The 50,762-nt window shown below is 44.6% G+C and carries 44 protein-coding genes and 1 tRNA gene; 24 read left to right on the top strand and 21 right to left on the bottom strand.

Annotated features, from left to right (window positions below):
* Positions 1–201: 201 nt before the first annotated feature.
* The 3 genes from QUA24_RS17545 to QUA24_RS17535 all read right to left on the bottom strand — a co-directional run bounded on the left by QUA24_RS17545 (position 202) and on the right by QUA24_RS17535 (position 7,967).
* Complete coding sequence (locus tag QUA24_RS17545) at positions 202–3,192, bottom strand: RNaseH domain-containing protein (protein ID WP_333230951.1); 2,991 nt, start codon at positions 3,190–3,192, stop codon at positions 202–204.
* Between the two features lie 62 nt (positions 3,193–3,254).
* The gene (locus tag QUA24_RS17540; protein ID WP_333230950.1) at positions 3,255–6,812 is read right to left on the bottom strand and encodes a pPIWI_RE_Z domain-containing protein; all 3,558 of its coding nucleotides are present in this window, start codon (positions 6,810–6,812) and stop codon (positions 3,255–3,257) included.
* A complete protein-coding gene (locus QUA24_RS17535) occupies positions 6,813–7,967 on the bottom strand; it encodes a restriction endonuclease-related protein (protein WP_333230949.1) in 1,155 nt (384 codons plus the stop codon).
* Between the two features lie 355 nt (positions 7,968–8,322).
* Between QUA24_RS17535 and QUA24_RS17530 the strand changes: the two genes are divergently transcribed.
* The 3 genes from QUA24_RS17530 to QUA24_RS17520 all read left to right on the top strand — a co-directional run bounded on the left by QUA24_RS17530 (position 8,323) and on the right by QUA24_RS17520 (position 11,949).
* Positions 8,323–8,682: a helix-turn-helix domain-containing protein gene (locus tag QUA24_RS17530; protein WP_333230948.1), complete on the top strand. Its 360-nt coding sequence runs from the start codon at positions 8,323–8,325 to the stop codon at positions 8,680–8,682.
* Between the two features lie 48 nt (positions 8,683–8,730).
* Positions 8,731–9,234 carry an ImmA/IrrE family metallo-endopeptidase gene (locus QUA24_RS17525; protein WP_333230947.1) on the top strand — a complete coding sequence of 168 codons (504 nt, stop codon included), beginning with the start codon at positions 8,731–8,733 and terminating at the stop codon, positions 9,232–9,234.
* A gap of 156 nt (positions 9,235–9,390) precedes the next feature.
* On the top strand, positions 9,391–11,949 hold the full coding sequence (locus QUA24_RS17520) for a sigma 54-interacting transcriptional regulator (RefSeq protein ID WP_333230946.1): 2,559 nt from the start codon (positions 9,391–9,393) through the stop codon (positions 11,947–11,949).
* 32 nt (positions 11,950–11,981) lie between these two features.
* Here QUA24_RS17520 and QUA24_RS17515 read toward each other — a convergent pair whose 3' ends face one another.
* Complete coding sequence (locus tag QUA24_RS17515; RefSeq protein ID WP_333230945.1) at positions 11,982–12,629, bottom strand: ceramidase domain-containing protein; 648 nt, start codon at positions 12,627–12,629, stop codon at positions 11,982–11,984.
* Positions 12,630–12,885: 256 nt separating this feature from the next.
* Between QUA24_RS17515 and QUA24_RS17510 the strand changes: the two genes are divergently transcribed.
* The 4 genes from QUA24_RS17510 (at position 12,886) to psbM (ending at position 17,066) form a co-directional block, all read left to right on the top strand.
* Complete coding sequence (locus QUA24_RS17510; protein ID WP_333230944.1) at positions 12,886–14,271, top strand: TIGR03279 family radical SAM protein; 1,386 nt, start codon at positions 12,886–12,888, stop codon at positions 14,269–14,271.
* A gap of 141 nt (positions 14,272–14,412) precedes the next feature.
* Complete coding sequence (locus QUA24_RS17505) at positions 14,413–16,257, top strand: TolC family protein (RefSeq protein ID WP_333230943.1); 1,845 nt, start codon at positions 14,413–14,415, stop codon at positions 16,255–16,257.
* Between the two features lie 118 nt (positions 16,258–16,375).
* The gene (locus tag QUA24_RS17500) at positions 16,376–16,672 is read left to right on the top strand and encodes a 2Fe-2S iron-sulfur cluster-binding protein (RefSeq protein WP_333083505.1); all 297 of its coding nucleotides are present in this window, start codon (positions 16,376–16,378) and stop codon (positions 16,670–16,672) included.
* 280 nt (positions 16,673–16,952) lie between these two features.
* Positions 16,953–17,066: a photosystem II reaction center protein PsbM gene (gene psbM / locus QUA24_RS17495; RefSeq protein WP_015177760.1), complete on the top strand. Its 114-nt coding sequence runs from the start codon at positions 16,953–16,955 to the stop codon at positions 17,064–17,066.
* A 120-nt stretch (positions 17,067–17,186) separates the two neighbouring features.
* Here psbM and QUA24_RS17490 read toward each other — a convergent pair whose 3' ends face one another.
* Positions 17,187–18,038 carry a universal stress protein gene (locus QUA24_RS17490; protein WP_333210388.1) on the bottom strand — a complete coding sequence of 284 codons (852 nt, stop codon included), beginning with the start codon at positions 18,036–18,038 and terminating at the stop codon, positions 17,187–17,189.
* A gap of 141 nt (positions 18,039–18,179) precedes the next feature.
* Here QUA24_RS17490 and QUA24_RS17485 point away from each other — a divergent pair, with 141 nt between their 5' ends.
* The 4 genes from QUA24_RS17485 (at position 18,180) to QUA24_RS17470 (ending at position 24,265) form a co-directional block, all read left to right on the top strand.
* On the top strand, positions 18,180–18,680 hold the full coding sequence (locus QUA24_RS17485) for a thioesterase family protein (protein ID WP_333230942.1): 501 nt from the start codon (positions 18,180–18,182) through the stop codon (positions 18,678–18,680).
* Between the two features lie 142 nt (positions 18,681–18,822).
* On the top strand, positions 18,823–19,884 hold the full coding sequence (locus QUA24_RS17480) for a DMT family transporter (protein ID WP_333230941.1): 1,062 nt from the start codon (positions 18,823–18,825) through the stop codon (positions 19,882–19,884).
* 24 nt (positions 19,885–19,908) lie between these two features.
* The gene (locus QUA24_RS17475; RefSeq protein WP_333230940.1) at positions 19,909–21,084 is read left to right on the top strand and encodes an ATP-grasp domain-containing protein; all 1,176 of its coding nucleotides are present in this window, start codon (positions 19,909–19,911) and stop codon (positions 21,082–21,084) included.
* 187 nt (positions 21,085–21,271) lie between these two features.
* Complete coding sequence (locus QUA24_RS17470; protein ID WP_333230939.1) at positions 21,272–24,265, top strand: right-handed parallel beta-helix repeat-containing protein; 2,994 nt, start codon at positions 21,272–21,274, stop codon at positions 24,263–24,265.
* A 187-nt stretch (positions 24,266–24,452) separates the two neighbouring features.
* On the opposite strand, the gene QUA24_RS17465 is transcribed toward QUA24_RS17470, so the two are convergent.
* From QUA24_RS17465 to QUA24_RS17455, 3 genes are all read right to left on the bottom strand, one after another.
* On the bottom strand, positions 24,453–25,409 hold the full coding sequence (locus tag QUA24_RS17465) for a DUF6282 family protein (protein WP_333230938.1): 957 nt from the start codon (positions 25,407–25,409) through the stop codon (positions 24,453–24,455).
* Between the two features lie 68 nt (positions 25,410–25,477).
* Positions 25,478–26,383, bottom strand: coding sequence for an alpha/beta hydrolase (locus QUA24_RS17460; RefSeq protein ID WP_333230937.1), 906 nt, complete (start codon positions 26,381–26,383; stop codon positions 25,478–25,480).
* A 14-nt stretch (positions 26,384–26,397) separates the two neighbouring features.
* The gene (locus QUA24_RS17455) at positions 26,398–26,844 is read right to left on the bottom strand and encodes a SufE family protein (RefSeq protein ID WP_333230936.1); all 447 of its coding nucleotides are present in this window, start codon (positions 26,842–26,844) and stop codon (positions 26,398–26,400) included.
* Between the two features lie 196 nt (positions 26,845–27,040).
* Between QUA24_RS17455 and QUA24_RS17450 the strand changes: the two genes are divergently transcribed.
* The 3 genes from QUA24_RS17450 (at position 27,041) to QUA24_RS17440 (ending at position 30,143) form a co-directional block, all read left to right on the top strand.
* Positions 27,041–28,039: an iron ABC transporter permease gene (locus QUA24_RS17450; RefSeq protein ID WP_333230935.1), complete on the top strand. Its 999-nt coding sequence runs from the start codon at positions 27,041–27,043 to the stop codon at positions 28,037–28,039.
* Between the two features lie 89 nt (positions 28,040–28,128).
* On the top strand, positions 28,129–28,914 hold the full coding sequence (locus tag QUA24_RS17445) for an ABC transporter ATP-binding protein (protein WP_333230934.1): 786 nt from the start codon (positions 28,129–28,131) through the stop codon (positions 28,912–28,914).
* A 320-nt stretch (positions 28,915–29,234) separates the two neighbouring features.
* Complete coding sequence (locus tag QUA24_RS17440; protein ID WP_333230933.1) at positions 29,235–30,143, top strand: ABC transporter substrate-binding protein; 909 nt, start codon at positions 29,235–29,237, stop codon at positions 30,141–30,143.
* A gap of 152 nt (positions 30,144–30,295) precedes the next feature.
* Here QUA24_RS17440 and QUA24_RS17435 read toward each other — a convergent pair whose 3' ends face one another.
* Positions 30,296–30,658, bottom strand: coding sequence for a hypothetical protein (locus tag QUA24_RS17435; RefSeq protein WP_333164076.1), 363 nt, complete (start codon positions 30,656–30,658; stop codon positions 30,296–30,298).
* A 325-nt stretch (positions 30,659–30,983) separates the two neighbouring features.
* On the opposite strand from QUA24_RS17435, the gene QUA24_RS17430 reads away from it, so the two are divergent.
* The 3 genes from QUA24_RS17430 (at position 30,984) to QUA24_RS17420 (ending at position 33,443) form a co-directional block, all read left to right on the top strand.
* Positions 30,984–31,715: a response regulator gene (locus QUA24_RS17430; protein ID WP_333230932.1), complete on the top strand. Its 732-nt coding sequence runs from the start codon at positions 30,984–30,986 to the stop codon at positions 31,713–31,715.
* Between the two features lie 6 nt (positions 31,716–31,721).
* Positions 31,722–32,321 (top strand): adenylate/guanylate cyclase domain-containing protein, encoded by a 600-nt coding sequence (locus QUA24_RS17425; protein WP_333230931.1) that lies wholly within the window; start codon positions 31,722–31,724, stop codon positions 32,319–32,321.
* 186 nt (positions 32,322–32,507) lie between these two features.
* Entirely contained in the window at positions 32,508–33,443 is a 936-nt protein-coding gene (locus QUA24_RS17420) for a fused MFS/spermidine synthase (protein ID WP_333230930.1), read from the top strand.
* A gap of 306 nt (positions 33,444–33,749) precedes the next feature.
* Here the strand turns inward: QUA24_RS17420 and ccmS are convergent, their stop codons facing one another.
* The 7 genes from ccmS to QUA24_RS17385 all read right to left on the bottom strand — a co-directional run bounded on the left by ccmS (position 33,750) and on the right by QUA24_RS17385 (position 40,111).
* Entirely contained in the window at positions 33,750–34,181 is a 432-nt protein-coding gene (gene ccmS, locus QUA24_RS17415) for a beta-carboxysome assembly chaperone CcmS (RefSeq protein WP_333230929.1), read from the bottom strand.
* Positions 34,182–34,336: 155 nt separating this feature from the next.
* Entirely contained in the window at positions 34,337–36,133 is a 1,797-nt protein-coding gene (locus tag QUA24_RS17410) for an ABC transporter ATP-binding protein (protein WP_333230928.1), read from the bottom strand.
* Between the two features lie 100 nt (positions 36,134–36,233).
* Positions 36,234–36,374, bottom strand: coding sequence for an RtcB family protein (locus QUA24_RS17405; protein ID WP_333230953.1), 141 nt, complete (start codon positions 36,372–36,374; stop codon positions 36,234–36,236).
* Positions 36,375–36,602: 228 nt separating this feature from the next.
* On the bottom strand, positions 36,603–36,752 hold the full coding sequence (locus QUA24_RS17400; protein WP_333230927.1) for a hypothetical protein: 150 nt from the start codon (positions 36,750–36,752) through the stop codon (positions 36,603–36,605).
* Positions 36,753–37,016: 264 nt separating this feature from the next.
* Positions 37,017–37,160, bottom strand: a complete 144-nt coding sequence (locus QUA24_RS17395; protein WP_333230926.1) for a hypothetical protein — start codon at positions 37,158–37,160, stop codon at positions 37,017–37,019.
* Between the two features lie 208 nt (positions 37,161–37,368).
* Entirely contained in the window at positions 37,369–39,204 is a 1,836-nt protein-coding gene (locus QUA24_RS17390; RefSeq protein ID WP_333230925.1) for an APC family permease, read from the bottom strand.
* Positions 39,205–39,271: 67 nt separating this feature from the next.
* Positions 39,272–40,111: a prephenate/arogenate dehydrogenase gene (locus QUA24_RS17385; RefSeq protein ID WP_333230924.1), complete on the bottom strand. Its 840-nt coding sequence runs from the start codon at positions 40,109–40,111 to the stop codon at positions 39,272–39,274.
* Between the two features lie 38 nt (positions 40,112–40,149).
* On the opposite strand from QUA24_RS17385, the gene QUA24_RS17380 reads away from it, so the two are divergent.
* The 6 genes from QUA24_RS17380 (at position 40,150) to QUA24_RS17355 (ending at position 46,986) form a co-directional block, all read left to right on the top strand.
* Entirely contained in the window at positions 40,150–41,712 is a 1,563-nt protein-coding gene (locus QUA24_RS17380; protein WP_333210419.1) for a pentapeptide repeat-containing protein, read from the top strand.
* A 96-nt stretch (positions 41,713–41,808) separates the two neighbouring features.
* The gene (locus QUA24_RS17375) at positions 41,809–43,371 is read left to right on the top strand and encodes a pentapeptide repeat-containing protein (protein ID WP_333230923.1); all 1,563 of its coding nucleotides are present in this window, start codon (positions 41,809–41,811) and stop codon (positions 43,369–43,371) included.
* Between the two features lie 79 nt (positions 43,372–43,450).
* Positions 43,451–44,980: a pentapeptide repeat-containing protein gene (locus tag QUA24_RS17370; protein WP_333230922.1), complete on the top strand. Its 1,530-nt coding sequence runs from the start codon at positions 43,451–43,453 to the stop codon at positions 44,978–44,980.
* Between the two features lie 22 nt (positions 44,981–45,002).
* The gene (locus QUA24_RS17365; RefSeq protein ID WP_333230921.1) at positions 45,003–46,511 is read left to right on the top strand and encodes a helicase C-terminal domain-containing protein; all 1,509 of its coding nucleotides are present in this window, start codon (positions 45,003–45,005) and stop codon (positions 46,509–46,511) included.
* Between the two features lie 65 nt (positions 46,512–46,576).
* Positions 46,577–46,789 (top strand): DUF2839 domain-containing protein, encoded by a 213-nt coding sequence (locus tag QUA24_RS17360; RefSeq protein ID WP_333230920.1) that lies wholly within the window; start codon positions 46,577–46,579, stop codon positions 46,787–46,789.
* A 125-nt stretch (positions 46,790–46,914) separates the two neighbouring features.
* A tRNA-Val gene (locus tag QUA24_RS17355) sits at positions 46,915–46,986 on the top strand.
* Positions 46,987–47,077: 91 nt separating this feature from the next.
* Here the strand turns inward: QUA24_RS17355 and QUA24_RS17350 are convergent.
* From QUA24_RS17350 to QUA24_RS17330, 5 genes are all read right to left on the bottom strand, one after another.
* Positions 47,078–47,284, bottom strand: a complete 207-nt coding sequence (locus QUA24_RS17350; protein ID WP_333230919.1) for a type II toxin-antitoxin system HicB family antitoxin — start codon at positions 47,282–47,284, stop codon at positions 47,078–47,080.
* Positions 47,284–47,481 (bottom strand): type II toxin-antitoxin system HicA family toxin, encoded by a 198-nt coding sequence (locus QUA24_RS17345; RefSeq protein WP_265237275.1) that lies wholly within the window; start codon positions 47,479–47,481, stop codon positions 47,284–47,286. Before QUA24_RS17345 ends, QUA24_RS17350 begins: the two co-directional genes overlap by 1 nt.
* Before the next feature lie 226 nt (positions 47,482–47,707).
* Positions 47,708–48,991 carry a glycosyltransferase gene (locus QUA24_RS17340; RefSeq protein ID WP_333230918.1) on the bottom strand — a complete coding sequence of 428 codons (1,284 nt, stop codon included), beginning with the start codon at positions 48,989–48,991 and terminating at the stop codon, positions 47,708–47,710.
* 94 nt (positions 48,992–49,085) lie between these two features.
* Entirely contained in the window at positions 49,086–49,403 is a 318-nt protein-coding gene (locus QUA24_RS17335) for a type I restriction-modification enzyme R subunit C-terminal domain-containing protein (RefSeq protein ID WP_333230952.1), read from the bottom strand.
* Positions 49,404–49,412: 9 nt separating this feature from the next.
* Positions 49,413–49,622, bottom strand: coding sequence for a hypothetical protein (locus QUA24_RS17330; RefSeq protein ID WP_333230917.1), 210 nt, complete (start codon positions 49,620–49,622; stop codon positions 49,413–49,415).
* Between the two features lie 67 nt (positions 49,623–49,689).
* On the opposite strand from QUA24_RS17330, the gene QUA24_RS17325 reads away from it, so the two are divergent.
* The gene (locus QUA24_RS17325) at positions 49,690–50,631 is read left to right on the top strand and encodes a DNA polymerase beta superfamily protein (RefSeq protein ID WP_333230916.1); all 942 of its coding nucleotides are present in this window, start codon (positions 49,690–49,692) and stop codon (positions 50,629–50,631) included.
* Positions 50,632–50,762: the final 131 nt, after the last annotated feature.

Here is a 50,762-nt window from a genome sequence, read left to right as displayed (position 1 = left end):
CTTTTGTTACCTCTGTGGAAAAAATCCTGAAAGAATTTGGAGAAAACTATGTAATTAATTTTGTCTAGCTACTTATCGATCGGGCGCGAAGTAGCCAAAGTGTTTATCACATCAGATATACTGAAATGATTTCGCAATTTTTTGAGTCTATTGAAAATGAGACCAAGATTAAAGATGGTGAACTGATATAATCAACTTTTCCTATAATTCCAGATATAAAATACAGAGAAAATCTTCAATCAATTTTATTCCCAAGTGCATAGGGTATGGATGACTAATATTTCCTCTCGTAAAGGCGGGCGAAATTCTTAGAAAATGCGGTACTCGACAAAGTGCTTTAAGATTGTCTTCTGTTTGAAAATCTCGACGAACAAAAAATGGCAGCATTTCGAGCATTTGTTGATGTTTGTAGGAAATATTGGCAGCATATACATCCCCATTACGATCGCTTTTATACAATTCTCTAGCTTTAGGAGTATTTTGGTTCTTCTGAGTCAGTGGAATTTTTGCTACCGAAAAATAGTGTAAAAATTCTGGAACTGTTTTATCTATAAATCCACTTAGCTCTGTAAAATCTGAAGTTGTAGAATCTTCGTCCCAAGTTGTTCTATTAGTTACATATTGTGGAGTTTCATGGTTACTGCGTATGCGAACTACGGCAAGTAAGTTTTCAAAGTTTTTGTTGTCTCTTTGATATTGACAATTATGGCCCGGTACGCGATCGAAGTTTAGAATATCTTTTTGTTCAAATAAATACTCATTCTTTAATTGAAACCAAGCTTGATTGTTATTCCCATCTTTATTGCGCTCGTTCCGCCAAACATCAGCTTCAATTAAAGCAATAGTGGGATTTTCAAAATGTTGACTTAAAACCTCAGCAACAAATTTTACTAATTGTCCACCTTTCATTTGAATTTGCTTGAGACTATCTATATCTTTCTTTCGTGCTTGATGAAATAATTTTCCGATTGCTATTCCGGCTTGTGAATAAGGAATCCATTGTCGAGTGTTAGGGAGTAAAACATCTACTTTACCTGTAGCAGCCAACCGTACAGCTATTGCATATTGAAACGTATATTTACCCATAAAGTTGTTTTTTTGTATTCTACACAAAACAAGTACATCTAATTTTTCAGCAAAATTTTCTGGTATTCCTGCAACTTTATAAACATCTGATGGTAAACCGTATAATGTTCCTGTTTGACGCAGGGTTACATCTAATATTGCGTTTAATACTCTTCCCTCGTTCGCTTTGCTATAAGTTGTATCGTCTTCTGAGTTTTCTTTGTCCTTTGGTTTATTTGCTTTAACTGTTTGCAGCATTTGAGAATTAATATTCTCCAATACACAAGCTTCTCTGACTGCTCCACGAATACTTTGTTGGGGGTGTGTTCCTATTACTTTACTCGTTCCAATTTCAATGATGGCAAAAAGTTCGCAATTATTTTGCTCCTTGACTAAAGGAACGATATTTTGTTTAATAAACTTTTGCCAAGCTTGACGTTTCAACTGATGTTGCTTGTTAATTTCCTCATCAAAATTAGCGTTAACTGAAGGCAATCCAGACACGGGTAATTTTTCTAAGAGACTGGAGTCATGAATAAAAACATCTATAACATTGATGTGTGCTGGAAACTCATCGCCGTCTTGTAATAAAAAAGCTTGACGTAACTGCTGGCGAACTAATGTTTTAGTGTGTTCTTCGTAGTAAACTATAAATAAATATATTTGTTTGTTATGGATCGCTAGTTTAATAGCATCTGCAATAACATTTTGCTTGTTTTTTATGTATTGCTGTTTTGCTTCGGCTTTTAATTTTTTGGGTGTGAGTGCAGATGGTAGTAAAGATGTACGTAGGAATTCATAATCCCGCATTGCTAAAGGCATTTTTTGACCAGCAGGTACAGAAATATCGAATTCCATAGGGTGATCTGGAATTAATACACCATTTAGCAATTGCAATATTTGATTAGTAATATCGGCCCTTTCTGTTAAACTAAACCCTGTTTTAATATAATGTCCGTGTCCTCTGCCTTTTTGACCTTCTTGTTTGTATTCATAGCCTTCAGCATGGACGATATAATATTCATCTTGATTCCAATCATCAAAATCATCTAAATTACCAAACCCTCTAGGGTTGTTCAAAATCTCTTGAGGATTAACAAGCGCTCGCGCTTTAAATTCAGTTAATAAATCAGGTAATTGTTCATGCCAATTTTTATGTGCTTGATTTTCAATAGTTAATCTAACTAAGGTTGAGTCGATCGGATATTTATCTAAACGAGCTTGATTCATGCCCATTAAGATTGAAATATCCCGACCATGATTAGCATCTACTAAAGGTTCGTGAGCGTATCTTTGACAACTAAGGTGTATGAATACCCAAGGTTTTAAATGACCTTCTGTGTGAAATCTTCCTGCTTGAGTATGCAAATAAAAATCTAAACGATAAGCAAAATAACCTTCTTTTTCTTTAGCATTTTCCTCACCACTTTTTCTGTAATCTTCCTCAAAATAAGTTGCTTTAAAAGGTTGACTAACTAGATGTAACCCTGTTCTTGTTGGACTACCTCCTTGTACTTTACGCCATTTGAGGGTTTGTTCCATATCTCCAGAAGAAATAGTACAGGTTTGTTCGTGTAAAAAAGTTACTAATAAACTTGGTATCGCTTGATAACCCAAGCCATTTTGAGCATTAAGATCTTTAATTAAAGTTTTAAGTGTAATAAATTCCCACTGCCAATCTTCAGGGATTTTATCTATAGCTTCTAGAAAACGATCGCATACAGATTGCATCTCGTCTCGTTGGCCTTTCTTTTCTAAAGACTGTTTCGTCCAAGTTTGCGCCCAGATATAAATCAGTTCGTGTATTTGTTCTGATGTTGGTCTACTTAATTCGGCTCCTGTACCAACAGCTAAAGCGCGATATTGAGGGATGTAATTTACAGTTTCTAAATATTCAAAGCCATGCGCTAAGGTAGAACTACAAGCTAGTATAGCATTATTTAATTGGCGGTACGGTGCATAAATTGTCTGTTTATTGCGCAAGACTTTTTCGAGATTTTGGCAAAATTCTTTTACTTCCTTAGCGAAAGGAAACATTAATACAGCGATGTTTGCATCGGATAGCGAATCGAGCGCTAAATCCATACGAGCAGGTAAAGCAAAGGAAGGGTTGATTTTTGCAGGCATAATCTGTACTCCAAATGAAAGTTTTTACGGTGATAAAAAACAGGGATGGCTCTACAACTATTTTAGTAGTCAACGCCTTCAATATTTTCTAAAGCATTAGCTAAAGGCTTATATAAAGCATTTCCAACAGAGTTATTTTCGGCTGCATACTCACAAACTATGAGAATAGTTGCTACCAATAAGCTGTTTTCTTCCGTATCATTATCGATAGCATCAGCATCTTCTCCTACTCTAATAGCACCAAGCTTTTTAGCGCTGTTATCCGCCCAAGCCGCATCGACAAAATAACCATGAAAAGGAACACCACCGCGAATCAAACGCCCTACTGCTTGAATAATTCTGCCTAATGTAGTTGCAGCTAGATCGTAGCGCGGAAAGGAACATAAATCCTTATTATCCCGCAGAGTTTTATAATAAGAACGTTGTTCGATCGATCGCCAATAAGTATTTGCTGTTTTCCGCAATAATTCCGCACGATGGGCAATGCCGTCTCCCTGTTGCCAAGCAATAAAGTCTTCCTTCTCCAACCACTCATAAGCGCGTCGATTCATCTCTTGAGCGATCGCCTGCGTATCATTAGGATGGGGATAAGGACGAGTCAGAAAGTAAACTGCACCAAAAGCTGCTTTACCGTTACCATTCAAGATATTAAACCCGCGTCCAATAGAGCTTGTAGGAGCAACGAGTATTTTACCTTGATTGTGTCCAAATATTTCGATATCTGCTCTTTTTAGCTCTCCTGGTTGCGATTTACCGTCTTTTGTAGGTTCTAATTCATCATTAACTAGATGGTAGATTTGCTGGCGAGTAGTGGGACAATAGCGGCGCATATCATCAGCTACCCATTTAGCCTGTTCGTAAGAATTGACCAATACTAAAATGCGATCACGATCTTGCCAGAGTTCGGGGTGAGTTTCGCCTAATTCTTTCAGTTTTTGCAATTCTTCTATCAAATGATGGCTACCGCTATCTGTAACTAGAGATTTAGCAATTTGGGTAAATTTAGCATTGGCTTGCTTTTTATTACTCAAATTACCAGAAACCCGAATCGGTTTATTTCGAGCGTCAAACTGCGGAATAAACTTAAACTCACTTTGCTTAATAGCCTCTTGCGCGCTTGCTTCTGGCATCAATACCCCTTGAGGATCGCCCACATGAAAGCTAGTTGAGTCGGGTAAATAGGATGTTCCTGAAAGTGCTAAAACATTTGGGCCTCGTCGCCCGTCAAAATCTGTTAACAAGCGGTGATAGTTGAGTACGTAATCTCGCCCAATATTGGTATAAGCAAATAAGGTTAGAGTATTGCTATTTTTGCGAGAATAGTAAGTACCAAATTGTCTCCCTGTTACTGGTAACGGCAGAATATTCGTCATTGCACTTGGCATTCGCCGGTGGGGAGAGGTTTCGCGAATATTATCAGGTCGATTTTGCCATTCATAAAATACTATCTTGGTATGGCGATCTAATAAGGTGATAGTGAGAGAAAACTGCAAGCGAGTAGCCAAAGTCTCTAGAGTATCTATATCTTCGTCTTCTGTCAGATATGGATATAAATCTTTGGCATTTGGCTGATTCCTGAGATTGTTTAATTCTGTTCTTAATCGGTCTAATTTGCTTTGCGTGTCAGGCAAAAAAGAGATAATCCAGTTGCGACAATCCTCAGAAATATCTTCGTCAATGGCACTTTCTCCTGTGTTGTTAATTCGCTGTACAATCTCTAATAATCTTGTTGTAGCGAGATTTAAACTATTGCGCGTTAGTAGGGGATCGTCTTTGAGAAAATTATCAAAATCATCCATGATAGATTGTATATCTCGATCGTTAATTCTTAGTTGCTGTTCCGAGATCGGATAAGAATCAAACTCTTCTAAGCCCGCCAAACGACGCGCTAGCTTGTAAAAAAGAACATGAGGCGTAAAATAACCTTGTTGAACCCATTTTTGCAGAGCTTCTTGCCCTAGTTCATCACTTAAAAGTGTTAATGTAGTGTTGATTGCCGTTTGAGCATTTCTTTGTACGGCACTCCATCTCAATTTCAAAGGCGATCGCACTACATTCGCTCGATTTGATAGTTCAGTTTTCACCCCAATCTCGTCAAAAACACCGTTTCTGCTCCGATCGGTCAGAGTTACTTGTTCCGCATAAACTTTATCAAACCACTCAATAATAGTATCTACTTCATCAAACACTAAAATATCCGACTGTTCGTAAACTAATTCACCCATTTTAATCGGACGTAATTCATAGTGATAAGGCATTCCTCCATATGCCATTGCGCCAGGAGTAGTAATCCAGACTCGCGCTTTTGACATATCCCGATATACTTGTTGTGACGGACAGCGATCGAATAAAGGACAAAAACAAGCTTTACCAGTGGCTGTTTTTGTCTTATCCTTGGGTGCTTTTCTGAGACGGTGACAGGGTTCTGTTCCCGGTTTTAGCGGTTGGCCGTTTAAAATATTATTGCGATCGCTTTGAGAAATTCTTGCCTGTAAAGGACAGACAACACTCAACCAACGTTCGCCCCAGTGTGCTTGTCCTCTTTTAAGATGTACCAGATAATCATCAGAATCAGAAAAGCCTTGTAAATGTTTATCTCGCTGGGTGGGACCTAAAATTGGCACAGCTACAGGATCATCTGTTTCTGGAGCGTCACAAAACCACCAATTAATTTGATTCGCTATTTTAATAGCTGATTGAGTGTCGCCGACAACTATAGCAATCCGACGCTTTGGATGGTTCCTAATTACATCACTAGATAACAGCAAGGATAAAGTAGATTTTCCTGCTGCTACCATCCCCGGAACGTGAGTAAACCCATCTATGTTTAAAGTTGGTGCGGGTTCTTGTTCGACAATATTTCCAGGTAAAACTTTGTGATAGTTAAGTTTGTTTAAACGTTTTACCCAATTTCCTTTAGCGGTATTTTGCCAAGAATACTGTTGTGCTAATGCTTCTTCTCTATTATCTAAAAAGATAGCTTCTGCTTCTAAATCGGCAAGATTAACAGCAACAGGCGATCGCTCTCGTACTCCATTAAACCAGGGTAAAGGATAAGTAGTTCCAACTTGTGCTTGAGTAAACTTAACCTGCAGCCTTACAGTTTCTTCTTTTGTCTCGGACTCAAATTGATAATATGTACCAGCTTGTACTCCATCGCGTTCTCTTCTGCGATAGTTTAATGTGGCAGTCAAACAACTTTCGCAAATACATTGATTTCTTTGTTGTTGCAGATTTTTAGCACCACAGATCGTTTGATTATCTAAATCTTGAAGGTTGAAGTCATAATTGCGCCAATCTTCTGGAATCCTTCTTTTATAATCTCGCAAAGCACTCAGCCAGTTAAAACGAGCGGAAAAAGGTACAATTTGTCTGACATTTGCGATCGCCCTTCTATCTTCTGCGCTTAAATTTTGTAACTCAGGATATTTGATAAACATCCCGCTTAAAATTGCCCAGACTGCGGTAACTGGTTCGTCATCTAAACCGAGTTTTTCCATCAAAGCGAAGCCTAGTTCGACTTGCAAGAGCAATCTTGATTCTCTGACACCCAGTTCTTGTAACTCTGCGATGCGCTTTGTAAAACCAGCAGGCGGTTCAAATAAAGTGTTGCTAGGCATTTAAATTGTTCCTCCTTTTTGTAATTTGGCAATTTTGTCATTTACGCGGATTTTAAAACTTTTTTCACTTACAACATGAGTCGCATTTGGTAGCTGTTTCGCTGCTTGTCGGAGAATTTCTAAGTAATCTGGATAGTTCGCCATGCAGCGATCGCTAATCACATAAAAACTTTCGTCATAACGCAAACTTCCCTCGCCATATAAAGGCTTGAGACTTTTCGCGAGTTTGTAAGGATCGCGCACATCTTTAATGTCGATCGCCCATACCGTACCATCACTGAAACGCAATTGTAAATCGTAACGATCCAAACCAGGATATAATTTGACTTGCTGCAAACAGTCTGGAGGTTTTTCTGTTAATTCTGCTAAAGCCGAATACAAATTAAGTTCGGGAATCCCAGGAAAACAAACTCGTTGATGAATGCCATCTTTAATCTGAAGTAAACCTGTTTCCCTCTCAACCTGATGGACGTAAGACTGGTCTTTATGATGATTTCCGCACAAACGAGGTTTTAGACCTTTCAATTTTCCGTGTTTTTCAGTTAACACACCACAGCGATCGCAATACCAATAGGTTTGATTATCCTGACATTCTTCGTATAACTCTCCAACCTCTTCGGTAGAAATATGCTTGGTACGCATAAAAACCTTACGAATCTGACTGGGAGTAGTGTAGGGATTTTCAATCAGAAAACGACGCAATGACAAATATTCCTGCTGCGCTATTTCCGAATCGATGTCGTTATAAACATCTCGCAGTTGGTCTAAAGTTTTTGTGAATTTTGAATTATCAATTGCTAGTTGTTTAATACTGGCGCGGGCGTATTCAGGGATTCCTCCTTTCTCTAACAATACTTCAGCCAGATAATCATTAGCCTCTTCGCTGAGACTCCCTTCATCCATTAAACCAAAATCGCGATCGAATTCCTTGGGAATAAAAGAACTGGGACACCAATCTTTTACTGGTTCTTCTAATAACTTCAAAAAACCATTCATTGTTTTGGGAAAAGGAATACTTTGCTTTATTTCCAAAGCTAAAGAATTCATTGCGTGGCGCAGCAAATCTGGATAAGGATATTTTTTGTCTCGTTCTAGATATTCTTTTGACCCAATTACTAGATAGTCAAAGAATTCTGTTTTATTGCTAGTAACCATCAAACCAATCCTTTGTAAAGTGAACAAAATTGATAAGGTGGGATGTGCCTCCTCTTACCCTTGACATCGCTAAGAAATAAATTGCGCGTACACATTACCTTGGTGGTGCATAAAGCTACTTTGTGGCTGAATAAAATCCTCTAGCCATTTTTTGCCAACGCAAATACGGCATTTGAAGGTGCAAGATTTGGGGCTAACCCGATTTTCGATCGCCGCTTTTTAATTTCTGCACCGCTAAGTACACATTACTTAACAGCCACGGCTTCTTACAAGCGATACAATCGTTTCACCAAGCATACACGACTCTCACCTGCCGTGTCAAGGGAGAAACGAAAATATCTTTGGTGAAACAACGATGGGAAATTATTTAGACATAGAGAAATTGGCTAGCCTAGTCCGCAACAAGCGTCTCAATCGCGGATTGCGGGAAGTAGCCAAGGAAATAGGCAACGTTAGCCCTTCTACTATCTCGCGAGTCGAAAACGGCAAGACTCCAGACATGGAAACTTTTTTAGCTTTATGCGATTGGTTGGGAGTACCGCCAGCACAACTAATTAAAAATACCGAAGATGAAGAAGCTGTCAATACTCCTGAAGCTATAGCTATTCAGTTACGGGCTGACAAAAATCTCGATCCTGCGATCGCGAGTGCTTTAGCATCTTTAGTTAAAGCGGCATATAAAGACTTATCTCAAAATCAAAAAGAGGGAAAATAATTTATAGTGGGATTGATAACTAGCTTGTCAAAAGAGAACAGGCAGAGATTGGAAGCGATCGCAACAGACCAACGCCATCAGTTAGGTTTTAAAGCCTACCAACCATTATCAGCAGAAGTCTTAGCAACATATTTTCAAGCAACAATTTTCACTGCTGAAACAGTACCTAATACCGAACCCGAACAAGTGAAAATCTTATGCGATAGTGACAATTGGTCTGCAGGAATTATCCGTAAAAAAAATCCTCTTTGCATCGTGCATAATTCTCGTCATGCACCTACCAGACAAGAATCTAACTTGATGCACGAATTCGCCCATGTCATTCTTAAACATAAGATGGTTGGTTTCGATCCTAAAACAGGACTTCCCCAACGCCGACCACAAGACGAAGACGAAGCAGTATATTTAGGAGGATGTTTGCAAATTCCCAGACGTGGCTTATTGTGGGCTGTTCAGAAAAAGATGACCGTTGCTCAAATTGCCTTACATTTTAATGCTAGTGAGGATATGGTGAATTTTCGTATTAATGTTAGTGGTATCGATATAGTTTAATTAACTTTTACAATGGGCGCTCGATCTGGTTAAAATTCAAGGGTAACGCTAAAATAGGCTTATGCAAATAAAATGGCTGAGGAATGGTTGTCGAGTTTGTGAATATAATAGATTCTACACCAACTACCACGATTCGGCTTTCGCCGACGCTAAGCGATGTCTACCGAAACATTAGTTAACTGGATCGAAGAAAGTACCGAATTAGGCATATTATCCCGCGAGATTTTACAGGCGATCTCGCGTGAAATGGAAATGGCAACTTTTCCCGCCGGATTTCGAGTGGTAATTGAAGATACGCCTGTCACTAATCTCTATATCCTAGAACGAGGACAAGCCGATCGCTACCGCCGGAAACAACCGGGATTAATGTGGGGGAGTAGTTTATTGCCGGGGGCGATCGTCAATTTATCGGCCCTTCAACGATCGCAACCTGCCGATAGTCGAATTATAACTCGGACAGAGTGTCAATTTTGGGTAATTAGTGCCGATCGCTGGCGTGGTTTGCTAGAAAGATATCCACGGATCGCCGAAGCCTACGCTCAACGTTTGGCGGCGAAATTAGAGCAGCTAGAAGCAGAAATTGCCTACGAACGAGAGCGTCAAAATGCCCTCCGCAGCTATCTAGTACCTAGGGCGAAACGAGGAGTCATTGGCAATAGTCGTTATGCAGTGAAATTGCGCCAACAAATTCGCACGGCATCGAGTGACAGCCGCTCGGTATTAATCTCTGGCGAACCTGGTTTAGAAAAAGATAATTTAGCTGCTTTAATTCATTTCGGTTCCCATCGCCGCAACGAGCCAATTATTCAGATTAAAACTGCTTTACTTCAGAGCAATGGAGCGGAATTATTCGGGCGGTTGGGCGGCAAACCGGGGCTGTTGGAATGGTTGGGAGAAGGGACGTTAATTTTAAATGACGTGCAAGAATTACCCGCTCAATTATGCCCCCAAATTCAGCAATTATTAACCGAGGGAACCTATACGCCAGTTGTCAAGGAAGGACAAATACCGCGACCACCGCGTTCTAGTAAGGCCCGGATAATTTTAATCTCAGAAATTGTGCAGCCCAAGCTAGATAAGCTGACCCAACACAAAATTACAGTCCCATCCTTGCGGGTGCGAAAAACAGATTTAGAGGCACAAGTCAACTATTATCTCAATATCATTGGTCGCAAAAAGAAATTAGTCAAGCCCCAAGTTACACCGGAAGCAATTCGCCGCTTACAAGCCTACGATTTTCCAGGTAATTTGCAGGAATTGCAGGGAATGGTCGATCGCGCCTTAGTTCAAGCACAAGGGAGTCAGGTATTAACGGAAGAAGTGTTTTGGGCCCAGGCAGCGAAGAAACAAAAGTTTCGACTGAATTTATTAAATATTTATCCAAAATTTCGGCAATTTTTACGGAGCGATTGGTATCCCGATCGCGTGAATTATTGGTTTACCACCTGGGTGTTTGCATTGGTGGTAATTATCCTGTTTGTTGCTCCCCAAGATCGACAACATAATTTTGCCCTAAATATCTTTTGGGCGTGGTGGTGGCCGTTAATTTTATTATTATTCCCCATCATCGGACGATTGTGGTGTGCTTTTTGCCCTTTTATGATTTATGGGGAAATCGTCCAAAAACTATCGCTAAAAATTTTCCCTCGAACTCTCAATAAATGGCCACGCCAACAAGCGGAAAAATGGGGTGGCTGGCTTTTATTTGGACTATTTACTCTGATATTTCTGTGGGAAGAGTTGTGGAATTTAGAAAATACCGCCTATTTATCCAGTTGTTTGTTGTTACTCATCACCGCCGGAGCGGTAATTTTTTCCCTAATCTTCGAGAGGCGATTTTGGTGTCGTTATTTATGCCCGATCGGGGGAATGAATGGATTATTTGCTAAACTCTCAATTATCGAACTTCGCGCCCAACAAGGAACCTGCGGGGCGGAATGCAGCACCTACCAATGTTACAAAGGCGGCCCCGGCTTGGGGGAAGGATTAACTACTAATGGCTGTCCGATTTATTCCCATCCCGCCCAATTAACCGATAATAAAGATTGCGTGTTGTGCATGACTTGCTTGAAAGCTTGTCCGCATCGATCGGTAGAATTAAATCTGCGCCCTCCCGGCATCGAATTATGGACTACCCACGTTCCTCACAGTTATGAAGTTGCCCTGTTATTTCTATTATTAGGCGGTATTTATCTGCATCGCTTGCCGGAGATAAATAGTTTGTTGGGGCTGGGCATCAATTTAGAGCAATTTTTACCTCATTTAGGACTGTCGATCGCAGTGTTAATTATCCCGCCGATGATTCCCCTAATTGCCTACGCAATCATACAGGCAATTTATCGATTGGGACGAGCAGAAACCATGCCATTTACAACCTACAAACCCGTCTCATTTGTCTCTCTCGCCTACGGTTATTTACCCTTAGTCTGGGGCGGTAGTTTGGCTCACTATTGGCGATTGGGTTTGCAGGAAGGCGGTCGAGTGATTCCCGTAACTTTTGCCACTTTCGGACAAATGAGAGAGGATTTACCGAGTTTTATTGGCGATCCAGCGGTGATTAGTTTCTTGCAAGGTTTAACTTTGATTGTATCATTATTAGTTACAATATTTGTGACTCAACAAATTGCCAAGCGCTCAATTAAATCTTTGATTCCACAACATTTAGCGAGTTTGTGCCTGATGCTTAGTTTGTGGTATGCGATCGTAGGAACCTGAGAGTGAGTATGCGCGCTCTATTACTTTGAGTTTTAATTTTTTACTCGCTCTGACCAATTTAAGAGCAGGCTTCTTGCTGACAGGTACAGCAAAACACCATTAAAAAGGTGCCAGAGGAAATGAGTCCCTGTTGAAAAGAAAGGGCAAATAGCCCGATCGATAGTACGGAATGTAAGGGCTAATAGGAAAACACCTGTTGCTGCTAATAGAATGAATGGTTCGCGCTTTTGCTGTCGATAGTGATACAGTCCTAGTCCGAGCAAAACCAAAAATGCAGGAGCATACGAAAGAGAACCATTGAGAAGATTTATAAATTGCTTGCTAAAATCGCTAACAAAAAAGAATGCTGCAAGTAATACTCCTGCATATCCTGAATTCATCCTAACTACCCGACGACTGTAAAGCCATATAAAACAAAGTTGAAAGAGCAGAATAGGAATCACATCTAGTAAATTTGCCCATCGCGTTGCAAATGTATGAAACAGGAAACTTCCGATACCAATACTGGTGGCTAAAGCAATCAGTATCCAAATACCAGGTGATATTCTGTGGTGTCGCTGAGCTAATTGCCAAATAGCCCATGCTGCAATAATGAAAGACACATTGGAAATAGCATTCAGTGGCTCGTTCCATAAACCAGGAATGAGCCGCTCACAGTAAAGGTCGATATAATCATTCATAGCTCTACCATTGATTTTTTCAAGCTAACTTATAATTGTGTCGCAGATGCTGTACAATACACTATCTAATCTAGAATACCGCAAGTCGCTGATGTATGTAAACCCATTCTTACTCGCCTTCAGCATTTTAAACTAAACTAAACCTGTAGAATTGAGACAGGTGAATAAAAGATAGTACGAAGGTTATATTTACACATGAAAACCTAAAAAAACTTTGTAAAAAAACTCAATTTACCCAATAATTAATCCCGAACTTATGAGCGACTTATCAATCCGGCCCGCCCTAATCACCAAAGTTATACCCGACAGCATCTGCGCCGAAATGGGATTTGAACCAGGAGACTCAATCGTCGCCGTCAACGGTCAAAAACCCCGCGATTTAATTGACTATCAATTCCTGTGTGCCGATGAATTTCTAGAATTAGAAGTATTAGACACTAAAGGCAAAACCCACAAAATAGAAATAGAAAAAGATTATGACGAAGACTTGGGAGTGGAATTTGAAACTGCTCTTTTTGACGGACTAATTCAGTGCAACAATCGCTGTCCTTTTTGCTTTATTGACCAACAACCACCGGGAAAGCGGGAAACTCTCTATCTCAAAGATGATGACTACCGCCTCAGCTTTCTTTATGGCAGCTATCTCACTCTCACAAATCTGACTCAAAAAGAGTGGGACAGAATCGAACAAATGCGGCTTTCTCCTCTCTATGTTTCCGTGCACGCTACGGAACCGGAAGTGCGAATTCGGTTGCTAAAAAATCTCCGCGCTGGAAAGATTTTAGAACAAATCAAATGGTTTGAAGAACGTCGCTTACAAATTCACGCTCAAGTAGTTGTTTGTCCTGGTATTAATGATGGCGAACATTTAGAACGCACTTTGTTAGATTTGGCAAAGTTTCATACTGGAAGTATTCCGGCTGTAGCATCGGTGGCTGTAGTGCCGGTGGGTTTAACTCGCTTTCGCCCTGCCGAAGATGAACTAATCGCAGTTACTGCGGAAAAAGCGCGAGAAGTAATCGAGCAAGTTCAGCAAATTCAAGTGCTTTTAAGTACAGGAAAAGGTAGCCCAAAGACGAAAAGGAAGAATTCCAAATCGCGCTGTATTTGGCTGGCTGATGAGTGGTTTTTAATAGCTGGTTTAGATTTGCCGTCGGCTGCTGATTACGAAGATTATCCGCAAATTGGTAATGGTGTGGGTTCTATCCGCCAGTTTATCCAGCAGTTTGAAACGGCTTTTGAGAAGCTGCAACCGATGCAAGTCGAGCCACAGCGCAAGTTAGTTTGGGTGGTGGGGAATGCTGTGGAAAAAGCTTTTGAGCCGATCGTACAACAACTAAACCAAATTCCCGGCTTGTCCGTCAGCATGGCAGCACTGTGCAGCCACTACTGGGGACAAACTATCACTGTCACAGGTTTGCTTACCGGGCAAGATTTGCTCGAAGCTTTGCAGGGGCGAGACTTGGGAGATGGCATCCTGCTGCCCTCGGTGATGCTAAAACAGGGGGAACCGCGTTTTCTCGACGACATGACCCTCGAACAGCTCGCCAGCTCCCTAAAAACCCGGATTTTGCCGGTGAGCGGAGTAGAGGAACTAATCTCGGCGGCGATCGGTCTGGCAAATGCTGAAGTTAAATTCTAAATTTTGAATGGAACATTCAAAAGTTAAGATGAGTAGGGTAATTGTGACTTGTAACCGTCGAGTTCAGGCTACAGACTAGAAACTTGAGACCTCAATCTTGCTCTAAAATTGTCTCTAGGATTGCAGAGTAATTAAAAAATTATGCGTGTTTTTCGTCAAATCATCGTAGTCGGAGTGGGCGCTGCAATTACTTTGGGCAACGCCGCACAGAGTGCTTCAGCACAGTCTCCGACTCAATCTCAGGACAGTTTGGCCCTTAGCAATCAGCTCGAATTAGGGCAGAATGTTCGATCGACCTCGAACAAAGCGGCAGAATCAGCGTCAGAGGCCGAACAGTCGATCGCCCTTAACCCCCCAGCCGGGCCGGAGCAAGCATCAAAGCCTCAACAGGCTGCTCCGGCTTCCCCATCAACTCTGTCTCAGGCCGGTTCGACGCCTCTAAGAGGGTTGGAACCGACACAGACTCAGCAGCCTTCCCCGAACCCTCCCAACAATGTTCCTGTGCCCAGTTCCCCAGTACCAATCCTCCGGGGCACTCCGAACGAAAGTTTCCCCCCTGTCCCTCCGAGGGGCATTTTAGACACCAAGCCCCCGACTTCCCTGGAACCCAACCCGAATCCGCTGCTGTTTCCGACAAACCCGGAGGATGTCAGGATCGAGCAAACTGAGTCAATTACCTTGCAGCAGGCGATCGACCTCGCCCGCCGCAACAGCCAAGTTTTGCAAATCGCTGGACAGCAAGTCGAACAAAGCAGAGCCGCTTTGCGCGAACAGCAAGCTGCTCTTTATCCAGACCTGAATTTTCAAATGGACGCCAGCCGTTCTCTGACTGCCGGCGGAGAACTCGGAATCCGGGCTGGGCAGCGCCGCCTCAACGCTGTGGCTAACCGAACCGGGCAGCCTGCCGAGCAAGCCGGCACAAATTTCGGCAGCAACAGCCTCAACAGCACTTTGCAGTTGAGCTATGACATCGATTTGTTCGGAAGGCGACGCGCTAACATCCGCGCGGCAGAGGAACAGTTGCGCCTTCGGGAATTGGATGTGGAACGCCAAGCCGAGGAACTCCGCTTCGACACTGCTGAAGCTTACTACACCTTGCAAAACGCGGACGGACAAGTTGCCATCCGCCAAGCTTCGGTCAGAAATGCCGAGCAAAGTTTGCGGGATGCCGAAGCCCTGGAACGGGCCGGGGTAGGAACCCGGTTTGCTGTGTTGCAGGCTCAGGCAAATTTGGCTAACGAACAGCAACAACTGTCAGTGGCCCGCCGCGATCAGCGAGTTGCCCAGCGGCGTCTGGCTGAGATTTTGAATATCAGCCAGTCGGCGAACTTGACAGCGGCAGATCCTGTAGAACAAGCGGGCTCTTGGAGGCTGTCTTTGGAAGAGAGTATCGTGCAGGCTTTTAAGAATCGCCCCGAGTTGGAACAGCAGTTGGTGCAGAGGGATATCAGCAAACAGCAGAGGCGATCGATTCAGGCGGGGCGTTTGCCTCAACTGAGTGTTGGGGGTAGTTACAACGTACTGGGACAAGACCCTGATAACCCCGATCCGTATACTTCTCGCGGCTGGGCCGATGGTTATTCGATCCGGGCGAGTCTAACTTGGAGTATCTTCGATGGGGGCGCGGCGAACGCGAGGGTAAAACAGCGGGATGCGGATATTACGATCGCCGAAAGTCGATTTGACCAACTCCGCAATCAGGTGCGCCGCGAAGTGGAACAAGCTTATTTTGGCTTAGAGTCGAATTTTGAGAATATCGAAACTTCCGAGGCGGGGGTTTTGCAGTCGAGGGAAGCTCTGCGTCTGGCGAGACTGCGGTTTCAAGCTGGTGTGGGTACTCAGACGGATGTGATTCAGGCGGAAACTGATTTGACTAGGGCTGAGAGAAACCGATTGTCTGCAATTATCAACTACAACCTGGGGCTTTCGTCTCTGCAGCGGGCTGTGAGCAATCTTCCGACTAATAACCTCTCGGATGCTCCTTGAGATTGGGTTGGGGGGAGCTTTAATTACCAGATCAATTGGACATCCTGTATTAAACGTCCGACACATTAGTTAATATTTTGTAATAGAGTTCGATGTCAACTGCGTTAAGGAATCGGCAATGGCCAATATCAAGTTTGTGAAGGAAAATCAGGAAGTCATCGCAGCAGACGGAGCCAATTTGAGGCTCAAAGCTCTAGAAAACCGCATCGATTTGTACACATTTTCGGGAAAGATGATGAATTGCGGGGGCATCGGTCAATGCGGCACCTGCATTGTGGAAATTGTCGAGGGTAGTGAAAATCTGTCGCCCCGCACTGACTTTGAGAATCGCAAGCTCAAGAAGAAGCCCGAAAACTATCGGTTGGCTTGTCAAGCTATGGTCAATGGCCAGGTGAGCGTGAAGACTAAACCGTGACTCTCAGAAGGCAGAAGGTTGATTAACAGAAAGAAAATGCAGAATGCAAAAATTGTGTTTTTTTTCCTATTTCACTGTATAATCACGCTTTTTGCTCGCCTAGGAAAAGAAACTTGGTTTCTAGGACAAATAAGAGATGGGGCAGGAAGGCATCCAGGCAGAAAGCGGGTTTCGACGCTAGTCCGTCAGCTCTTCTTCTGTCTTCGAGTTTGCCTTTTGCCTTTGAGTGATATCCTAGTTGTGTGTGTTTTTCTATTTTCCGATAGAGGCGAGCGTCTTCATGGAAGTTAACGATTTAGGGTTTGTGGCAACCATTCTGTTTGTATTGGTTCCCAGTGTTTTTCTAATCATTCTGTACATTCAAACTGCTAGCCGTCAAGGTAGAAAAGATTAGCAACTGCTGCTATTTCTATCAGGCTTTGCTGCTTGCAAAAAAAAGCGCCAACAGCTTTTTGCTGAGGCGCTTTTTTGATTGACTGTTGAGTTTTAGCTGCTAACTCTTAACAATAAGATCCTAGCCGACTGTGCGGGCTAGCAAGACCGGACAGTTGGCATAAACTCGCACGTAGTCTGATAGCGAATTTCCCAGGAGTCGATCGATATCCACAAAGTTTTTGGCAACGCTGGGTCTCCGATCCGGGGAACCGATTACTAACAAGTCGGCATTCAAGTCGTCTGCAATCCGACAAATTTCTTCCCCTGGCTTGCCTGTAGCACTCACGCAGCGGTAGCTAACTCCCATTTGTTTCGCTAGTGCTACTGCCGGAGCTAATACGGGGTCTTTTTCAGCACTTCCTGTTAAATCTTCGCTGGCTTTTCCCGTCAAATCTTTGGTGACGTGTACTAAAATTATCTCTCCGCCGCTGACTTCTTTAACCAAAGATAGCGCAAGCTCTAATGACTGTTTGGCAGCTTCTGATTTGTCTACCGCCACCATAACGCGCTTGATTTTTTTGACGTAGATGTCGTCTTTTACTAACAACATCGGTCGGGATGTTAGCTGGAAAACGTACTGGCTGACTGAGTTTTCCAAAATCGATTGCAGCCGTCCGAGTCCCCGGGAACCCATAATTACTAAGTCGGATTGTTCTTCTTCTGCGACTTGGCAAACTGTGGTTTTCGGGTCTCCCTGTTTGAGCCGAGGGTTGACTTTGCTGGGATCTATTTTCAAAGACTGGACTGCTTGTGCTAAAATCTTTCCTCCTTCTTCCAGTTTCTCGGCCATGCCATCGGAGGTTACTTGGGGCGGCACGACGTGCAAGACGGTGACAGAGGTTTGTTGCAAGGAAGGGATGTCCATCAACATATTAAACATCTCTTCGCACAAGCCGCGACCGGCGACGGCTACTAAAATTTTTTCTATCATGGTTTTGGCGGTAAAAACAGTTGAGTTTTCTTGTGCGACGTTAAACTAGGCCGTTGGTACTCTAGTTCGTTAATGTTAAGCATAGACCTGAAGTTTGTCTTATGATTTGTAGAAATGTAGCGTTTTGGAACGATTTGTAAAGTGTTAGAGAACGATCGAACTCAACCAGAACTCGCACCGGCTGGTGCTATTCAAAATCGCCGCGGGATGGACTCTGAGGGCTGGTTTGAATATTTGGTGCGAGTGTACCCTCACCATACTGACTACAGCGGTGTGGTTTGGCACGGGACTTATATTGCTTGGATGGAGGAAGCTAGGGTGGAAAGTTTGCGCTCTCTTGGCATCGAGTATGCAGACTGGGTGGCGCAGGGTTTGGAATTGCCCGTGGTGGAACTTTCGCTGCGCTACCACCGGGCTGTACAAATGGGCCAATCTGTGGCAGTCAGAACGCGGATCGCTGCTACCGAGGGTGTGCGGCTGCTTTGGGATTACGAAATTCGATCGGCTGATACTCAGGAGTTATATGTGACAGCACAGGTAACTTTGGTTGGTGTCGATCGTGACAAGAACAAGATTATCCGGCAATTGCCACCGGCGATAAAGGAGGCTTTGACAAGGCTTTCTGTTAAACCTTCAGCCTAAGCTGCTGTTAATTCTAAAAAATAGTTTTTGCAGCCCTAGTAAGTAGAGTGCGTGACTTTTGAGTCACTCGATTCGTCGCCCAAATTTTCTTTTGTCACGCACCCTACACAACTGCATTCGGCCTTAATTGGAACTTTTAATAATGTCAAAAAAACTGGGATTGCCAGAGCCAAATATTGAAGTTCAGCGCAATATTTTGGAAAAAACCGAGTTACACTCTGCCTTAAAAACTGAAAACAAAACTCTTGTTTCGGGAAAGCCAGACAGTTTAAAAAACGGTGAATTAGCTGACAGTCAAGGCAAAATTTGGGCGATCGTTTCGCTGTCGGCGGCGCTGCTAGCGGTGTCGCTGGCAGCGATTTTTATTAGGTTGAGCGAACGGGAAATCAGCCCGAATGCTACTGTTTTTAACCGTTTGTGGATAGCAACTGTGGTATTTGGAGTGTGGAATGGTGCTGATGCTGCGCGCCGCCGATTGTCTGGGGCCCAAGTTGAAGAGCGATCGAACTACACTCTGCAGGATGTGATGCTGTTAATAGCCGTAGGCGTGGTTTCTTCTGCTTCTGTGGGTTTCTGGGCCTGGTCACTGAGTCAGACTAATGTCGCTAATTCTACTGTACTGCGAAACTTAACTCCTTTATTTACTACTTTGGGGGGATGGCTGCTGTTGGGGCGACGCTTTGACAACAGGTTTTTGGTGGGACTGGCGGTGGCTTTGTCTGGCGCAATTGCGATCGGAATCGACGATTTGCAAACTGCGGGAGACAATCTTGTCGGCGACGTTGCTGCTCTTTTATCGGCGATGTTTTATGCAGGAAATCTGCTAATTTCCGAACATTTGCGAACCAAGTTTCCGGCGACAACTATATTGATGTGGCGCTGTTTTATGGGCAGTATCTTGGTTTTGCCACTGGTTCTCCTTGCGGGCGATCGAGTTTTCCCTTATTCTTGGGAGGGATGGCTGACTGTAATTGCTTTGGCCGTGGTTTGCCAAGCTTTTGGTCAGGGACTGCTTATCCACAGTCTCGGTCGTTTTTCGTCGGAATTTGTAGCTTTTTTCCTGCTCCTAGAACCGGTAATTACGGCTATTATGGCTTGGGTGCTGTTTTCGGAAAGTTTAAGCTTGTTTAATTGGTTTGCTTTTTCTGTGGTTTTGGCGGGAATCTACTTGGGAAAATCTAGCAGTTCGGTGGCTAAAAAATGAAACAAAAAGGAAAAAAATACTTAAATGACTCCAACATCAATCAGCCTGAATAGCTGGCATTATGACTTTAGTTTGCTGCCTCAATATTTGGAGGTGCTGTTTGCTAAATTGCGGATTGCTGTGGTGTTCGGCGGCGACTGCGATCGCCCCGGCTCAGTGATTTACAAAACTCACAATCCCCGAGCTTGGAAGAGTTACGAAATCGTCGCCCGCGAGATTGCGACAGCATTAGCAGAAATTGGCTTTAAGCACGTCTTTGTCCTACCTGATGACATGAATTTACCGGAACAACTCAAACAAAACAATATCCATTTAGTGTGGCTGAATACTGGCGGAGTCCAAGGCTACAATCCTGTTTGTCACACTCCCGCATTGTTGGAAATGTTGGGAATGCCTTATGTGGGTCACAATCCTTTAAACAGTTCAACTTTAGATAACAAACACGCTTTTAAACGGGAACTGCAATCAGTCGGAATTAAAACCGCTCCGTTTATGACTTGGCATCCTTCTCAAGGGATTTTGCAGCCTAATTTGCATCAGCGTTTTGCCATTGCTTTTGGTGACTATCAAGGGCCGTTTGTTGTTAAACCAGTATCCGGTCGCGCTTCACTACACGTTCATTTTGTAGACAATATTGAGGGTTTGTCTCAGGCGGTTTCGGACGTTCACCGAGACACTCACAATACTGCTTTAATTGAAAAATATTTGCCGGAAAGAGAATTTTGTGTAGCAGTTTGTGGCTATGTTACTTATGCTAAAGGCATATTTGATAAAAATACCAAACCCTTTGCTTTTTCGACTGTTGAGCGGGTGCTGGAGCCGGAAGAACGCATCTTTACTTCTATGGATAAAAAGGCGATTACGGCCGACCGAGGACGGTTGATGGGCGGTGATGAACCGGAACTAAAACAAGAGTTAATTGAGTTAGCTCGAAAAATTTATTGGGAGTTTAGTTTGAACAGTTTGGTGAGGATTGATGTCCGAAGTGATGCTGATGGCTCACTTTATGTTTTGGAAGCAAATCCCAAACCGGATCTGAAACATCCAGGGGAAAATGTGACGAGTTTGGTAGCTTTAGGTTTGGCGGAATACGGAATGAGTTACAACGATTTAATTTTTAGTTTACTGGCGGATAGGTTGGATTATTTGTTGACTCAGCATATCGAAATTATTCCTCATATTGTGGATTTGCTTCATTAATCGGACTTGCAGGGTGCGCTGCACCTTACCTGTAAACAAAACGGATTTGTAAAGAAATATAAATTGTTGAGCCAAGTGAACACAGGCTGGCAAGTTGTGATAACTTTGAATAAGGTAACGATTTGTAGATGTCCATTTTTTTTGTTAGAACCAAAATCACTCAATTTATATTAATTAGATAAAACAAATGCAAGCATTACTTTTATTAATAGGATTTGGAGGCGGGGCCTTAGTCTGCTGGCTAATTTTGAATAAGCGAAATTCACGCAACTTGGTGCGGATGCAGGGTTCGCAGGAGGCTATATCGAATTTGGCGGCTCAGTTGGATGCCAGAAATTCGGAATTGCGGCAAAAGGTGCAGAATGAAAATCAGCTAAATTCTGAAGTGTCTCAGTTGCAAAGTCGTTTGGAAAATGTGACTCGTGAGCAAGAATTGTTAAAAAATCAAGTGTTAGAAATGGAAGATTTTTTGGCAGGAATTGCCCAGGATCGATCGCAAATTGATGCTCTGATTGCTGATTTGCAGTTTCAGCTAGAAAATGCTCAGCAAGCTGAGTCGCAGTTAGCAGAAGTGGCAGAACTTAAACATCAGTTAGAAGTTGCGGAGCAGGAGCGATCGCAACTTAACGCTCAATTGCTGGAAATGCAAGCACAGTTAGAGGCGGTGGATGCAGAACGTTCTCAATTTCACGCTCTGCTGTCGGAATTTGAGAGTCAGTTGGAAACGGCTAGCCAAAGCCGATTGCAGGTACAGTACCAGTTGTCGGAAATTCAAATTAAGTTCGAGCGCTCGATTGAAGAGCGGCATCAACTTCATTCTCAACTGTCGGGTTTGCAAGCTCAACTGCAATTAGTCGAAGCAGAGCGATCGCAATTTACTTCGGAATTGTCAGAGCTACAAGCTCAATTGAAGAGTGCAGAGCAAGAACGCGAAATACTCAACTCTCAATTGCAAACAGCTCGCGAACAAGCACAGCAGCCTCCCTTTGAATTATTAGAACTGCAAAGACAGTTAGAAGCTGCTAATCTGGAGAAAATACAGTTAAACTCTCAAGTTCATGAACTACAGCTTCAATCCGAAATGGTGGTTTTAGAGCGAGAGAGACTGCTGTCTGAGTTGTCAGAATTGGAGTCTAAGATACATCGCAAGGAGGAAGATAGCTCGCAACTCCAGTCTCAGTTATCAGAACTGCAAGCTCAATTAGAAACTGCTAACACAGAACGATCGCAACTTTATTCTCAACTCTCAGAATTGCAAAGTCAAATCGAGACAGCCAGCCAGAGTGAAACTCAACTCCAATCTCAAGTATCCGACTTAGAAGCTCAGCTAGATAGTGTGCGTCAAACTCGCTCTCAATTAGAATTTGAGCTAGAAACTGCTAACACCGAACGCTCGCAACTTTATTCTCAAATCTCGGAATCCCAAAGTCAAATCGAGACAGCCCACCAGAATCAAAATCAACTTCAATCTCAAATCTCCGAGTTAGAAAGTCAGTTAGAAAGTGTGCGTCAAATTCGCTCTGAATTGGAATCTCAACTCACTTCTCAAATTTCGGAATTGCAAAGTCAATCCGAGACAACCCACCAGAATCAAAATCAACTTCAATCTCAAATCTCCGAGTTAGAAAATCAGTTAGAAAGTGTGCATCAAATTCGCTCTGAATTGGAATCTCAGCTCACTTCTCAAATCTCGGAATTCCAAACTCAAATCGAGACAGCAAACCAGAATCAAACTCAACTTCAATCTCAAGTATCCGACTTAGAAAATCAGCTAAATAGCCTGCGTCAAACTCGCTCTGAATTAGAATTTCAGCTAGAAAAAGCTAACACCGAACGCTCGCAACTTTCTTCTCAACTCTCGGAATTACTAGCTCAAATCGAGACAGCAAATCAGAATCAAAATCAACTTCAATCTCACATCTCCGAGTTAGAACATCAGTCAGAGATTGTGCGTCAAAGTCGCTCTGAATTGGAATCTGGGCTCACTTCTCAAATCTCCCAATTGCAAAGTCAAATCGAGACAGCAAATCAGAATCAAGCTCAACTTCTATCTCAAGTATCCGACTTAGAAGCTCAGCTAGATAGTGTGCGTCTAACTCGCTCTGAATTGGAATCTGGGCTCACTTCTCAAATCTCCCAATTGCAAAGTCAAATCGAAACAGCTAATCAAAATCAAACTCAACTTCTATCTCAAGTATCCGACTTAGAAAGTCAGTTAGAAAGTGTGCGTCTAACTCGCTCTGAATTGGCATCTCAGTTAGAAACTGCTAACAGAGAACGATCGCACCTTTATTCTCAACTCTCGGAAACTCAAAGTCAAATCGAGACAGCCAACCAGAATCAAGCTCAACTTCAATCTCAAGTATCCGAGTTAGAACATCAGCTAGAGACAGTTTATCAAGAACGCTTGCTGGTAACATCGCAACTTTCCGAAGCGGGCGATCGACAATCTGAGCATTTTGACTCGGAATCAGAGCAAATTAAAGCATCTACTTCAGGTACCAAAGTTGGGAAGAGTCAAGGATTTGTTGTTTCTCAGCAGGGTGAAGGCGATTATACTACTATTAGCGAAGCGCTGAAAAATGCAGCACCGGGCACGCGCATTGACGTGCATCCAGGCGTTTACCGCGAAAGTCTAATTATCGACAAATCGGTAGAAATTATCGGCAGCGGAGATGTCGATCGCATTGTGGTTGAAAGTATCAACTCAAACTGCATTAAAATGGCAACTGACAGTGCTTTAGTGCGCGGTTTAACGCTGAGCGCAACTGGGAAATATTACACTGTAGATATTCGCAAAGGCGAGTTAATCATAGAAGACAGCGATATCACTTCTGCGGACTATTCTGTGGTGGGAATTTGCGGCCCCGATGCAAATTCTATCCTCCGCCGCAGTCAAATTCATGATGGGGTATGGAACGGAATTTTTATATCGGATCATGGGAAAGCAACGGTGGAAGATTGCAGTATTTTTGACAACGGCAGTTTGGGAATAGGTGTCGGATTGGGAGGAAAATTGATCGTACGCCGGTGTCGGATTAATGGTAATGAAGGTGAGGCGGTCGCCATTTACAGAGATGGCATTGCTACCGTGGAAGATAGCGATTTAACGGGCAATGCTGGGGGTGCTTGGCGCATTGCAGATAACGGATACCTGCGGGGCAAAGGCAATCAAGAATAGAAGAAGGAAGTTCGGCAACGGATTATGTAACGGATGTAACGGATGTAACGGATGTCAGGAAGAAGGCAGAAGGCAGAAGGCAGAGGGAAGAAGGAAGAGAAAAGAGGGAATAGAATTCCCAATTAGCAGTTCCCAATCCCCGATTGCCAATTACCAATTACCAATTACCAATTACCAATTACCAATTCTAAATGCCTAACAATCGAGCTGGATTGTGTTTCATCATTAAATCAATTTCATGCGGGGAAATGCCTTGATTTATCAATTTTTTCACAAATAATTTGTAACCTTCTGCAGGTAAAGGATCGGGTTTTCTTCCCAAATCTGTACTCATAACAAAATGCTCGGCTCCTATTAGTTTAATCGCTGCTGCCATCTTACTAATAGGAACTTGATGCCAGTTTTTGTGTCCGTCATCAACGGCATTTTCTCCCATCAAATCGTTGACAAATGCGAGTTCTAAGAAAGCTCCGGCTGCGGCGGCTGTTTGCATATTTTCTAGGGATAAACCGGGTACATCCGCCATTGCGTGGGTAATCAGGATGTTTTTAATGTTGAGCAGGTTGGCTGCACCGACAACTGCCATCACTTCTTCTGATGAAATATGACCGGTTTCCAATACCAAATTCTCTTTTGCTACAATCTTCAAGACCGCTGCTGTTTCCGGTAAAACCTTGCCATTTTCCGCAACTTTAATCCCAATTCCCGACTTGTGAAAAACCTGCAAGTGATGCTCAGCATCAACCGTTGGTAGCCACACTACTTTACCGTATTTGCCGCCAATTCGGCGCATTGCTTCTACAGCGTCGGGATTAAGGCCGCCTACCGAATGATTGAGAACCACTCCCCCAAAAACTTCGATTTGTGGTACTATTTTATTAACCAGAACTGCCCGCGCTGCTGTGCTGGCATAATGATTTTTCAATACCACAGCTTTCATCTTCGCCCTAGCAGCTAATTTCGCTACCTCAAAATCATCCAACCTGCGGGGAATCACATCAGGAGAAGAATGAATGTGAAAGTCGATCGCACTTTCGATCGTACTCTTTGGCAAATTGACCATCGGCGAATCTCCGACAGCATAAACTGGCAGACAAAACCAATAGCAAACCATCCAAACTAACGTAAAAAAAACAGCTTGCATTCCTCTCCTCTTCCCTTCTCCCCTCTGCGTTCTCTGCGCCCTCTGCGGTTCATCCCCTCTTAATCCTCTCAAATAAAAGATTGAATCGCATTTGCTAAAGCTGCTGCATTCTCTTCGTGCATACCCAAAGAACCAGGAATAACTCGCGATTCAACACCCGGTAATTCCGTTAATGCTTCCATTTCAGCCTTTGATTTGGGCGGCGCATTCTCAGCAATTACAACCATCACCGGCACTGCTAATTGTTGAAAATTATCTGTGAATTCCGATCGCACTTTTGCCGGATCTAAACCACCAGTCACGAAGGCGGCGGAACCGTATCGAGCACCTGGTTTTTGCGTCACTTGCCATTTGCTTTGGATGAAATCGGGCGTGACTTTAGCTGCATCAACATAGACGTGGCGACGGTACATGAGACTGAGGAAAGACGGCGCAGTGTTGAGTTTGTATAGGAATTGTCCCAGTAAGGGCGATCGTACTAATTCTCTCACGATTCCATGCCACCCGCTTTGCTGTTTGCTCATCGTCGGCAAAGGCCCGCGCCAAGTCGGTGCAGCTAACACAATCTTTGACCAAACATTCGGCTGTGATTGCGCTAATTGCATCACATAACCCGCAGCATGACCTGCTGCAACTACAGCAACAGGACTATTAAAATTTGCCTCAACAAAATCCTTGATAAATTGATGGTATAATTGCGGCTGATAGTTGGTTCGCGGGCGATCCGATTCGCCAAAGCCCGGCCAATCTAAACTCACAACTTGAAAGTTAGAAGCTAACAATTCTGCCAAAGGACGCATTTCTTCTCGTGTGGAAACCGTACTGAAAGCAGGCAGCAGAAATACTGGATTCCCCTGTCCTCTGGTTTCGTAAATAACTTTGATTTTCGTTTCTTTCCAATTCCAGAGATATTGTTGAACTGCGGCGGGATAGTTGCCCGAATCTGATTTTGTTGAATTTGTAGTTTGAGTCATGGCTGTTTATTCTTTTAATTTGCTTCGGCTTGCTTGCTCAATTCACAAGCAACTGCCTTATTTTTCATCATTTGAAAAATGTTGTAAAATCCGTTAGCGCGGGAAGGTGTCAGACTCACATTCAATCCCGTGTCTTGAATAAAATCTGGGGTAATGCTGACAATTTCAGCAGGCGTTAATCCGCTCAAACCTTCCACCAGCAAGCCAACTAATCCTTTGACTAACTGAGCGTCTGAATCGCCTTGATACAAAACTTTTCCGTCTGCCAAATTTGCGGTAATATAAACTTGCGACACGCAGCCAGAAACTTTGTTTTCCGGCAGTTTGTCGCTTTCGGGAAATGCTGGGAGTCTCTTGGCATACCACAGGAGTTGTTCGTAACGCTGTTTCGGATCGGAATGTCGCTGAAAGCGCTGGACAATTTTAGCTAGGGCTGGAGGTAGCGCGGTGTTTGCGGACATGATTCACTCGTAGCGATTTACTTCGTTAATATTATACATTTAATTTTGCCGACGGGTGCGATCGCCTGCTCATCTGCTCCCACTGAAGCCGTCTTCAGGTGAATCGGTTATTGTTATTGTAGTTAACGAGTTCAAGCATTCAAAACAGAGGAGATATGGTATTGGGTGCTGTTAATTAAGATTATGGTGTAATGTAGTGAACCCCCAAAAAGTCTGGCTAAAATATCGAGTTTTTCAGGCAGTTGTATTCTTAGGATTGGGTTTGCTATTAACCATCGCCCTTTCGCTTTCTTTTGGTGCGGTGCCGATGAGTGCCGATCAATTGTGGCAAGCATTTCTGCACCAAGGTGATGCTGTCAATCAAACTATTTTCTGGGAATTGCGTTTGCCCAGAGTTGCGGCAGCGCTGACGGTTGGTGCGGCTTTAGGAATGTCGGGAGCTTTGCTGCAAGGGATGCTACGCAACGGTTTAGCCGATCCTTTTGTATTAGGAATTTCGGCGGGTGCAGGGTTGGTTGCGATTACCATGCTGACTTTGGGAATATTTCAAACTTGGGTACCTTTGGCGGCTTGGATAGGTGCTATTTTCACTTCGATGCTGGTCTACTTTTTGGGAAAAACTAAAACGGGAATTTCTGTGGAACGTTTGGTTTTAGCTGGTGTGGCTGTGAGTTCTCTGTTTGGGGCAATACAAACTACACTGTTGCTGTTAGCTGAAGACAGCCGTTTGCAAGCTGCTTTGAATTGGTTAATCGGTAGTTTGAACGGTCGCGGTTGGTCGGATTTGCAGGTGGCTGCACCTTATATTTTGACTGCTTTGCTGTTAGGATGTTTTTTGGGTCGATCGATAAATTTGCTGGCTTTGGGCGACGATTTAGCTGTTGGTTTGGGGGTGTCCCTGGTGCGATCGCGCTTGTTGATTGGGGGTGTTGCTACTTTGCTAGCTGCGAGTGCTGTCAGCATCGGCGGATTGATTGGTTTTGTGGGATTGGTTGTGCCTCACGGGGTGCGTTTGTTGGCTGGTAATGATTATCGGTTTGTATTGCCGCTGAGCGCGATCGGCGGTGCTTGGGTGTTGACTTTTGCTGATTTTTTGGCTCGCTTGGGTGCGGTAGAATTGCCTGTGGGTACGGTTACGGCTTTGTTGGGTTCTCCGCTGTTTGTCTGGCTGCTTTATCGGCGTTCTACTTATTAGTCATTAGTTATTAGTCATCAGTCATTAGTTATTAGTAACCAATGCCCAATGCCCCATGCCCCATGCCCAATTACCAATTACCAAATATAATGTCTTTAGAAATTCAAAATTTAACTGGTGGTTACGGCGAAGTTGCGATCGCCCACAACATCACTTTATCTTTACAACCTGGTGAGTGGTTGAGTCTCATCGGTGCCAACGGTTCTGGTAAGTCTACTTTTTTGAAGTTAGTTAGCCGCATCCTAACTCCGCAGCAAGGAAGTGTGTTGCTTGATGGCAAGGCAATTCATACTCAACCTGCTGCTGTTGTCGCTCAAAAATTAGCGATTTTGCCGCAGCAGCAAACAGTACCCGAAGGTTTGACGGTAAGGCAATTAGTTAGTTTGGGGCGTTCTCCTCATCAGGGTTGGTGGCAGTGGGAATTGAGCAAGGAAGATGCAGAAAAGGTGGAAATTGCGATCGCTCAAACTGGGATTGAGGAATTTCGCGATCGCCCTGTAGAACAACTCTCAGGAGGCGAACGCCAGCGCGCTTTCCTCGCGTTAGCTTTGGCTCAAAATCCGCAAGTTTTGCTATTAGATGAACCTACTACTTATTTAGATATTTGCTATCAGTTGCAATTGTTAGAGTTGCTTAAAAAACTAAATTTAAAACACAAATTGACGATTATTACGGTGCTGCATGAAATTAACTTAGCTGCTAGGTACAGTTCGCGGATTGCTATGTTAGATAAAGGAGAACTTTTTTGTGTAGGAACTCCCGCAGAAGTTTTAACTCCTGATAATTTAGCTCAGATTTTTGGCGTCGAAGCTATTATTTTAGAAACTTCTGTCGGCTTGCAGATTTGTGCGATCGCTCCCACTCTTCATACTTAATTTTTTTATGTCAAGTATAACCTTTCCCTCGCACTAAGTTCTCAATTTTTTCATAATTATTTATATTAACTTATTGCCACAATCCGCTGTTCTATCTGAGTGGCAAAGGCTTTAAGCTATTGCCTACTCTTGATTCCAAAGGATATAATAAAACTTAAGAGATACTTAAAAAAGCCGCATTCAGGCAATAAATGCGGTTTTTTATACAAAATCTACCGTAAAGTATTGATATTTAAATCATTAAGCGCTAAAGTGCGATCGAACTTCCCGTCAATTCTGTCTCAACCTGGTCTAAACTCGCTGTAACTCCCGCCTAAACTATGTACAAAACTTTTTTTTCTCGTATCGCTATCCTGTTGCTGAGTTTAGCATTTACCGCTTGCTCCGCCGCCACTTCACCCCAAATTCAGCCATCAACTCCTGCTGGTTCGCCGCCAGTTAATCAACCGCAAACCACTAACAGCGAAGCAGCACAAAAAGTTGTAGCTTTAACACCTTTAACCGCCGATATTATCCATCAACTCGACTCAACCAAACTTGTAGGAATTCCCGGCAGCAAATTAGTCAGCAGCAACCCCAAATTTACAGGGATTACCGCAGTCACTGCCGAACGCACCCCTCCTAATTTGGAAAAAATCATCGCATTGAAACCGGATTTGGTGGTAGGTGCGTCGGGGTTTCACGACCAAACAATGCAAAAATTGCAGCAGCTTGGAATTAAAACTTTACTCACTCAAGTTGATAGCTGGAAATCCCTAGAAGAGTTAACAACAACTTTAGCTAAATCCCTCAATACAAATCCCGAACCTCTGTTAAAACGCTACCAAACATTTTTAGCAGACATCCCAAATCAAAGCCCCGCTACTTTAGTATTGGTAAGCAGACAACCGATTTTATCGCCGAATCAAAGCAGTTGGGCTGGAGATTTGCTGGGTAAGTTTAACGTGAAAAATGTCGCAGCCCAATTGCAAGGAGATAGCCCCGTGCGAGGCTACGTAACGCTTTCAGCGGAAAAGGTTTTAGAGGCTAATCCCGAAGTAATCATTGTAGTCGATCGGGGAGAAGGAATTTTAGACCAATTTAAATCTGATTCATTTTGGAATCAACTAACGGCCACAAAAAATAATCGAGTTTACGTTTTTGACTACTACGGATTGGTCAACCCAGGTAGTATCGAAAAAATTGAGCAAGCAACTGCTCAACTTAAACAAGTTCTAGCTAAAAAGTAGAGGCCCGGTTTTGAGAGATAAAAAAACTCTATAAATCATGGAACAAATTGGCTACAATTTCTCTAAAAGTGAGAAAGCTAAAGGCATTCCAAAGCCCGCAGCGATCGGAAACCAGATTTTTGAGACTGACTCCCAATGGTGTCTGATCGCCCTCAAGAAGCTAGATCCAGAGGTGGCAAACCGCGCAACTGTCGCAGCGAGTTGATACACATCTGACAGTCGCAGCCAAACAGGGCCACAGCCGCATCGCTTTCTTCTTCCGAAAAATCCAGCATCGCCACCTGCTGATCATCAGGCCGCTGCCAACTGATTTTTACTTTAGAATTAGCAGCAGCTTTGGCGGGGAGGCGCACGCAAGTCAGACGCTGACTGTGGGGCGATCGCACGCAGCGGGGCGAATCAGCCGATTGGCTTGGTGTTTCACCAATTTGAGCGGGATTTGCGATCGCGCTCAAAGACATCACAGATCCAAACAGCGTGGGGCTTACCAATAAAGTGAGGAGTAATCTATTCATTTGTCGTCTTTAAGAACTTTAATGTATACAGTAACCGATTATCTGTTGCAATTCAACAAGGTTTTCGTCCGACATCAGTAAGATTTGGCGTTATGAAGGCTTAAAAGTCGAATATTTGTCGCCCAAATATCTAATAATTTTTCGGGTATTAGCAACAAGCATTTTCTGATAAGTATCACCTTTGCTTCCCAGTTTAAGATTTGTTGCAATTTTAGTAAGTTTAGCTTGCCAGTGATAACAAACTCTTCCAATGTGGGTAAACTGATTTCAGCAAGGGTTACTCGAAGCAGCGAACAAGTTTACCTCAGAAACCAGGTGGGGAGTGATGAGTACAGTTTTAGTGGTGGAAGATTCCCGCAGCCAGCGGGAGTGCATTTCACATCAGTTGAGATGCAGCGGATTGAATGTAATTCAGGCATCGGACGGTGTGGAAGCGCTGGATAAAATTGAGAAAAATTGCCCCGATTTAGTATTATTAGATGTCATAATGCCCCGTCTAGACGGCTACGGGGTTTGTCGTTTAATTAAAGCTAATCCCGAAACTCGGAACATACCAGTGGTATTTTTAACAGGCAAGGGACAGCAGTTAGCTTTATTTGCGAGGTTCCAGGGCGATCGCGCCGAGGCTTATGTTAGCAAACCTTGGCAGCCGAGGGAACTTTTGGCAACGATCAAAAAAGTTTTGCTCAATGCCAATATTAAGTTCGATCGAGCTTCAGCCGACGCTTGGACAGAATACGGAATTTTAAACTTAAGTACAGTCGAACTGTATCAAAGCCATGCCGATGCTTGGACAAAGTACAGTTCCCAAATTATTAAATTGTACGATTCCAGCTTAGCAGCTTTCGAGCAAGCTTTGGCAATTGAACCGAGTCACTCGAATGCAAACAAGTATCGAAACCGAGTCCAGGCAATCCGGGCAATTTTGATGAAAAAATTAGAGCAAACTAAACCTTGCAAAGTCTGCGATTATTATTACTGTAAGGATGGCATCAATTGTGCGGTACATCCGGCTGGCCGCCCTCAAGAACTGTGTCGCGATTGGGAATTTAATTAAACCAAAATGAAAACAAATAACCGCGCTAACTTGGAAAAATTGCTGCAAGAAAGAAACGAACATCCCGAAAGAATAGCTGAAATTGATGCGAAAATTAATGAAACTTTTCGCCAAAATTACGCAATTTTAGTAATGGATATGTCGGGATTTTCGCGTACGACAGTCCGCTACGGAATTATTCATTTTTTGGCAATGATTCACCGGATGCACGGAATTGTCAAACCGATAATTTCAGAATGCAGGGGCACTGTAGTTAAGGAGGAAGCAGACAATATTTTTGCAGTGTTTCCCGATGTAAAATCGGCGGTGGAAGCTGCGATCGACTCTTTGAAACAAACGGCGGCTGTCAACACGACACTACCGCCGGATATGGATATTTACCTCTGCATTGGTATTGGCTGTGGCGATGTTTTGATGCTGGAAGGAGAAGATATGTACGGATCGGAATTTAATCTGGCATCAAAGCTGGGAGAGGATTTGGCGGAACGCGGAGAGATTTTGCTCACCTCAGCAGCCTTTGAAAAGTTGGAAGGTGACAAGGAAGGCTGGGAAAAAGTGGAACTTTCGGTTTCAGGTTTGGAGTTGGTGGCGTACAAGCGGCTGTAATCGGCTGAATTTCTGTTGTGTTCTCGTTTTTTGCCCGGCTGGAAAATGAGAACATGACTTGCGCCAGCCTTCACTAGAAACCCGGTTTCTTCGCAGATATCGGGCGACTCAGCCATTTTGGTAGAAACCGCGTTGATGAGGCTATATTCTTAGACAATATCAAATTTAACTAAAATTTATAGTCAGATGATTGAGGAACACAAAACTTGGCAATCTATTAATTTATCCGCTATTGGACAGCGGTTGGCTTGGCTGCAACAACAGCCAGACAAAGTTATTTTTTGCAAAGAGTCTGGTGTTCACTATGTTGCAGTCACAAAAGAGCGATCGCACATTAAGCTATCTTTAGTAGAAAAAGTAAATCGGCAAACAGATTTACTGCAATCTATTTTCGATCTCAACAATCCTTTACATCTAGTGTCTGAATATACTCAGGCGATGATGTTGGGTTTAGTGTGGCAAAGCCAACCTCAAAGAATCTATATGGCTGGATTTGGCGGCGGCAGAATTCCCTTAGTTTTGCACCACTATTTCCCGGAAACTGTTATAGAATGTACGGATGTCGATCCGATCGCGATCGAAGCAGCTACACAGTGTTTTGGGGTAAAATTCGACGATCGGCTGACGGTAACAATTCAAGACGGCAGAGAGTATTTAGAGCAGCAAAAATCAGATGCTCAGTACGATATCATCATGATCGACGTAGCTTTTGGCAACGGCTACTTTCCGCACCGCCTATCCACCAAAGAATTTTATCAAATCTGCGAAAAACACTTGTCAAGCGAGGGAGTTGTCGTAGCAAATCTGCTGCACAGAGATCAGTTTTATGCCGAAAAAATCACAACTTTTCAAAGTGTGTTTTCTCAGGTGTGCCTGTGTGTTTGCCAGGAAAGTAATAGCATTTTGATTGGTAGCAACAGCCAGATTTTGGAGAAAGATGAGATTGTAGCTAGGGCCAAATATTTGCAAGATGGCTATCAATTTTCCTTTCCATTAACAGACAGGGCGCTTGAGGTAAAAGTAGGTAGGGAATTGGCGGAGGCTGTACCTACTTTAGACAAAGCTCAAATTTTTCATGACGATGCCCCGCCCGCTGGTTATTTTGATTGCTGGTTATTCTGATATCTATAATAAGTCCCGGTTTACTCTTTGTGGAACAGGCATCTTGCCTGTTACTGATACAATGTTGAGATAACCCAAGGATTGAAAGAGACTGCGGGATAAAATTGCTCTCAGAGTGCGATCGGATATAACCATCGACAATAGGGCAACGCAGGACACGGCATTGCCATTTCCCTACCTCAAGATAATCAATCTTCCTCGATAAGAGATATAACCATCGCCCGATTAATTTTCGGGAAACCTCACCGCGTCGTCTCCTGACTGTAGGAAGTATCAATTCCGATACCACGGGATTTGATATAACTCCTATTTCATACATTCAACCATCTGCTGTTCTAGCTTAGCCAACAATGTATCCACATCGGTCGCAGCTTCCTCAAAACAAACAGGAGGTTCAGGCTTAGGTTCAAAAAAAATTAACTTAATTTGACCTTCCCCGATCGCCAAAATCGCCACTTCTGTCTCAGGTTTATGAGCATTTAATACACCTACAACTTCCTGAATATGACTTTTTACTTGACGGTTCAACTCCTCAACCGCCTCTTTCTTACAATACACAAAACGCGCAGTTTCTGCAATATCAATTGCCAAAATCTCCTCGCTTTCTTCTCCCCTTTCTAGAAATAGCCCCCAAGCCAAAGCAGCCAATTCATGTTGATTAGCTTTCACGAATTTATCTAATTTGCGGCTCCAGCTATTTTCGTTGGGTTTGGACTCAGGGCTATCAAATAGAAACATTTTCTCTTCTTGTTTGTATAAGCTAATATTTTACAGTCAGCAGTCAGTAGTCAGTTGGCAGTTGGCAGTTGACTGGTGTCATTAGTTACCCAGGCCCAATGCCCCATCCCTAATTACAAATTAGCAATTCCCAATTATCCAAAAGCGCTGCGTTTCTATCTTATACCAGATTGCACGCGCCAGAGTGCCGCATAAATTCCGTCCTGTTCGATCAGTTGTTCGTGCTGCCCCGATTCTACCACTAGCCCTTCTTCCATGACACAAATGCAATCGGCATTGCGGACAGTAGAAAGACGGTGGGCGATCGCAATTGTAGTGCGATTTTTGGTAATTCGTTCGAGCGATCGCTGAATTGCCGCCTCCGTCTCGTTATCCACCGCTGAAGTAGCTTCGTCAAGAATCAAAATCGGCGGATTCTTCAAAACAGCCCTCGCAATTGCAATTCGCTGCCGCTGACCCCCCGACAATTTTTGACCGCGTTCCCCTACAATAGTGTTGTAACCGTCCGGCAATTGTACGATAAACTCGTGAGCCTCCGCAATTTTCGCAGCATTTACTATCTCTCGATTGTTAGCCTCAAAACTGCCGTAAGCAATATTTTCTGCCACCGTACCGTGAAACAAAAACACATCTTGACTCACCAATCCTATCGCTCTCCGCAAATCTTTTAAATTCAGGTTATTTAATTCTATACCGTCGAGATAAATGTTGCCATGCTGTACCTCGTACAGCCTCAATATTAGCTTCACCAGCGTACTTTTTCCCGAACCAGTAGCGCCAACAATCGCAGTAGTTTTGCCCGCCGGCAGAGTCAAGGAAAAATACTGTAAAATCGGCTTTCTTTGATTGTAAGAAAAAGTTACATTTTTAAATTCCAACTCACCCTTAATCGAACTAACCGGCCGCCGAATATCACCCGTGCGAATTGCGATCGGAGTATCCAACAAATTCATCACCCGATTAGTCGAAGCCATGGCGCGCTGGTATTGATCCAGAGTATCTCCTAGGCGAGTCAGAGGCCACAGCAACCGCTGGGTCAAAAACACCAAAACGCTGTAAGTTCCCACCGACAACCGGCCCGCCACCACCTCCAAACCGCCCAGAAATAGTGTTGCAATAAACCCCAAGAAAATCACAACCCGAATCAGCGGAATAAAAGCTGCCGAAAGTACGATCGCCCGTCGGTTGCTTTCGCGGTAAGCTTGACTTTGTGCTTCGATGCGCTGAATTTCATAATCTTCGGAAGTAAAACTTTTAATAGTAGTAATTCCCATCAAATTATTCGACAGTTGCCCGTTCAGAAAACTCACCTTTTCCCGCACATCAGCATAGAGAGGAGCGAGGCGATTTTGAAAGGCGATCGAACCCCAAATAATAAAGGGGATCGGCAGCATTGACAGCCCAGCCACACCAGGAGATGCAGCAAAAAAAGCCGCGCCAATCACAACAACAGTTGTCATTACCTGAATTACTTCATTAGCGCCGTCGTCCAAAAAACGTTCTAGTTGATTGATATCATCGTTGAGAATAGAAATCAAACCACCAGTGCTGCGCTCTTCAAAATAAGCTAATTCTAATTCCTGCAAATGGCTGTAAGCTTCCAGACGCAAATCATGTTCAATATCCTGAGCCAAATTGCGCCACAAATAATCATAAGCATATTCAAAAATAGATTCCAACGTCCAAACAATCGCGCTCAAAAGAGTGATAATTGCCAGTTGCCAAAAGACATCTTTTATGCCCCACTGAGCGAGGATAGAATCTTGCTGTTTCACCACCACATCAACGGCAATACCTATTAATGCTGGCGGCGCTAAATCAAAGAATTTATTCAGCAGCGAACAGATACTTGCCAGCCAAGCTTTCAGGCGGTAGCGGCGCCCGTACTTCAGCAGCCGCTTTAGGGGATGGACAGGTTTTGATGGATTTGGTGATGCTTGAGAATCAGTCATAGGGCATGGGGCATCGGAAAAGGGGCCGAGAATTAGAAATTAGTAGGGTGATCCGCGCACCTTACCCTTGTTTAATTTTTAATTCTCAAATGCCCCGTTCCTAGGCTTTAAACGTTAACACTCGCTTTATTTTAGCGACTACACCAACTATTTGCGTCTCAACCTGAACGTCAATTACTGGTTGAATTGGCTTGTAAGCGGTTGGTGCTTCTTCGATTTTGCGTTCTTCGCGCCCGGTAATGCAATCTACGCCGGTTAATCCCTAAGCGGAGTCAGTTTTGTTAGCACCCCCGCGACTCAGATCGATTTTTGCGATCGCGCCCTTCCTGCACCGTGAGAAGCCGCCAAAATCGATCGTTCCCCTTCCCAACCAGCAAATAAGACGGCGCGGCCATCGAACCCGAATTACAGGCTGGCCCGAATGTGCGGGACAAGCGCCTTTGCCAGTTACCCAGCCGACACCTTCAGCTCAAGTGATATTGTCAGGCAAATCGTATACTAGGAGAGCTTCGACATCCCCGAAAACTTGCCGCCAACGCCAGCGCAGAAGTTCTGCTAGCAGCAAACGCTTGATAAAACCGTAGTTAGCGGCTGTTGCTTCCGCTGGCAAATATCTCACAAGTTCGGGATTTGCTGCGACAGACAGCGGGGAAAGCCTGGATTCAGGCTGTTTCAGAGTTTTTGGCTAGGCCTGGCAAGCTCGATCGCGCCACATTCGGCGAACCCGAGTAAATCATGAAGCGGAACCAATGGCCACCGGAATCACCATTCCTGCTGTTTCGACGATGCAATCGCCAATCCCGCATCCCCTGGATAAAAGTCAGGAGTAGCGCCAGCGCGACAAACGCAACCACTTTGAGGGTGACGAAATTCGCCAAACTTGCTAACTGTTTGAGCGCTTTGCTTCCACAGGAAAATCCTCTGGGAGCAAAACTTCTGCTGTTGGAGCATCGGCATCTTGCCAGTTTTCTTTCAGAGAACTATTGAGTTCTCTTGTGGCACTGGCATCTTGCCAGTTTTCTTTCAAAGAACTTATGTCAACCCTTTTCTTGAATTTTTAATAAATATATATGATTTACCAAGCGGTGTCAGAAACCCGGTTTATGCCTCGAAAAATCGCATCCAAACCAACGATTTTGCGAAGAAACCGGGTTTCTTTTGCCAGCGCGTCCGACCGCATTCCAATTTTCATTGCGAGGAAGTAGGGGCAATCGCCGACGGTTGCCTCTCCCTACTTAAAGAAAATATCTAACCGTTGTTACAACCCGACTTCTTTTAGCCCGCAAAGCCGCTTTTAAAAAGAAAGCAGTTTGATTGTGCAGCAGTCCCTCCCACCAATTTCTGGTCACAAAAGCCGGAATGATCAGCGTTAAATAAACTCCCGGTCGCTGCTCTTCAAACAAAGTCAAAAAGTGTGTCAAAGCCGAAGCAACAGAACGGTAAGGCGAGTCCAGAATTTCCAAAGGAATATCAGACTGCAAATCTTTCCAAGCTAATTGTAATTTTTCTCGATCTGTCAAACCAATATCTACGTGAACTGCCACAACTTCATCAGCAATTAAACGAGCGTAATCAAGGGCCTCGAAAGTTCCCCGGTGCAACTGCCCGACTAACACCACTGCCGGATGTGTCACCGTCTTAACTTTAGGTCTGCGAAGATAAGACCTCGGTTCTATTCCCTGAATGCTCAACCGAGCAGCGACATACCGATAGTGTCGGTGAATAGCTAAAAATAGACTGACTACGATCGGGATAGTTACTACGACAACCCAAGCTCCCAAAAGGAATTTTGTAGCGAGAATTACAGCCAAAACTCCCGTTGTTGCCACTGCACCAATACCGTTCATCACAGCACTAACTTGCCAACCTTTACCTCGTTCCTTAAACCAGTGAATTACCATTCCCGATTGGGAGAGAGTAAAAGAAGTGAAAACCCCAACCGCATACAGAGGAAGCACCGCGCTCGTATTGCCTCGAAAGATGATAATTAAAAGAGCAGCGCAGAAGCTGAGCAGATTAATGCCATTAGAATAAACCAGTCGATCGCCCAACAGCGACAACTGCCTGGGCAAGAACCCGTCCCGCGACAAAAAATAACAAAGTCGCGGAAAATCAGCATAACTCGTATTCGCCGCCAACAGCAAAATTAACAGAGTTGCTGCCTGCAAATAGTAATAAAATATACCGACACCAAAAATCTGTTTTCCCAATACAGAAAGGAGCGTTTCATGTTCTGTAGGAATCACCTGATAAATATGAGCCAAGTAACTAATCCCCAAAAACATCGCTCCCAGAATTCCCCCCATATAGCTCAAAGTCAGGCGCGCATTTTTCCATTCAGGAGGCTTAAAAGCCAACACCCCGTCTGATATGGCTTCAACTCCTGTCAGGGCAGTACAGCCCGCCGCAAAAGCGCGCGCGAGCAGAAATAACCCCAAAGGTTCCTTAGCGGGAATATTTTGTAATGTCGGCATAACATTACCTGTTGCCTGTTGAAATAAGCCGCAGCCAATTAAAACAAAAATCCCAACGAGAAACGCATAGGTGGGAACCATAAATATATTGCCAGATTCCCGCAATCCCCTGAGATTGGCAAACATGATTAGGACAATAAAAACTAAGCACAGTTCAACTGTGTAGGGGTGCAGCGAGGGAACTGCTGAAGTCAAGGCCGCAACGCCAGCCGAAATACTGACTGTTACAGTTAAAATGTAATCAATCATCAGCGAAGCTGCTGCGATTAAACCAGGATAAATACCCAAATTTTCTCGCGCTACAATGTAAGCGCCACCGCCGTTGGGGTACGCTTTAATTGTCTGTCGGTAAGACAGCGCCACGATCGCCAACAGTAAAATAATAATTCCAGAAATAGGCAGCGATAAACTCAAACTACTACTCCCCGCTAGTAACAGTACCAGCAGAGTTTCTTGAGTAGCGTAGGCAACAGACGAAAGTGCATCGGAAGCCAGAACAGCTAGTCCTGTAGCGTTGCTCAGCCGTTCATGAATAGATGCACTGGTGGGGAGAGATTCACCCAGTAAAAATCGCTTGACCCGAGAATAAGTGTACATTGAAACTAAATATATAGGCGTCCACAAATCATAATCGAGACGGGAACCGTTTTCAGTAATTTTTGGCTCACAATTTGTAATTCTGTCTTGCTTGTTGAGTCAGTTTCAGCTTGTGTTCGAGAGCTTGCCAATTTTCGGCTGCAATATCGCTGATGAACTCGTTGAGACTGTCGCGGTAAATAGAGAGCGATCGCAATAATTCCTCTCGATTGTACTTTGCCACCATGACTCCCAGCTCGGGATTGCCGCCCCCAACGCGGCTCGTATCCCGAAAACCCGAACTCGCCAAATGTTGGGCTAAATTAACAATATCCCGATCGCCCTCTCGATCGCAGGCAGCAACCAGCGTCGCGCTCGCCATGAGCGGCAAATGAGAAATCCAAGCCACAGCTCGATCGTGTTCTTCCGGCTCACATCGGTAAACTTTAGCACCCAGCAACCGCGCAATTTCCTCAACCTTATCCACCGCAAGCGTCGGCGTCTGGGCAGTCGGCGTCACCACGTAAGGCCGGCCCACAAACAAATCCGGTATCGCCGCCTCAATCCCGCTTTCAGCAGTCCCCGCCATCGGGTGTCCCCCTACAAAATTCGGCCACAGAGGAGACACAGCCTGCACTATGGGTGTTTTTACGGAACCGACATCGGTTACAATAGTATCAGGGGAAAGATAGGGCACCAACTCTCGGACGATCGACTCGATCGACCCCAGTGGCGTGCAAATAAAAACCACATCCGCTGCTGCCATCAGAGACAGGTTTATGCTGGCTTCATTGACAACACCGCGAGCTTGCGCCCGATCGCAAGTCTGCTGCCGACTCGAAACCCCAAAAACATTAAACCCGCGCGATCGCAAATCCAGCCCGATCGAGCCGCCAATTAAACCCAGTCCTACAATACCGATATTCATAGCAATAAAATGGGGATATTTGATACGGTGCCGCCCCCATGACAGTCGAGGAACTCCTGAAAAAATATGCCGCCGGAGAAAGAAACTTTGCCGGAATCAACCTGACTGAGGCCAACCTCAGCGGCGTCAACTTGAGCGGAGCCAACCTCAAGGGTGCGAATCTGAGTGTAGCAAACCTAAGCGGAGCAAACCTCAGCAAAACAAACCTCACAGGTGCAAAACTCAACATTGCCAGACTCAGTGGCGCCCATCTAGGCGGCGCCGACCTCACCGACGCCGACCTCAACGTCGCTTACCTAGTGCGAGTTGACCTCAAAAAAGCCATACTCATCGGAGCGAAACTGATCAGAGCCGAGCTCATTCGAGCCGAACTCAGCGGCGCAAACCTCAGCGGCGCAAACCTCAGCGGCGCCACCCTTACCGAAGCCACCCTTCGAGGAGCCAACCTCGCTCAAGCCAACCTTCGAGGCGCTCACCTCAGCGGCGCGTGCTTGACAGAAGCCAACCTCGAACAAGCCAACCTGCAAGGAGCCGACCTTAGCCGAGCCGACCTCAGCGGCGCCGACTTGCGAGGCACAGAACTGAGACAAGCCAACCTCACTCAAGCCGTACTCAGCGGCGCCGACCTCAGCGGCGTCAATTTGCGCTGGGCCATTCTCAGCGGCTGCAATCTCCGTTGGGCCGACCTCAGCGAGGCCAAATTGAGCGGTGCCGACCTCAGCCGAGCCGACCTCTGCCACGCTAACTTGCTGAATGCCAGCTTAGTTCACGCCGACCTGACAAATGCCTATCTGATCCGCGCCGACTGGATTGGAGCCGACTTAACCGGAGCCACCTTAACCGGAGCCAAACTTCACGCAGTTTCGCGGCTCGGCATCAAAACCGAAGGCATGACCTGCAAGTGGGTTGATCTCAGCCCCAACGGCGACCACAGCCAAATTTACTGGTTGAACTCGGGAGGAACCCAGGAATTTTTTCATGAAACCTTGCCCACAGTTCGGATTGTAATTGACTCGCCCTTAGATCAAGGCGCTCATTTTGCATTAGCTGCAACTTATTACCAAATTGCCCAACAATACCCAAGTTTAAGTCAGCCTCCCACGATCGAAGTCAGCTCCAGGCGCACCGTACTCGCGTTTAAAATGGACAGCGACGATAAATTATTTGCCACCGCTTACGTTGCCATCATTCCTTTTAACGACGCTGCCATAACTCAAAAAAACCTAATAGCTTTGATGAAAATGATTCAATCGCACGATGCAGGCAAACTTAACGTCAAAGAATCTAAACACGTTCAGTTATGCAGCAAAGCTCTCAACCAAGCTATCAGCAAAGTAGACCAAATCAAAATTTCCAGTTCTTTTCCAAAAATCGGTGAAAGCATCAATTTCTTTCAAATTCCAACACAGATGAGCTTAATTAATTCCCGCGATCAAAGACTCAGCGTATATCACCACCCTGCCTTCGGCAAACGCCTGATTAAAAAATACGAGCAAAGTAACTCACCATCGGGTAAGTTAGCCGAAAGCACAAAATTGGCTCAAGCTAATATCACTAGCATTTTGGATTTTATAAAAGGCTTCCACAATATAGATGTCTAGGCATATTGCATCAAGTTACAAAAAATGCTTATTCTAGTTTAAAGGTTGGGACAATAAAGCTTTGTTCTAGCTAAGACATCAGGGAAATTGAAAAGCATGGATGCCGAAGAACTCATCACCAAATATGCAGCAGGAGAAAGAGATTTTACTGCCATCCTCCTTTGCGAGGCAAATCTCAGCAGGATCGATCTCAGCGGGGCTAATTTCAGTGAGGCAATCTTGAGCCTCACCAACATGAGCGGCACCAATTTGTCAAACGCCAACATGAGAAAAGCCAAACTTAATGTTGCCAGACTCAGCGGTACTAATCTCCACAAAGCCAACCTCAGCGGCGCTATCCTCAACGTGGCCAACTTGATTAGAGCCGACCTCAGCGAAGCCCAACTCGTTGAAGCTACACTGATCAGATCCGAACTGATTCGAGCAAACCTTAGCAGTGCTAACTTGACCGGTGCAAATCTCAGCGAAGCAGATTTGAGAGAAGCAACCCTCAGAGAAGCCAATCTAGAGCAAGCCGACCTCAGCGGGGCTCACCTGAGAGGCGCTTTTCTAACAGCGGCCAACTTGGAACGGGCCAACTTGCACAGAGCCGATCTCAGCAGGGCAGACTTGCGAGGAGTCAACCTCTGCAATGCCGAACTCAGACAAGCTAATCTGTCTCAGGCAAACCTTAGCGGCGCTGACTTGCGAGGCGCTAATCTCCGGTGGGCTGACCTCAGCGGGGCGAACCTGACCGGTGCTGACTTGGATGAAGCGAGATTGAGCGGGGCCAACTTGTACGGGGCAAATTTGAGCAATGTCAATCTGTTGAACGCTACTCTGGTACACGCGGATTTGACCCAAGCGAATTTGATTCACGCTGATTGGGTGGGTGCAGATTTGACGGGGGCGGCTCTGACGGGGGCAAAAATTTACGCTGTGTCTAGGTTTGATGTGAAAGCAGATGACATTACCTGCGATTGGGTTGACCTCAGTCCTAACGGCGATCGCAGCCACATTCAGCGCTTTACCCCAGAAGAATCTCAAAGGTTTTTCAATGCTACACCGCCGACAGTTCAAATTATTGTCGATCGACCCCTCGACCCCGATGCTAACTTTGTCCTGGCAGCTACCTACCGCCAAATAGCCCGTCAATACCCTGCTTTGAATCATCCTCCCAGTATCGAAGTTAATTCCAGACGCACAATCATATCATTTAAAATAGAGCAGGACGAGCAACTATTTCCCACAGCTTTCGTTGCGATTGTTCCCTTTAGTGATGCAGCATTTACTCAGAAAAATTTGATTACTTTGATCAAGATGATTCAACCCCAAAGTGGTAATAACCTGGGCGTCCGAGTTTCAAATATGGTAGTGCAATTAAACGTAGCCCTGACCAAAACAATGAGAAAAATAGGGGAAATGAAAATTCAGCCGATTCGCCTCGATCGCGAACCGATGTCAAGTTTTTTCCAATCACCTACCCAAACTGTACTCGCTAACTCAAGCGCCGAAACTTTGATGATTCACTATCACCCAGATTTTGGCAGAAACTTGACAAATTTACCTGGAGTCAACAAAACATCTATCAGTCCTGCAATTAAAGCCCAAAGATTTACCACCCCGCCGCTAAATACGGTCATTGAGTTTGTCAAAAGCTTTTATCAGCTCGGTGAGTAAATACTATAAATGAATTTGATATTATTTATATTTATGCCATATAAAAGTTAGCCGATCGCCATTTTATTCAGGTAAACAAATGGAAGCTGAAGAACTACTCAAACGATTTGCAATCGTCAAAAGATATACTGAAGGCGACAGAGATTTCACAGGAATCAACCTGAATGAAGCTAATCTCAGCCGCATCAATCTCAGCCAATCAATTTTAAAGGGGGCTAGCTTATTTGTTACCAACCTCAGCGGTGCTAACTTGAGCGAAGTTAACTTGAGCGAAGCGAACCTGAATGTGGCTAGACTCAGCAGTACCAACCTGTCGCGGGCAATCTTAAACGGGGCTACTCTCAACGTAGCAAACTTAGTGAGAGCCGATTTAAGTGCAGCTCAATTAATCAGAGCGTCCCTAATTAGAAGCGAATTAGTCCGCTGCGAACTCAGCAAAACTAACTTCAGCGGCGCTAACCTGACTGAAGCAGATTTAAGAGAGGTAAAACTGACGGAAACTAACCTGTCCGGTGCTAACCTGTCCGGTGCAAATCTCAGAGGTGCCTCGGCTGTTTCAGCTAACTTTCAAGAAGCTAACTTACACGGCGCAGATTTGACGAAAGCAGAACTTAGCGGCGCCAATTTTAACAATGCCGATATGAGACAAGCTTCATTGCAACAGGTGAATCTCAGCAGTGCCAATTTGAGCGGAGCTAACCTCAAATGGGCTGATTTGACGGGAGCTAACCTCAACGGCGCGGATCTGAGCTTTGCTAAATTGAGCGGAGCTAACCTTAACGGAGCAGATTTAAGAAATACTAATTTAGGAAGTGCTAGTTTCGTTCACGCTGATTTGACAGAAACAAATTTGATTAATGCCGATTGGGTGGGCGCTGATTTAAGGGGAGCAACTTTAACAGGAGCAAAATTGTATTTGGTTCCTCGGTGTGGCATCATTGCAGATGATATTACTTGCCAATGGGTTGACCTCAGTCCCGCAGGCGATCGCACTCAGATTCAACAATTTAATTCGCCGTCAGAATCGATAAAATTTTTAAATCACACGCCTGGGTTAGTGCAAATTGTAGTTGACTCACTTTTAGACTACTCAGCAAACAGCACTTTAGCAACAGCTTACAGCGAAATAGCTCGGCATTACCGGGCCATGATTTTTCCTCCTAATATTGAAGTCGGCTACCGCCGCACAACTCTAACTTTTAGATTTGAGAGCGATGAGCATTTATTGCCAGCAGCTTTTTTAGCGATTATTCCTTTTAAAGATGCTGTACTAACTCAGAGAAATATTATAGTTATTGGCAAAAATATCGAAAATCAAAATTTGGAGAATAAACGAATATTGCAGTTGCGTAAAGCATTGAGTACAGCTACAAATAAATTAAATGAATTGATAAATTTGGTCTCTAATATATCACGGGTTAGTCAGCCAACAAAGTTTTTTGAGTCACCGACCCAAACTATTTTAATTAGTTCGGGACAGGAGAGTTTGATGGTGAATTCTCACGGGAATTTTGGGAAGGGAGGTGCAACTCATCAGGAGAGTAAATTCAGTTTGCCTCTCGGTCAAAAAGTAGTTGATTTTCTGGCCAGTTTTGATTATGTTGAGTGAGAAATGTCAATTTTAAAACCGATTGATTGAGGTAGAAGTCCACAACTCATTGCTCCGCTTCCTGCGATCAAACTCCGAGCCGCACTGGCCCCACCATTTAACGATGGCGCGGCTCGTGGCGCGGGCATTGCGCTTGGGGCGCAGCGCTCTGATCCAAACGGGGCTTCCGGCTGGAGCTTACCGACAGCGGTATCGAGTCAGCTATTTGATGCCGATTTTGATGTGGCCGGAACCTGTGATTTTAGTGGCGCCGACACGGCTGATCGAGCATTTGAGAGGAGTGGAAATTCCACGTTTGCAAGAGTGGCTGCAAACTGATAAGTCGATCGAGACTTATTCCGATAATGCCACTGGACAAGGATTGATGCTAGTAGATCCGCAGCCTTGGCTGGCGGCTCGCTTGGCGGGGAATTCGCCACTTCCGAGCAATATTCCGACAATTATCGACGGTGTGGATGACTTGGAAGTTTGGACGCGCCAGCAATTGACGGCGTGTTTGCAACCTGCTGACTGGAATGATTTAATGCAATCTCAGCCTTTGGAAGCCGATGCAATCCTCCAAGGGCGGGTACTGCTAACGCGGGCTTTCTTTCAGCATCCGGCGAAACCAGAGGAGTGCTATTTGCTGGAAACGGCAGAGCAAAATATTTTGCAGGGGCTGTTTGAAAGGATCGAGCCGAATTCGCTGATTCCGGCTGCTTGGAGCAATTTTTGGCAGCGGTGGGAAGCAAACGGAAAACTGCGGTGGGCGGAAATTCATCGGGAGGCTGGCTCATTTTCTCTGTTCTGCGCGCCGGTGCAGGTGGCTGAGGTTTTGAGCAAAATTTGGGATTATCAGCCTGTGGTGTTGATTGGGGGGGCGGTGGATGTGGAACCGAAGGCTCCGATCTTCCGGCAAATGCTGGGACTGCCAGAATTGACGAGCGTTAAGTTTTCGCCCGATCGACAAAGCGAATTAATTCAACTGTACATTCCCAACTGGCTGCCGCTGCCAAATACGCCGGAATTTCAGGGAGTTTTAATGGAAGAAATTCGGACTTTGCTGTTGATGAGCGCGTCGGTGGCGGGGTTAACGGTGCTGATTGTGGGTGATGTACCGCTGAGGGCTCGGCTGGCGGCGATTTTGGCTTCTGAGTTCGGTTCTCGGGTGCAGGTTGAAAAAACAGATGTCGGCGAGAATGCGATTTTGGTGACGGGGTGGGAGTTTTGGCGGGAACATCAGGGGGAATTGAGGGCGCCTCACTTGCTGGCGATCGCAACTTTGCCGCTACCTTCTTTGGAGAATCCTTTGGTGACGGCGCGTGTGGCTTATTATAAGGAACGGCGCAAGGATTGGTTTCGGTTGTATTTGCTGCCGGCGGCGCTGAATGAATTGCAACGGGCGATCGCGCCGGTGCGAGAACGTCAAGGGGTGGTGGCGATTTTCGACAGCAGGGTGATTCACCGCAGTTATGGACAGCAGGTTTTAGCGGCTTTGAGTCCTTTTGCGAGGATTGATTATTTGGATACGACTTGGCTGACGCAGGCTTGAGATGACCTGTTGGCCTATAATTTGGTTAGGTATCCAGTTGAAATCTAATTTAGTAGACAAAGATTATGGGTGAAGCTAAGCGTCGCAAAGAGTCGATCGGCGACGAATACGGTAAAGAAGAACGCATCCTTCCCTGGCTGCCAATCACGAAAACCCAAAGCGAAGATTTTGTGAAGTGGACAAGTCGCGGAAGCTGGATGGGGATTAGTCTTTTGGTTGCTTGGTGGATTGTAGTGCGGTTTGTCGGCCCGTCGGCGGGTTGGTGGCAGGTTAACTGATGCCAGACTCGACAAATGCCTGTATTCTTGGCATTGTGTCGAGTTCAACTCGGAAACAAGCGGCTGATTTTTTAGGAAAATTTTAGTTGCGAATTCGGATTGCGTATGGTATATTAGTTATCTGCGGGCAATTAGCACAGTGGTAGCGCACTTCCTTCACACGGAAGGGGTCACAGGTTCAAATCCTGTATTGCCCATCGAATTTATTTTCTGATTCCTCTTATTTCTTAGTCCTCCTCTGCTGGGACGAAATTTTGTGTAGCCGCAGTTTCAACCGCCCTCAGCTTCTTAAGCTTCAACATATTCGCAAATAGAGACAGGTTCGGGAATCGGAAAAGCATCCTCTTGTAGTCCTTCAATATGAAATGCGATCGCCTCTTTAATTAAATTTCTCACCTCTTCTAAACTTTCAGCCACAGCTACACATCCAGGTAAATCGGGAACATAAGCACCGTAGCTAGTTTCACCTTTTTCAATTACAACAACATAACGCATTAATCTTCCTCCTCTTCTAGTTGAGCTTGCCGCCAAACACTTTTAAGCGTACCAATTGGCATATCAACGCCTAAATTACCTGACACCGTGACAGTCCCAGCCTTTTCTGGGTGTTTAAATTGACGATGACTGCCCTTTGTTCTAGCTAAATACCAACCATCATCTTCTAACATTTTAATAACTTCTCTAACTTTCATTTTTCATCTATAAAACTCATCAACTCCCGCACTTCTATCCCCATAATATGCTCTAACTTCAGCAACCTCTCCATTGTAACCTGCGCCGCTGATAAAAAATCTCATCCTGCTTTGGCTTCCAGAGTCCCGACGATCGTAATCTCTCCCAAATTGGGTCAACTGGCGATCGCAGTTCAGGGTCAGTGAGCATCTATCAATTCTCAAAGTGATGGCTAATAAAACCTATTTATTGCAGGCTTTGAGCTAAAACAGGCTTCCGCGTCGATACAACTTGTTCGATAATATCGGCAGCTCGACTCACTCCACCAGCACGAGCGATCGCCTCTTGTAACCTAACCGCATTTTTTTTGTAAGAATCTTCTGTCAGCACCTTTCCGATAGCAGATAGTAGCCTGGGAACACTCAATTTGTTCAGAGGAACAACTTCACCTGCTCCTGTCCAAGCGATCCGTGCTGCTACTCCTGGTTGGTCATTAGCAACCGGAATTGCAACCATTGGCACTCCACTCTTCAGGCATTCCATCGTGGTATTCATTCCTGCATGAGTAACCATCAAGGTAGCTTTTGTGAGTATTTCCAATTGAGGTGCATACCTAACAACCAGAGGATTTCCGGCCAATTGTGGTAGGGATTCTGGGCTAGCTGAACCCCCAAGAGAAATCACCAACTGGGCATCTAATCCCTCACAAGCTAACGCAATATCCTGAAAAACCCCAATCAGGCGATTTTGCAATGTTCCCATCGAAGCATAAATTAATGGTTTCCCCGTCAACTTTTCATAGGGAAAAGAAACAGGTTCTCGGCTGGCTGACGAATGGTAGGAACCCGTGAAATGGAACCACGGAGGCAACTCCTGCCGAGGAAATTCAAACTCAAAAGGTGCTTGACTTAGTTGAGCCAGTTGAGAGTAGGGATCATTAGGGTGACTGTGCGGAGGCAGGTTCCATTCTTGGCGATACTCAGCAATTACATCTCTAATTGGCTTCGCGACACGATTAAGTAACAGATAACCCATTTGGTTGCGTAAACGCGCCCACCAAGCTGGGCTATATTCCCAGAGGGTGTTGAAAGGAGGAACGCTAGGGTCTCGATTCAGCACCACGGCACTGCACACAGTTACGAAAGGAATGTCTAGAAAATCGGCAACAGTTCCTCCTTCTACTGAGCCTTGGTTGACTAGCAAGGCTTCTACACCAGATGCTTTGAGTGATGCTGGAGCATCCCGGAGCATAACAGCGGCTCCCTCCTTAAGTAGATTAATCGTATATTGCAATGCAGCTAATCCGCTGAGTTTCCCCAATTGTGTAAAGGATGCTGCCATCGCTCCAGTTGGAAACTCCTCATTGCCAACAGCCTGGAATTCTAATCCGGCTGCCAATGTTTTAGATTGAGTATCGAGTATTCCAAACAGAGTGACGCGATGACCACGCCTTTGAAGTTCCTGCCCTAAAGGCAGCATAGTGTTGAGGGGACCAGTAGAACCAGGACAGATGATGCCAAAATGAGTCATATTAATTCTGTAGGAGTGAAAGAGCTTTTAATAATTTAATTTTCTATGTTTTTCTTTTAAGAATTTTGTCTAGATTATAGGGAGTATCTAGTGTTTAAGCCACCAACTGTGCGACAAATTCAATTAAATCATCCACTTCCTCCTCAGTAAACCACCTTTCTACCGCATCCTCTCCAAATCTGTCTAACGGTGCCTCATACAAATCCGGGACTTCCAACCGCCGCTTCTTCAAAAACACATTCTGCACGGCCCTTAAAAACTGAATCTGATTGGAGTTAAACTGCCGTTGGGCAATAAAATCCTCAAAATTCCGCCTTACCACCTCTTGATAATCCGGCAATGCCTCAATCTCGAACAACTCTCGCAGAAACGATAATAAACTATTCACCTTCAGATTAAACGCCTTGCGAATATTCGACTTCTACAACTGCACGTTTCCCCCATGCAACTCTTGCCTCAGTGTACGCTCTAACGCCACCTGTTGCAAGTCCGTCACCGCTTCCCCATTGCGAATTGCTGCAATTGTCGGGTGAGTCTCGACAATTTCCAACACCTTTTCCTTAAGCCGCTGGCGGTGTTCCTCCTCGATCGTTAGACAATGTTCAACAAGGCCAAATCCGCGATCGCCCAAAACGCCACTTCGTACTACACATATGCTACACTAGCATTGTAGCTCGTGCCCCGCAGGAGGTTTCCTCATGGCAAATGCCAATCTTCCTCAAAATTTCAACTTAATCATCCCCGCAGGAACCCAAATTGTCACCAAAATCGAGGTCAAAAATCCCGCCGGCGACCAATCTTGGAAACCGGGATTAGTAGGTGTCATCGTTCAATCGCCTACGGATAATTCCCACGCATATTTAGTCAAATTCCCAGACGGAACACAAGTTAGTCTGCGGCGGCACGAACTCAGTATCCGCAAGCAGTTTCAGAGCGAAGGATTGCAGTCAGGAGGAGATTTTCTTGCAGAATACAACCTCTATGATTCTGTAATTTACCGCTGCATTCTTGGTTCGAGAGCCTACGGTCTTGATAACGAGCAATCCGATACAGACAGACGCGGGATTTACCTGCCGCCCGCAATACTTCATTGGTCGCTTTACGGCATTCCAGAACAATTGGAAAACAAGGAAAATCAGGAATGCTATTGGGAACTGCAAAAGTTTCTAGTTTTGGCACTAAAAGCTAATCCAAATGTGCTAGAATGTTTGTACACGCCTTTAGTAGAAACTGTTTCTCCTGTAGCACAAGAATTGCTCGAAATTCGGGAAATCTTTCTTTCTCAATTGGTTTATCAAACTTACAATAGCTACGTTTTGTCTCAATTTAAAAAAATGGAGCAAGACCTCCGCAATACCGGGGAAATTCGTTGGAAGCACGCGATGCACTTAATTCGCTTGTTGCTGTCAGGAATTACGGTGCTCAAGGAGGGGTTTGTACCTGTTCGGGTGCAGGATTATCGATCGCAACTTTTATCTATCCGCAACCAAGAAATATCCTGGGATGAGGTGAATCGCTGGCGGTTGAGCTTGCACGGTGAGTTCGATCGCGCTTTTGCTGCAACTAAATTGCCAGAACGTCCTAATTACGAGAAAGCGAATCTGTTTTTGATTGAAGCGCGTAGAGGTGCGATCGGCTAAAAGGGGCGGGTTTACGAGATCGTTAATTTGAGACATATATTGTTGGTGAACCCGCCCCTTGTATCTTAAAAGAGTTGGTGTAGCGATCGTACCGTCAAGCAGGCGATCGCTCCGTCAAGCAGGCAATCGTA

This window comes from Microcoleus sp. Pol12B5 (assembly GCF_036701335.1).
Classification (GTDB): Bacteria; Cyanobacteriota; Cyanobacteriia; order Cyanobacteriales; family Microcoleaceae; genus Microcoleus.
This window is presented reverse-complemented; position numbering and strand designations above follow the sequence as displayed.

What these genes read in the sequence shown, in the direction of transcription:
- QUA24_RS17370 (WP_333230922.1), top strand. Translation starts at nt 43,451, where the DNA reads ATGGAAGCTGAAGAACTACTCAAACGATTTGCAATCGTCAAAAGATAT.
- QUA24_RS17410 (WP_333230928.1), bottom strand. Translation starts at nt 36,133, where the DNA reads ATGACTGATTCTCAAGCATCACCAAATCCATCAAAACCTGTCCATCCC.
- QUA24_RS17500 (WP_333083505.1), top strand. Translation starts at nt 16,376, where the DNA reads ATGGCCAATATCAAGTTTGTGAAGGAAAATCAGGAAGTCATCGCAGCA.
- QUA24_RS17530 (WP_333230948.1), top strand. Translation starts at nt 8,323, where the DNA reads ATGGGAAATTATTTAGACATAGAGAAATTGGCTAGCCTAGTCCGCAAC.
- QUA24_RS17520 (WP_333230946.1), top strand. Translation starts at nt 9,391, where the DNA reads ATGTCTACCGAAACATTAGTTAACTGGATCGAAGAAAGTACCGAATTA.
- QUA24_RS17540 (WP_333230950.1), bottom strand. Translation starts at nt 6,812, where the DNA reads ATGCCTAGCAACACTTTATTTGAACCGCCTGCTGGTTTTACAAAGCGC.
- QUA24_RS17390 (WP_333230925.1), bottom strand. Translation starts at nt 39,204, where the DNA reads ATGTACACTTATTCTCGGGTCAAGCGATTTTTACTGGGTGAATCTCTC.
- QUA24_RS17515 (WP_333230945.1), bottom strand. Translation starts at nt 12,629, where the DNA reads ATGAATGATTATATCGACCTTTACTGTGAGCGGCTCATTCCTGGTTTA.
- QUA24_RS17430 (WP_333230932.1), top strand. Translation starts at nt 30,984, where the DNA reads ATGAGTACAGTTTTAGTGGTGGAAGATTCCCGCAGCCAGCGGGAGTGC.
- QUA24_RS17375 (WP_333230923.1), top strand. Translation starts at nt 41,809, where the DNA reads ATGGATGCCGAAGAACTCATCACCAAATATGCAGCAGGAGAAAGAGAT.
- QUA24_RS17325 (WP_333230916.1), top strand. Translation starts at nt 49,690, where the DNA reads ATGGCAAATGCCAATCTTCCTCAAAATTTCAACTTAATCATCCCCGCA.
- QUA24_RS17510 (WP_333230944.1), top strand. Translation starts at nt 12,886, where the DNA reads ATGAGCGACTTATCAATCCGGCCCGCCCTAATCACCAAAGTTATACCC.
- QUA24_RS17435 (WP_333164076.1), bottom strand. Translation starts at nt 30,658, where the DNA reads ATGAATAGATTACTCCTCACTTTATTGGTAAGCCCCACGCTGTTTGGA.
- QUA24_RS17420 (WP_333230930.1), top strand. Translation starts at nt 32,508, where the DNA reads ATGATTGAGGAACACAAAACTTGGCAATCTATTAATTTATCCGCTATT.
- QUA24_RS17445 (WP_333230934.1), top strand. Translation starts at nt 28,129, where the DNA reads ATGTCTTTAGAAATTCAAAATTTAACTGGTGGTTACGGCGAAGTTGCG.
- QUA24_RS17505 (WP_333230943.1), top strand. Translation starts at nt 14,413, where the DNA reads ATGCGTGTTTTTCGTCAAATCATCGTAGTCGGAGTGGGCGCTGCAATT.
- QUA24_RS17425 (WP_333230931.1), top strand. Translation starts at nt 31,722, where the DNA reads ATGAAAACAAATAACCGCGCTAACTTGGAAAAATTGCTGCAAGAAAGA.
- psbM (WP_015177760.1), top strand. Translation starts at nt 16,953, where the DNA reads ATGGAAGTTAACGATTTAGGGTTTGTGGCAACCATTCTGTTTGTATTG.
- QUA24_RS17460 (WP_333230937.1), bottom strand. Translation starts at nt 26,383, where the DNA reads ATGACTCAAACTACAAATTCAACAAAATCAGATTCGGGCAACTATCCC.
- QUA24_RS17465 (WP_333230938.1), bottom strand. Translation starts at nt 25,409, where the DNA reads ATGCAAGCTGTTTTTTTTACGTTAGTTTGGATGGTTTGCTATTGGTTT.
- QUA24_RS17545 (WP_333230951.1), bottom strand. Translation starts at nt 3,192, where the DNA reads ATGCCTGCAAAAATCAACCCTTCCTTTGCTTTACCTGCTCGTATGGAT.
- QUA24_RS17360 (WP_333230920.1), top strand. Translation starts at nt 46,577, where the DNA reads ATGGGTGAAGCTAAGCGTCGCAAAGAGTCGATCGGCGACGAATACGGT.
- QUA24_RS17480 (WP_333230941.1), top strand. Translation starts at nt 18,823, where the DNA reads ATGTCAAAAAAACTGGGATTGCCAGAGCCAAATATTGAAGTTCAGCGC.
- QUA24_RS17470 (WP_333230939.1), top strand. Translation starts at nt 21,272, where the DNA reads ATGCAAGCATTACTTTTATTAATAGGATTTGGAGGCGGGGCCTTAGTC.
- QUA24_RS17350 (WP_333230919.1), bottom strand. Translation starts at nt 47,284, where the DNA reads ATGCGTTATGTTGTTGTAATTGAAAAAGGTGAAACTAGCTACGGTGCT.
- ccmS (WP_333230929.1), bottom strand. Translation starts at nt 34,181, where the DNA reads ATGTTTCTATTTGATAGCCCTGAGTCCAAACCCAACGAAAATAGCTGG.
- QUA24_RS17440 (WP_333230933.1), top strand. Translation starts at nt 29,235, where the DNA reads ATGTACAAAACTTTTTTTTCTCGTATCGCTATCCTGTTGCTGAGTTTA.
- QUA24_RS17475 (WP_333230940.1), top strand. Translation starts at nt 19,909, where the DNA reads ATGACTCCAACATCAATCAGCCTGAATAGCTGGCATTATGACTTTAGT.
- QUA24_RS17490 (WP_333210388.1), bottom strand. Translation starts at nt 18,038, where the DNA reads ATGATAGAAAAAATTTTAGTAGCCGTCGCCGGTCGCGGCTTGTGCGAA.
- QUA24_RS17535 (WP_333230949.1), bottom strand. Translation starts at nt 7,967, where the DNA reads ATGGTTACTAGCAATAAAACAGAATTCTTTGACTATCTAGTAATTGGG.
- QUA24_RS17340 (WP_333230918.1), bottom strand. Translation starts at nt 48,991, where the DNA reads ATGACTCATTTTGGCATCATCTGTCCTGGTTCTACTGGTCCCCTCAAC.
- QUA24_RS17455 (WP_333230936.1), bottom strand. Translation starts at nt 26,844, where the DNA reads ATGTCCGCAAACACCGCGCTACCTCCAGCCCTAGCTAAAATTGTCCAG.
- QUA24_RS17380 (WP_333210419.1), top strand. Translation starts at nt 40,150, where the DNA reads ATGACAGTCGAGGAACTCCTGAAAAAATATGCCGCCGGAGAAAGAAAC.
- QUA24_RS17345 (WP_265237275.1), bottom strand. Translation starts at nt 47,481, where the DNA reads ATGAAAGTTAGAGAAGTTATTAAAATGTTAGAAGATGATGGTTGGTAT.
- QUA24_RS17385 (WP_333230924.1), bottom strand. Translation starts at nt 40,111, where the DNA reads ATGAATATCGGTATTGTAGGACTGGGTTTAATTGGCGGCTCGATCGGG.